General features: G+C 56.9%; 54 protein-coding genes and 2 pseudogenes (1 of these 56 running past the window's edge). 22 read left to right on the forward strand and 34 right to left on the reverse strand.

Annotated features, from left to right (window positions below):
* Positions 1–198 (forward strand): transposase (locus tag BM063_RS10285; RefSeq protein WP_177199092.1); only part of this gene is annotated, 198 nt, incomplete at its 5' end.
* A gap of 127 nt (positions 199–325) precedes the next feature.
* Here the strand turns inward: BM063_RS10285 and ilvA are convergent.
* Positions 326–1,597, reverse strand: a complete 1,272-nt coding sequence (ilvA, locus tag BM063_RS10290; RefSeq protein WP_425439153.1) for a threonine ammonia-lyase IlvA — start codon at positions 1,595–1,597, stop codon at positions 326–328.
* A gap of 209 nt (positions 1,598–1,806) precedes the next feature.
* Positions 1,807–2,427 carry a transcriptional repressor LexA gene (gene lexA, locus BM063_RS10295; protein WP_092038645.1) on the reverse strand — a complete coding sequence of 207 codons (621 nt, stop codon included), beginning with the start codon at positions 2,425–2,427 and terminating at the stop codon, positions 1,807–1,809.
* A gap of 225 nt (positions 2,428–2,652) precedes the next feature.
* Between lexA and BM063_RS10300 the strand changes: the two genes are divergently transcribed.
* From BM063_RS10300 to BM063_RS10330, 6 genes are all read left to right on the forward strand, one after another.
* Positions 2,653–2,928 (forward strand): LysM peptidoglycan-binding domain-containing protein, encoded by a 276-nt coding sequence (locus tag BM063_RS10300; RefSeq protein WP_092038647.1) that lies wholly within the window; start codon positions 2,653–2,655, stop codon positions 2,926–2,928.
* 318 nt (positions 2,929–3,246) lie between these two features.
* A complete protein-coding gene (locus tag BM063_RS10310) occupies positions 3,247–4,458 on the forward strand; it encodes a quaternary amine ABC transporter ATP-binding protein (protein WP_092038651.1) in 1,212 nt (403 codons plus the stop codon).
* Positions 4,445–6,151: an ABC transporter permease/substrate binding protein gene (locus tag BM063_RS18175; RefSeq protein ID WP_092038653.1), complete on the forward strand. Its 1,707-nt coding sequence runs from the start codon at positions 4,445–4,447 to the stop codon at positions 6,149–6,151. Before BM063_RS10310 ends, BM063_RS18175 begins: the two co-directional genes overlap by 14 nt.
* Positions 6,152–6,794: 643 nt before the next feature.
* On the forward strand, positions 6,795–7,934 hold the full coding sequence (locus tag BM063_RS10320) for an acyl-CoA dehydrogenase family protein (protein ID WP_092038761.1): 1,140 nt from the start codon (positions 6,795–6,797) through the stop codon (positions 7,932–7,934).
* 91 nt (positions 7,935–8,025) lie between these two features.
* Positions 8,026–8,391 carry an SCP2 sterol-binding domain-containing protein gene (locus BM063_RS10325; protein ID WP_092038655.1) on the forward strand — a complete coding sequence of 122 codons (366 nt, stop codon included), beginning with the start codon at positions 8,026–8,028 and terminating at the stop codon, positions 8,389–8,391.
* A gap of 77 nt (positions 8,392–8,468) precedes the next feature.
* Positions 8,469–8,765 (forward strand): hypothetical protein, encoded by a 297-nt coding sequence (locus tag BM063_RS10330; protein WP_143085313.1) that lies wholly within the window; start codon positions 8,469–8,471, stop codon positions 8,763–8,765.
* Between the two features lie 1,278 nt (positions 8,766–10,043).
* On the opposite strand, the gene BM063_RS10345 is transcribed toward BM063_RS10330, so the two are convergent.
* Positions 10,044–11,153: a tyrosine-type recombinase/integrase gene (locus BM063_RS10345; RefSeq protein WP_092038663.1), complete on the reverse strand. Its 1,110-nt coding sequence runs from the start codon at positions 11,151–11,153 to the stop codon at positions 10,044–10,046.
* 249 nt (positions 11,154–11,402) lie between these two features.
* On the opposite strand from BM063_RS10345, the gene BM063_RS10350 reads away from it, so the two are divergent.
* Positions 11,403–11,570 carry a hypothetical protein gene (locus tag BM063_RS10350; protein WP_245752221.1) on the forward strand — a complete coding sequence of 56 codons (168 nt, stop codon included), beginning with the start codon at positions 11,403–11,405 and terminating at the stop codon, positions 11,568–11,570.
* Between the two features lie 107 nt (positions 11,571–11,677).
* Here the strand turns inward: BM063_RS10350 and BM063_RS18325 are convergent, their stop codons facing one another.
* From BM063_RS18325 to BM063_RS10365, 5 genes and pseudogenes are all read right to left on the reverse strand, one after another.
* Positions 11,678–11,884, reverse strand: a complete 207-nt coding sequence (locus BM063_RS18325) for an Ig-like domain-containing protein (RefSeq protein WP_425439151.1) — start codon at positions 11,882–11,884, stop codon at positions 11,678–11,680.
* A complete protein-coding gene (locus tag BM063_RS10355; RefSeq protein ID WP_092038665.1) occupies positions 11,857–12,312 on the reverse strand; it encodes a hypothetical protein in 456 nt (151 codons plus the stop codon). Before BM063_RS10355 ends, BM063_RS18325 begins: the two co-directional genes overlap by 28 nt.
* A 217-nt stretch (positions 12,313–12,529) precedes the next feature.
* Positions 12,530–14,319 (reverse strand): annotated as a pseudogene (asnB, locus tag BM063_RS10360) (asparagine synthase (glutamine-hydrolyzing)).
* 376 nt (positions 14,320–14,695) lie between these two features.
* Entirely contained in the window at positions 14,696–15,196 is a 501-nt protein-coding gene (locus tag BM063_RS18210; protein ID WP_342713748.1) for a hypothetical protein, read from the reverse strand.
* Positions 15,197–16,138, reverse strand: a pseudogene (locus BM063_RS10365) (endo-1,4-beta-xylanase); the annotation flags it as partial.
* Between the two features lie 614 nt (positions 16,139–16,752).
* On the opposite strand from BM063_RS10365, the gene BM063_RS10370 reads away from it, so the two are divergent.
* Complete coding sequence (locus BM063_RS10370) at positions 16,753–17,733, forward strand: LacI family DNA-binding transcriptional regulator (RefSeq protein ID WP_281246698.1); 981 nt, start codon at positions 16,753–16,755, stop codon at positions 17,731–17,733.
* Between the two features lie 112 nt (positions 17,734–17,845).
* Here BM063_RS10370 and BM063_RS10375 read toward each other — a convergent pair whose 3' ends face one another.
* Positions 17,846–18,121: an SRPBCC family protein gene (locus BM063_RS10375; protein WP_143085316.1), complete on the reverse strand. Its 276-nt coding sequence runs from the start codon at positions 18,119–18,121 to the stop codon at positions 17,846–17,848.
* Between the two features lie 847 nt (positions 18,122–18,968).
* Between BM063_RS10375 and BM063_RS10380 the strand changes: the two genes are divergently transcribed.
* The 4 genes from BM063_RS10380 to BM063_RS10395 all read left to right on the forward strand — a co-directional run bounded on the left by BM063_RS10380 (position 18,969) and on the right by BM063_RS10395 (position 21,219).
* Entirely contained in the window at positions 18,969–19,658 is a 690-nt protein-coding gene (locus BM063_RS10380) for a cadherin-like domain-containing protein (protein WP_092038674.1), read from the forward strand.
* Between the two features lie 165 nt (positions 19,659–19,823).
* Entirely contained in the window at positions 19,824–20,099 is a 276-nt protein-coding gene (locus tag BM063_RS10385; protein WP_092038676.1) for a DUF2642 domain-containing protein, read from the forward strand.
* 1 nt (position 20,100) lies between these two features.
* The gene (locus BM063_RS10390) at positions 20,101–20,307 is read left to right on the forward strand and encodes a hypothetical protein (protein WP_092038679.1); all 207 of its coding nucleotides are present in this window, start codon (positions 20,101–20,103) and stop codon (positions 20,305–20,307) included.
* On the forward strand, positions 20,308–21,219 hold the full coding sequence (locus BM063_RS10395; protein ID WP_092038681.1) for an NAD-dependent epimerase/dehydratase family protein: 912 nt from the start codon (positions 20,308–20,310) through the stop codon (positions 21,217–21,219). It abuts the gene before it with no gap.
* Here BM063_RS10395 and BM063_RS10400 read toward each other — a convergent pair.
* Together BM063_RS10400 and BM063_RS10405 are read right to left on the reverse strand one after the other, a co-directional pair.
* Entirely contained in the window at positions 21,216–21,953 is a 738-nt protein-coding gene (locus BM063_RS10400) for an N-acetyltransferase (protein WP_092038683.1), read from the reverse strand. The genes BM063_RS10395 and BM063_RS10400 overlap by 4 nt on opposite strands.
* Positions 21,950–23,059, reverse strand: coding sequence for a DegT/DnrJ/EryC1/StrS family aminotransferase (locus BM063_RS10405; RefSeq protein ID WP_092038685.1), 1,110 nt, complete (start codon positions 23,057–23,059; stop codon positions 21,950–21,952). The genes BM063_RS10400 and BM063_RS10405 overlap by 4 nt, the downstream gene beginning before the upstream one ends.
* A 63-nt stretch (positions 23,060–23,122) precedes the next feature.
* Here BM063_RS10405 and BM063_RS10410 point away from each other — a divergent pair, with 63 nt between their 5' ends.
* Genes BM063_RS10410 through BM063_RS10420 form a run of 3 tightly spaced genes read left to right on the forward strand, consistent with a single transcriptional unit; the run spans position 23,123 to position 26,867 of the window.
* On the forward strand, positions 23,123–24,103 hold the full coding sequence (locus BM063_RS10410; protein WP_092038687.1) for a Gfo/Idh/MocA family protein: 981 nt from the start codon (positions 23,123–23,125) through the stop codon (positions 24,101–24,103).
* A complete protein-coding gene (locus BM063_RS10415; RefSeq protein ID WP_218154434.1) occupies positions 24,100–25,248 on the forward strand; it encodes an NAD-dependent epimerase/dehydratase family protein in 1,149 nt (382 codons plus the stop codon). Before BM063_RS10410 ends, BM063_RS10415 begins: the two co-directional genes overlap by 4 nt.
* 14 nt (positions 25,249–25,262) lie before the next feature.
* On the forward strand, positions 25,263–26,867 hold the full coding sequence (locus tag BM063_RS10420) for a CgeB family protein (RefSeq protein ID WP_092038689.1): 1,605 nt from the start codon (positions 25,263–25,265) through the stop codon (positions 26,865–26,867).
* 4 nt (positions 26,868–26,871) lie between these two features.
* Here BM063_RS10420 and BM063_RS10425 read toward each other — a convergent pair whose 3' ends face one another.
* Positions 26,872–27,624 carry an RDD family protein gene (locus BM063_RS10425; RefSeq protein WP_177199095.1) on the reverse strand — a complete coding sequence of 251 codons (753 nt, stop codon included), beginning with the start codon at positions 27,622–27,624 and terminating at the stop codon, positions 26,872–26,874.
* Positions 27,625–27,690: 66 nt separating this feature from the next.
* Between BM063_RS10425 and BM063_RS10430 the strand changes: the two genes are divergently transcribed.
* Positions 27,691–28,674, forward strand: coding sequence for a stage II sporulation protein M (locus BM063_RS10430; protein ID WP_177199096.1), 984 nt, complete (start codon positions 27,691–27,693; stop codon positions 28,672–28,674).
* A gap of 41 nt (positions 28,675–28,715) precedes the next feature.
* On the opposite strand, the gene BM063_RS10435 is transcribed toward BM063_RS10430, so the two are convergent.
* Genes BM063_RS10435 through BM063_RS10460 form a run of 6 tightly spaced genes read right to left on the reverse strand, consistent with a single transcriptional unit; the run spans position 28,716 to position 34,822 of the window.
* A complete protein-coding gene (locus BM063_RS10435) occupies positions 28,716–30,077 on the reverse strand; it encodes a DUF58 domain-containing protein (protein ID WP_092038695.1) in 1,362 nt (453 codons plus the stop codon).
* Complete coding sequence (locus BM063_RS10440; RefSeq protein ID WP_092038697.1) at positions 30,031–30,990, reverse strand: AAA family ATPase; 960 nt, start codon at positions 30,988–30,990, stop codon at positions 30,031–30,033. Before BM063_RS10440 ends, BM063_RS10435 begins: the two co-directional genes overlap by 47 nt.
* Positions 30,966–32,153 (reverse strand): DUF4350 domain-containing protein, encoded by a 1,188-nt coding sequence (locus tag BM063_RS10445; RefSeq protein ID WP_092038699.1) that lies wholly within the window; start codon positions 32,151–32,153, stop codon positions 30,966–30,968. Before BM063_RS10445 ends, BM063_RS10440 begins: the two co-directional genes overlap by 25 nt.
* A complete protein-coding gene (locus BM063_RS10450) occupies positions 32,137–32,784 on the reverse strand; it encodes a DUF4129 domain-containing protein (RefSeq protein WP_092038701.1) in 648 nt (215 codons plus the stop codon). Before BM063_RS10450 ends, BM063_RS10445 begins: the two co-directional genes overlap by 17 nt.
* Positions 32,785–32,801: 17 nt before the next feature.
* Positions 32,802–33,731 carry a glycerophosphoryl diester phosphodiesterase membrane domain-containing protein gene (locus BM063_RS10455; RefSeq protein ID WP_092038703.1) on the reverse strand — a complete coding sequence of 310 codons (930 nt, stop codon included), beginning with the start codon at positions 33,729–33,731 and terminating at the stop codon, positions 32,802–32,804.
* A 26-nt stretch (positions 33,732–33,757) separates the two neighbouring features.
* Positions 33,758–34,822, reverse strand: coding sequence for a M42 family metallopeptidase (locus BM063_RS10460; RefSeq protein WP_092038767.1), 1,065 nt, complete (start codon positions 34,820–34,822; stop codon positions 33,758–33,760).
* Between the two features lie 426 nt (positions 34,823–35,248).
* Here BM063_RS10460 and BM063_RS10465 point away from each other — a divergent pair, with 426 nt between their 5' ends.
* The 3 genes from BM063_RS10465 (at position 35,249) to BM063_RS10475 (ending at position 37,649) form a co-directional block, all read left to right on the forward strand.
* Entirely contained in the window at positions 35,249–35,566 is a 318-nt protein-coding gene (locus BM063_RS10465) for a transcriptional regulator (protein WP_218154435.1), read from the forward strand.
* Between the two features lie 188 nt (positions 35,567–35,754).
* Positions 35,755–35,964 (forward strand): hypothetical protein, encoded by a 210-nt coding sequence (locus BM063_RS17280; protein WP_143085317.1) that lies wholly within the window; start codon positions 35,755–35,757, stop codon positions 35,962–35,964.
* A gap of 245 nt (positions 35,965–36,209) precedes the next feature.
* Positions 36,210–37,649 carry a UDP-N-acetylmuramoyl-tripeptide--D-alanyl-D-alanine ligase gene (locus tag BM063_RS10475; RefSeq protein WP_092038708.1) on the forward strand — a complete coding sequence of 480 codons (1,440 nt, stop codon included), beginning with the start codon at positions 36,210–36,212 and terminating at the stop codon, positions 37,647–37,649.
* Between the two features lie 741 nt (positions 37,650–38,390).
* Here BM063_RS10475 and BM063_RS10480 read toward each other — a convergent pair.
* The 13 genes from BM063_RS10480 to BM063_RS10540 all read right to left on the reverse strand — a co-directional run bounded on the left by BM063_RS10480 (position 38,391) and on the right by BM063_RS10540 (position 52,649).
* Positions 38,391–39,329, reverse strand: coding sequence for a hypothetical protein (locus BM063_RS10480; protein ID WP_092038711.1), 939 nt, complete (start codon positions 39,327–39,329; stop codon positions 38,391–38,393).
* Positions 39,330–39,365: 36 nt separating this feature from the next.
* Positions 39,366–39,998 carry a LysE family translocator gene (locus BM063_RS10485; protein ID WP_092038713.1) on the reverse strand — a complete coding sequence of 211 codons (633 nt, stop codon included), beginning with the start codon at positions 39,996–39,998 and terminating at the stop codon, positions 39,366–39,368.
* A 116-nt stretch (positions 39,999–40,114) separates the two neighbouring features.
* Positions 40,115–40,960 carry a YitT family protein gene (locus BM063_RS10490; protein ID WP_092038716.1) on the reverse strand — a complete coding sequence of 282 codons (846 nt, stop codon included), beginning with the start codon at positions 40,958–40,960 and terminating at the stop codon, positions 40,115–40,117.
* 177 nt (positions 40,961–41,137) lie between these two features.
* Positions 41,138–42,070: an oligopeptide ABC transporter permease gene (gene opp4C, locus BM063_RS10495; protein ID WP_092038719.1), complete on the reverse strand. Its 933-nt coding sequence runs from the start codon at positions 42,068–42,070 to the stop codon at positions 41,138–41,140.
* 13 nt (positions 42,071–42,083) lie between these two features.
* Complete coding sequence (locus BM063_RS10500; RefSeq protein ID WP_092038722.1) at positions 42,084–43,046, reverse strand: ABC transporter permease; 963 nt, start codon at positions 43,044–43,046, stop codon at positions 42,084–42,086.
* Positions 43,047–43,117: 71 nt separating this feature from the next.
* The gene (locus BM063_RS10505; RefSeq protein ID WP_177199097.1) at positions 43,118–44,803 is read right to left on the reverse strand and encodes a peptide-binding protein; all 1,686 of its coding nucleotides are present in this window, start codon (positions 44,801–44,803) and stop codon (positions 43,118–43,120) included.
* A gap of 93 nt (positions 44,804–44,896) precedes the next feature.
* A complete protein-coding gene (locus BM063_RS10510; RefSeq protein WP_092038726.1) occupies positions 44,897–45,883 on the reverse strand; it encodes an ABC transporter ATP-binding protein in 987 nt (328 codons plus the stop codon).
* Positions 45,880–46,866 carry an ABC transporter ATP-binding protein gene (locus BM063_RS10515; RefSeq protein ID WP_092038729.1) on the reverse strand — a complete coding sequence of 329 codons (987 nt, stop codon included), beginning with the start codon at positions 46,864–46,866 and terminating at the stop codon, positions 45,880–45,882. The genes BM063_RS10510 and BM063_RS10515 overlap by 4 nt, the downstream gene beginning before the upstream one ends.
* Before the next feature lie 195 nt (positions 46,867–47,061).
* Positions 47,062–48,360: an ammonium transporter gene (locus BM063_RS10520; RefSeq protein WP_092038730.1), complete on the reverse strand. Its 1,299-nt coding sequence runs from the start codon at positions 48,358–48,360 to the stop codon at positions 47,062–47,064.
* A gap of 171 nt (positions 48,361–48,531) precedes the next feature.
* Complete coding sequence (locus BM063_RS10525; RefSeq protein WP_177199098.1) at positions 48,532–49,257, reverse strand: DnaD domain-containing protein; 726 nt, start codon at positions 49,255–49,257, stop codon at positions 48,532–48,534.
* Between the two features lie 96 nt (positions 49,258–49,353).
* On the reverse strand, positions 49,354–50,643 hold the full coding sequence (gene asnS, locus BM063_RS10530; RefSeq protein ID WP_177199099.1) for an asparagine--tRNA ligase: 1,290 nt from the start codon (positions 50,641–50,643) through the stop codon (positions 49,354–49,356).
* A gap of 217 nt (positions 50,644–50,860) precedes the next feature.
* Positions 50,861–52,201, reverse strand: coding sequence for a type I glutamate--ammonia ligase (gene glnA / locus BM063_RS10535; protein ID WP_092038734.1), 1,341 nt, complete (start codon positions 52,199–52,201; stop codon positions 50,861–50,863).
* Between the two features lie 40 nt (positions 52,202–52,241).
* On the reverse strand, positions 52,242–52,649 hold the full coding sequence (locus BM063_RS10540; RefSeq protein ID WP_092038774.1) for a MerR family transcriptional regulator: 408 nt from the start codon (positions 52,647–52,649) through the stop codon (positions 52,242–52,244).
* 241 nt (positions 52,650–52,890) lie between these two features.
* Between BM063_RS10540 and BM063_RS10545 the strand changes: the two genes are divergently transcribed.
* Both BM063_RS10545 and BM063_RS10550 read left to right on the forward strand, forming a co-directional pair.
* Positions 52,891–53,511: a DUF47 domain-containing protein gene (locus BM063_RS10545; protein WP_092038736.1), complete on the forward strand. Its 621-nt coding sequence runs from the start codon at positions 52,891–52,893 to the stop codon at positions 53,509–53,511.
* 71 nt (positions 53,512–53,582) lie between these two features.
* The gene (locus BM063_RS10550; protein ID WP_092038776.1) at positions 53,583–54,581 is read left to right on the forward strand and encodes an inorganic phosphate transporter; all 999 of its coding nucleotides are present in this window, start codon (positions 53,583–53,585) and stop codon (positions 54,579–54,581) included.
* Positions 54,582–54,904: 323 nt separating this feature from the next.
* On the opposite strand, the gene BM063_RS10555 is transcribed toward BM063_RS10550, so the two are convergent.
* The 3 genes in view from BM063_RS10555 to hflX are tightly spaced (at most 24 nt apart) and all read right to left on the reverse strand, a layout consistent with a single transcriptional unit that may run on beyond the window.
* Entirely contained in the window at positions 54,905–55,384 is a 480-nt protein-coding gene (locus BM063_RS10555; RefSeq protein WP_092038737.1) for a DUF456 domain-containing protein, read from the reverse strand.
* A 3-nt stretch (positions 55,385–55,387) separates the two neighbouring features.
* A complete protein-coding gene (locus BM063_RS10560) occupies positions 55,388–56,677 on the reverse strand; it encodes a methionine gamma-lyase family protein (protein ID WP_092038738.1) in 1,290 nt (429 codons plus the stop codon).
* A gap of 24 nt (positions 56,678–56,701) precedes the next feature.
* Positions 56,702–57,671: the 3' portion of a GTPase HflX gene (hflX, locus tag BM063_RS10565; RefSeq protein ID WP_092038740.1), read on the reverse strand. Its footprint extends 293 nt past the window's final position; the window shows 970 of its 1,263 coding nt (coding positions 294–1,263); its start codon lies beyond the right edge, outside the window; it ends in the stop codon at positions 56,702–56,704.

Genomic DNA, 57,671 nt, shown 5'->3' on the forward strand with positions numbered 1-57,671 from the left:
CGACGGAGTCAGACCATTGAGCGCAGCTTCGCTGACGCCAAAGAACTTCATGGGCTTCGTTATGCACGCTACAGGGGGCTTGCCAAAGTCAGAGAGCAATGCCTCCTTATTGCCGTGGCTCAAAACATCAAAAAAATGGCCTTGCTCCTCTCGAAGAGAGGAAAAGGCTTTGTGATCCGCCTAATTTACCAAATCTAATTTCCTTTATCTGTTTATTTCCCATAAACATGCAACCCCTGGCGCTTTTCTTGCGAAAAGAGCCAGGGGGTTTGTCATCAATCTCAGGGAGGGCGATGGCCCTCCCCTTTTTTCTTTTTTGGACGGATCATATCAGCAGGTGGAAAAGCTGGGGATCCTTGTTGATTTCAATATAGGGGAAACCCTTTTTGTTCATGCGTTCGATCAGCGAAGCGTAATCCTCCCGGTTTTTCAGCTCGATTCCAACCAGGGCCGGGCCGTTGTCCTTGTTGTTCTTTTTGGTGTACTCGAACCGGGTGATATCGTCATTCTCCCCGAGCACGTCGTCCAGAAATTCGCGCAGGGCGCCGGCCCGCTGCGGGAAATTGATGATGAAATAGTGTTTGAGCCCTTCGTGAATCAGCGAGCGCTCCTTGATTTCCTGCATCCGGTCGATGTCGTTGTTTCCGCCGCTGATGATGCAGACCACGTTCTTTCCCCGGATCTGTTCCCGGAAAAAGTCGAGGGCGGACACGGGGAGCGCCCCCGCCGGTTCGACAACGATGGCGTGTTGGTTGTACAAATTCAGGATGGTGGTGCACACTTTTCCTTCCGGCACGGCAATCACGTCATCCACGTTTTCCCGGCAGATCCTGAAGGTCAGATTGCCCACCTGCTTGACCGCCGCCCCGTCCACAAAGGGTTCGATCTCCTCCAATTTCACCACGCGCCCCTGTTTCAGCGACTCCCGCATGCTTTGGGCGCCGGCGGGTTCCACCCCGATCACCTTGGTCTCCGGGTACACGCTTTTGATATAGGAGCTGACGCCGGCGATCAGCCCGCCGCCGCCGACGGTGACAAACACATAATCCGGGGGCTGTTTCAGGTCATTGAGGATTTCGATCCCGATGGTGCCCTGCCCGACGATGGTGCGGTAATCGTCAAAGGGGTGGATGAAGGCCATTTGGTGCTTCTTGACATAGTCCATGGCCCGCTGGAAGGAATCGTCGAAGGTATCGCCGGTCAGGATCACTTCCACATATTCGCCGCCGTAATGTTTGACCTGATGGATCTTTTGCCGCGGTGTCGTGGTCGGCATGAATATCTTTCCGGGAATCCCGAGGTGGCGGCAGGAGTAGGCCACCCCCTGGGCGTGGTTTCCCGCGCTGGCACAGACCACCCCCTTCTTCCGCTCTTCCTCGGGAAGGCTGCAAATGGTGTTATAGGCGCCCCGAATTTTGAAGGAACGGACGGTTTGCAGGTCTTCCCGCTTCAAATGGACGTCGCAACCGTATTTCTCGGACAGGAGGCGGTTATATTCAAGGGGAGTGTGCACGCAGACTTTTTTCAGCCTCTGGCTGGCAATGAGAATATCCTCGATTTTGACGTGATCGACCTGATCGGCGCGCGTTTGGTCCAAAGTTTTTCCCATCCCACCTCATCCTTTTGCATTTTAATGTTTATTTGATTTTATAGCGCACCGGACACCCGGATGTCCAGCGTTTTCCGGAAGGGCCTAAACGTGACGGGCGGTTTCGTTTCAGCGCCGCCACGCGTCGAAAACAACAAACAACAATTAAAAAAACCTCGCGGATTTCGCGAGGATCATGCGGCGGATCGGCGGCGCCCTCAATGGATGCGGCGGATGAGCCCCACCACTTTGCCGAGGATGGTCACCTGGGGAAGCAGAATGGGCTCCATGAGGTCATTTTCCGGTTGAAGGCGGACATAATCCTTTTCCTTGTAAAAGCGCTTCACGGTGGCCTCTTCATCCGGGGTCATGGCCACGACGATGTCGCCGTTGTCCGCGGTGGGCTGTTGCCGGACGATGACGTAGTCCTTGTCGAAGATGCCGGCATTGATCATGCTGTCCCCCTGTACGGAAAGGATGAAATGCTTGCCGTTGCCCACCATTTTTTTGGGAAGGGGAATGTATTCCTCAATGTTTTCCACGGCGGTGATCGGTTCTCCGGCAGTCACCTTCCCGACCAGCGGAACCATCACCGTGTCGGTTTCCGGGCGGCGTTCCTTCGTCGGGCGATCCAAAATCTCAATGGCCCTCGGCTTGGTCGGATCGCGCCGGATGAATCCCTTTTTTTCCAGGCGGGACAAATGGCCGTGAACGGTCGAACTGGAGGCGAGCCCCACCGCTTCGCCGATTTCCCGGACGGAGGGAGGGTAACCCTTTTCCTCCACCTCTTTTTTTATGTAATCCAGAATCGCCTGTTGCCGGGGAGACAGTTTGGACATGCGCTCATCTCCTTTCTCGGACACAGGTCAGCACCGCCCTGCGGCAAATTAGGCCCCGAAAACCCATATCCGCTGAATTCCTCCCATTTTTCAGTATACATGAAAGGCAAACAAAACACAAACATGAGTTCGGAGAACGCCTTGACAGAACGCGTGTTCTGTAATATGCTTGGTTCAAAGGTAATTATTTGAAATGAACATCCGGCGCCGACGGAGGGGGAAGGGATGAAGCGGAGGGGAACGGCTCTTATCGGAATCCTTTGTTTTCTGTTGATGATTGCGGTCGCCTGGGGAGGCCGGGCGGCCGGCGACGGTCCGGAGCCGACGGTGGATGTTCGCGTCGAGCCCGGTGACACGCTGTGGAGTCTGGCCCGGAGGCATGCGGATGATTCCGTCGACATCCGGGAACTGATCAGCGATATACGACGGATCAATCAGCTGGAGGATGCCGTGATCCATCCCGGCCAGACACTGAAAATCCCTGTCCGCAAAGGGGAGTGACCGCCGTTTCCTTTGAGCGCGTTTGTTTGCCGGCCGGCCGTTACCATGCGGAAAACGTACGAAACCGGAGGATTTCTGAAGATCGCGGCTCCCATTTTTTCTTTTCATTTTTCATCTGGATAGGATCTTTCAGCCTCTGTGTCATCGCTTTTGACGGGCCGCCTTCCGATTTTATAAAATAAATGCAGGTCCTTTGGAAACCGCATTTTTTTATTTTTTCCGGGAGTGTCGGGATGCTTTCGGAGAGGGGCTCCTGAGGGTTCGCCTCTTGTGCCGCCCCATATTATCTGAATTTTCTAAAAGAAAGGGGGTCGTTTCTTGCCGAAAATCGAAGTGAGAAACCTCACCAAAATTTTTGGGCGCCATCCCTTGCGGGGATTGGCGCTGTTGAAGCAAGGCAAAAGCAAAGAAGAAATATTCAGGGAGACGGGGATGACCGTCGGGGTCAACCGGGCTTCCTTTTCGGTGGAGAGCGGAGAAGTTTTCGTGATCATGGGTCTGTCCGGAAGCGGCAAATCCACTCTGGTCCGGCTGTTGAACCGGCTTATTGAACCGACGGAAGGAACGGTGCTCGTCGACGGGGACGACGTGACGAAGATGAGCGCCGATGAGCTTAGGCAAATGCGCAGGACCAAGATGGGAATGGTCTTTCAGCGGTTTGCCCTGTTTCCCCACAAGAGCGTCCGCGAAAATGTGGAATACGGCCTGGAAGTGCAGGGGGTGCCCAAGCGGGAACGCAGGGAAAAAGCTCTCCAGTCCCTGGAGCTGGTGGGTCTGAGGGATTACGCCGACCAGTTGCCGGACCAACTTTCCGGCGGGATGCAACAGCGGGTGGGCCTGGCCCGGGCCCTGGCCACCGATCCGGACATTTTGCTGATGGATGAAGCCTTCAGCGCCCTCGATCCCTTGATCCGCAAGGAAATGCAGGATGAGATGATGGAGCTTCAGTCCACCATGAACAAGACGATCGTTTTTATCACCCACGATTTGGACGAGGCGTTGCGCATCGGCGACCGCATCGCCCTGATGAAAGACGGATCGATCGTCCAGATCGGGACGCCGGAGGAGATCCTGACCAATCCGGCCAACGAATACGTGGAAAAATTTGTGGAAGACGTCAACATCACCAAGGTGCTGACGGCCGGCTCCGTCATGAAGCGGCCGGAGGTGTTGGTCCTGGGCAAAGAAGGGCCCCGGGTGGCTCTGAAACGGATGAGGGAAAGGGGCCTTTCCGGGCTGATGGTGGTTGACCGGACCCGGAAACTGGTCGGAATCCTGACCGCGGAGGCGGCGCGAAGCCTGTTGGATGAGAAGAGCGATCGAAGCATGGAAGATGTGTTGGTGAGAGACGTCGTTATGGCGCACAAGGATACGCCCGTGAGCGAGCTCTTGCCCAAAATGGCCGAAAAGCAGTTTTCTCATCCGGCGGCGGTCATCGACGATCAGGGCAAACTGCGCGGAGTGGTGGTGCAAGGCGCCATCTTTGCCGCCCTGGCCGGAAACGGGGTGAAACAGGATGAACCTTCCTAAGCTTCCCCTGGACCGGTGGGTGGACAAAGCCGTCCGATGGCTCCAGGATCACTTTGCCGCCCTGTTTGACTGGATTTCGTCCGGGATTCAGCCGCTTGTCGCCTTTTTCCAGTCCCTTTTCACCGCGTTGCCCCCGGTGCCGACCGCCGTGCTCATCGCCGCCTTGGCGCTGTTGGCGAGCCGGCTGTCGGTGTCGCTGTTCACCCTGTTCGGTCTGCTTTTGATTTACAATCTGGGTTATTGGAACGAGGCGGCCGAAACCATCTCCCTGGTGCTGACCGCGACCACCCTTTCCGTCGTCGTCGGGGTTCCCCTGGGCATTGTGGCCGCCAAAAGCCGGAGGGCGCAAAACCTCCTCACTCCGATTTTGGACTTCATGCAGACAATGCCCGCCTTCGTCTATCTGATTCCGGCCGTGTTCTTCTTCGCCCTGGGGGCCGTGCCGGGAGTGATCGCTTCGGTCATCTTTGCAATGCCCCCGACCATTCGCCTCACCAGCCTCGGAATCCGTCAAGTGTCCGGCGACTTGATTGAGGCGGCGGAAGCCTTCGGCTCGACGCCCGCCCAGAAACTCTTCAAGGTGCAACTTCCCCTGGCCAAGTCGACGATCATGGCCGGAATCAACCAGACGATCATGCTTTCCCTGTCCATGGTCGTCATCGCTTCCATGATCGGGGCCGGCGGATTGGGCACCGTCGTGCTGCAGGCGATCACCCGCCTGGAGGTCGGAAAGGGCTTTGAAGGCGGATTGTCCATTGTGATCATCGCCATCATCCTGGATCGGATCACCCAAAGCTTGGCCCGGGACAGGAAACGGACACCCGTCCGGGAAAAAGGGAAAAAAGGGCGATGGAAAGCGGGATTGGCGATCCTGATCGTTCTTACGATGGTCGGCGCCGCCCTGGCGCAACATTCGGTGACAAACCAGCAAACCGTCACCCTGACCTATGTGAACTGGGAGTCGGAAGTGGCCAGCACCTATGTGTTGAAACACGTTCTGGAAGAGGAAGGCTTTCACGTGGAATTGAAGGAAGTGGATGCCGGCCCGATGTTCGCCGCGGTGGCCAGCGGGGATGCGGACGGCACGACGGCGGCTTGGCTGCCCGTGACCCACAAGGATTACATGGCGGAATACAAGGACCGGGTGGTTGATTTGGGCCCCAATCTGGAAGGAACCCGGGTCGGTCTGGTGGTGCCGGAGTATGTGGAGGCGGACTCCATCGAGGATCTGAAGAGCCGGGCGGAGGAGTTTGACAACCGGATCATCGGCATCGAAGCCGGGGCCGGCGTGGTCCAACTCGCGGAAAAAGCGATTGAAGATTACGGTCTGGACATGGAACTGGTGACCAGCTCCAGCGCGGCCATGACCGCGTCCCTCGAAAAGGCGTACCGGGCGAAGGAGCCGATCGTGGTCACCGGTTGGAAGCCTCACTGGAAATTTGCCAAGATGAAATTGAAGTTCCTGGAGGACACGAAGAAAACCTTCGGGGAAACGGAAAACATTCACACCCTGGTCCGGAAGGGATTGAAAGAGGACAATCCGAAGGCCTACCGGATCATGGACCGGTTCCGCTGGACTGCTCAGGACATGGAAGAAGTGATGCTGATGATCCAGGAAGGAAAGACGCCGGAGGAAGCCGCGGCCCACTGGGTGGAAAATCATCCGGACAAGGTGAAGGAGTGGACGAAGTAGAAGAAACCACCGCCAACAGGCGGTGGTTTTTTGCCGGATCCCTCAGGCGGGCGGCGGGATGTGCCACCCTTTTCCCGATCTCCCTGGTTTCTGCGTTTTTCCGGCCGGAGCGTTTTCCGCCTTTTTCTTGGAAACAGCCAGAGGCGCACCTCCTCCGGCAAATCGCTTGGAAGGGCTTCGACTTGATCGACGGTTTTCATCGAATAATGACATTGAACAAATACCAACCAACCGGTCATCGCTGGATGGGATGCGCGCTTCCAGACCGTTGTCCATGCTCATGCGGACCAGGAAGCGGGGGATACAAGGCGGGGCAATTCCGCTGTTTTCTTCCCGTTTCCTCTCTCGCCTCGCTAAAAAGCCGGATCATTCCCCGCCCATCGCCCCGGCGGGGGCGATGGGCGGATTCTCTCTTTTTCAAATGATCTCACTTCTTGCACTTGACGGAACGCCCGACATCGTTCTACAATATTAACGAGTACCCTCCGGTACTGACCGGAGCGGATTTTTCCCGCATCATTGGCTGCGAAGCGGGGAAAGAGGGTGCTGGTGCGGGAACCTTTTCTTTTGCCGGGTCCGGTACCAGTACGTATCAGTATCTATCCGGAGGTGGGCCTTGTTGAAGACGAAAGCCATGAGCGGCCTGAGCTTTCAGCTGTCTGAAGAACAGGAAGAGCTGCGAAAATGGGCCCGGGGATTTGCCGAGAAGGAAATCCGGCCCGTCGCGGCGGAGTACGACGAAAAGGAAGAGTTTCCGTATGAAGTGCTCAAGAAGGCGGCAAAGGTCGGCCTGACCAACTATATGGCCCCCGAGGAGTACGGCGGAGGCGGGCTGACGAGCGTCATGGCCGCTTGCCTGATCCTCGAGGAGCTTTACTGGGGCTGCGCCGGAATCGCCACCTCCCTCTCGGCCGCCGGTTTGGCGGGGCTTCCCATCTATTACATGGGAAATGAAGAGCAGAAGAAAAAATGGATTCCTTATCTGTGCGATCCGGAAAACCCGCGCCTGGGCGCGATGGCATTGACGGAACCGGGGGCGGGGTCCGATGTGAAGGCGATTCAGACGCGCGCGGTCCGCGACGGGGATGAATGGGTGATCAACGGGCGGAAGTGTTTTATCACCAACGGAGGCATTGCCGATCTGTACGTGGTGTTCGCCAAGACCGATCCCGATGCCGGCTACCACGGCGTATCCGCCTTTATCGTCCCCGGGGACACGCCGGGACTTTACGGGGGCAAAAAAGAGCGGAAAATGGGGATTCGCGCCTCCCACACCGGCGACGTGATCTTCGACAATGTGCGGGTGCCCCATGAAAACTTGCTCGGCGAAGAGAACATGGCCTTTTTCGGCGCGATGAAGATGCTGGAGTATTCCCGTCCGGCGGTGGCGGCGGGAGCGGTCGGCGTGGCCCGGGCGGCCTATGAATACGCGCTGGAGTACGCAAAGCAGCGGGTCCAATTCGGCCGTCCCATCTTCAAAAATCAGGCGATTTCCTTCATGCTGGCCGACATGAAGACCAAGATCGACGCCGCCCGCCTTTTGACCTGGCGCGCGGCGGAATTGGCCGACCGGGGAGAATCCTGCGCCGTGGAGGGCAGCATGGCCAAGGCCTTTGCGGCGGAGGTCGCGATGGAAGTGACGACCAATGCCGTTCAGATCCTCGGCGGCTACGGTTACATGCGGGACTATCCGGTGGAGAAGTGGATGCGGGACGCCAAGATTTTGTCCATCTACGAAGGCACGACGCAAATCCAGAAAAAGGTGATCGCCGCGGGATTGTGACGATTGCCGCATCTTTGAACTTGTAAAACCCTCGGTGTTGTAGTACTGTTATAGCGAACATCATATGAAAACAGACGAAAGGGGAAAGAAAATGGGTAAAGATTTGAAAGACTACACTCTGGATGAAATATTCCAAAAGGTGGAAGAAGTTTTGAACAAGGAGCCCGGACCGACCCAGGGGATTCAAGCGGTCTACCAGTACGAAATCAGCGGCGAAGGAGGAGGCACTTACCAGCTCCACCTGTCCGACGGAAAGGCGAAGGTGGAGAAGGGCGAGGCGGCAAATGCCGACTGCACGCTGCAGATGTCCCTGGACGACTTCCGGGATCTGCTCCTGGGCAATCTGAACGGAACCGCCGCCTTCATGGCCGGCAAGCTGAAAGTGAAAGGAAACCTCGGGCTGGCGATGAAAATGGAAAACGTGCTGCGTCAGTATGATGTGAAGCAGTATATTTGATCCTTGCAAGATAATCAAGAAATCAGCCACTTCGCATGCCGAAGTGGCTGACTGTTTTTATGGGTGCAAAAACCCGCATGAATGCATCCGCCATCGGCAGGATCTCCACCCCCCGTCCGATCAGGCGTCCCTTCGGAAAGGGTTGCATCGATTCGATCATCCTCGGGGAACCTTCCGATCTTCGCTTCGTCGGCGAACAGAAGGGGGCGGACTGGACACTGAAAAGCGAGGGGACCGACGAGCCGATCGAGGTGACCAAGAAAGGGGACCAAATCGAGCTCGTCCGGAGCGAAAACCGGGAAACATTGTCCGAACGTCCCGGGACCATCTCCTGTTGCTCCGGGAGGCGGCCGGATCGGCATCCGCCCGAATGACATCGGCTCCAGCTTGGGCGGGAATCGCCGTTCCCCGATGGAGAAGAACGTCGATCTAGCCACGGTCACTGTGATGTAACCGATCGTCGCGTATGTTGGATTGACAGCGGACGTCACCAATCCGATCCTTCGTTTGGGGAGAAGGCGAGTTGTCACCAGGGCGGATCATGCGTAAAATGCCGCAATTCCTTAAACGTCAGCTGGCTTGCCTCGGTGCCCCCTCCCGCTTGCGCTCTAACCCGCATCACCGCCTCGATAAAAGCGGCTTCTCCCATCTCGGCGTGGAAAATCATCCGGACAAGGTGAAGGAGTGGACGAAGTAGAAGAAACCACCGCCTGTTGGCGGTGGTTTTTTGTCGGATCCCTCAGGCGGGGCGGCGGGATGTGCCACCTTTTTCCCGATCTCCCTGGTTTCTGCGTTTTTCCGGCCGGATCGTTTTCCACCTTTTTCTTGGAAACAGCCAGATGCGCACTTCCTCCGGCAAATCACTTGGAAAGGCGCGGCGCAGAGGGAACGAAAGGAACAACGGGCTTTTTTTCGATCTCCCCTCAAATCGACGAGTCGTCCGTTCCAAGGCGAAACCGCGGTGGAGGAGCCTCATTCGTTGATCCGTAAATCGTTGCCACTTTTGAGGCGTGTCCACCACATACCCGATTTGATCAACGCCCATCACCTTCATCAAGGTCAACGTTTCCTGCAACAGATGCGTGCCGATGGAAAGATGCCGCTCATGCTCCCAAGGCAAGTCCAACAGCACCGGTTTTCCGATCTTGGGGAGGGCCCAATGGGCGCCACGGCCCGTCAGCCGATTTTCCTGCGGGGCGACAAGCACCCCTTTCGGCGGATCGACCCCTTTTGCATCATCCGGTCCACATACAGTTTCACGTCGTCGGCATGGCCGGGATCGGTCCATACGACGATGAAATCCTTCCATTTATCCGGTCGGACGGGGCGAACCGGGATGAAATTCCTTAAAACGGAGGATAAAAAAACCGAAACAAAAGGTGGGCGGCACGGCATCTTTATTCCTTTCACGTCCTCCGGAGGGCGGACGGTTATTTGTCAGATGGCGCATCCTGTTCTTTCGGATACCGAAACCTGCTTTTCCCAGCTCGCCCGTCAGCTCCTGGAGGGGGTGAATCCCAGGCGGGGGCACGGAACCTTCGGCGGTGATGTTCCGTGCCCCCGGGTGAAAGGGAGGCGTGACACCCCTCAAGACCAAGGTGGTGATTCGGGGAGTCTCCATCCCCTCGACGGGAATGGAAGGGGAGAGGAAGTCACATCAAACTGTCCAGCCGCTTGAGCGCCTCATCCTTCTCCGAATTGATGACGTGGGTGTAGATTTGGGTTGTCTGGATGCTGGAGTGGCCGAGAATCTCCTGGACCACGCGCAGATTTTCCCCGTTGGAGAGGAGCAGAGTGGCCAGGGTGTGGCGCAGTTTGTGGGGGGAGATGTTGGCCGCTTTGGGAGGAAGATTGGCCTCCCGGACATATTTTTGGATCGCTTCATACACTCCCTTCCGGCTGAGGCGGGTCCGATTGCGATTGAGGAAGAGGGCCTCCCGGTGTTCCGGGGGGATGCCATCCGAGGGCCGTTGCGCCAGGTAATCCCGAAGGGCCTGGTAGGCGGTGTTGTTCAATTTCAGCATCCGTTCCCGGCCCCCTTTGCCCAGAACGATCACCCGCGCCGTGTCCCCGTCCGGCTGAATGCTGTTCAGATTGAGACCGACCAACTCGGACACGCGCATCCCGGTCCCCAGAAGAAGGAGGAGAATGGCCCTGTCACGGGCTTCGATCCAGGGAAACGTGCGATGGTCTCCGCGGTTGCGTTCGTGATAGCTGTCGACCGCCTTGATGAGCCGGAGGGCTTCGTCCCGGGTGAGGAAGACGGGCATGCGGCGGCGGGAGCGGGAGCGGAGGGAGGCATCCTCGTATTCCTGCATGGGGTCGCGTTCCAGGTATCCGGATTTGACCAAAAAGCGGAAGAGAGAGCGGAGGGAAGCTCTCTTCCTTTCTTTTCCGCTGCGGGAATTTTCCCGGAAATGTTTCCGCTTGACCCACTGTTGCCGGATGGCGCCGGTTTTCGGATCCTTCGAGCGGATTTTCACCCAGACGGTCCGCTCATACCCGTTTTCGATGTGTCTGAAAAACCGCTGGATGGTGCGCGGAGTGACCGATTCGAAACCGATGTTGCGGGAAGCGAGAAAATCGAAGAAGAGAGCGAAGTCATAGGCGTAATTGGCGATGGTTTGACGGGAGCGGTCGGCGCTGATCATCTCCAGAAAAAAATCCTGAACCGCTTCCGGAAAACGGGCGATGATCCGGTTGATGTTTTCCGGAAGGCGGCGGGAGATGACGGGAAAGTCGGAGGGGGGCAACATGTGCATCGCTCCTTTTGCAAACCGGATTGTGCCGGCGGGATTTATTTCGGCTTCAGCGGCATACCCGGAGCCGCTGATCAGGAAATCGGGCCGCGTCGGATAAACGTCCCTTTCGATCGGGTGGAGGAGGCGACCCGGAAATATTTTGTAACCTTATTATAACGGGTTAAAAAGGGTTCCGAAAGGGGAGGGCCATGAGAAAAAGCGCGTGTTTCGACGGCCACCGTCTCCCGGGTGTTGAACGGGCATCCGTACGTGTCCGAACGTAGCCGTCCGGCGGTTGAAGAAGCCATTCGCCAGCTGAATTACACTCCCAATTCCTCGGCGGTTCATCTGAAGCGGGGAAAGAACCGGGGTCATCGCCGCCATTATCAAGCAGCGACGTCGCCCAGTGCGAAACCCAGGCAAGGGACGCGGTCCTGATCAACCTGCTCTCCCTCAAATATTTGATCCGCGAAGCCGTCGACGCAGGAGTTGAAAAATTATTTTCCCGTCTTCTTTTGCCGTCTACGATCCCCGTTCGACGACGATCACCCGCTGGCTTGGCAGGTGAAGCTGTCCGTGCCGCTAAAGCCGACGTCCGGAGTGTAGGTGAAGGAGCCGTCGGGATTCAATACGAGCGTTTCGTTGGCGGAACCGTCGACCAACTGGGCCGTCAGCGGATCGCCGCATGAGAAAAAGCGCCCTGAACAAAGAGGGCGCTTTTGTCTTAACGATGGCGGCGCCAAACTTTCCATCCTTCATCGGTCTTAGCCACGAAGATCTGACCTTGCGACAAACTGGCGCTCGGCAGAAACTCCGGGAAGAACAATTCCACGAGCATAGATTTCCCGGCGACCGCTTGGCCGCATTGTTGCTCGGCGATTTCGGAGTAGGGGGAGGCCTCGGGATTCGCGAGGGGGATGATTCTCTTTACCTCATAATTTTGGTAACGGGAATCTTCCCCATAGGCCTCCCGGATCAGTTGCGGGAGCGCATCGCGAATTTCTCTTCCGGCTTTGTCATCCGGTTTGATCAGATCATCCGACTTCGGACATCGCTCGGATGTTGCCGGAAACCTTTCCGTTGCCCCGGCGGGAAGAAAAGAAAAGCCGGCGGCTCCGGTGACTGCCAGGGCGAGTAAAAGGCAGAGCAGACCTTTATTAACAGTAAGGGAATGTTTCATATTTCATCACGCTCCTTTTGCCGATTTGAAAAATATTGTCCCTCGTTTTCTCCTGCAAGATGCCCGCGTATTTCACTACTGTCCCGCGATCATTGCGGTCTGAAAGGAAATGACGCCGAGATTGTTTCGGATCATCAGGAAAAGGGAGGTGAGAGAGGCAACCGATTGACAAAAAAAGGCTGAGCGCCTTATGAACACCCAGCCTTTTTTCATGGGACTACAGTTTCAACGAGATCTTGTAGTCCCGCAACCACTGATTGACGTGAAGGACAAATTCCATCATTTTTCCGACTTCAAAGGGAGCTTTTTCGAAGAGATGTCCGGAAATGTAGTTGAGTTTTTGTTTGTCCAAAAAGGGAACCAGAGGCGCTTGCGGATCTTCGATCATTTCATTCAACATGCTGCGGATGTTTTGGTAGTACCCCGGATCCGTGTTCGAGGGATAAGCGCTTTTCTTGCGGGTGAGCACTTCTTCCGGCAAATAACCTTGAAAGGCGCGGCGCAGCAGGCTTTTTTCGACTTGATCGACGGTTTTCATCGAATAGGGAACGTTGAACAAATATTGGACCAACCGGTAATCGCTGAATGGAACACGCGCTTCCAGACCGTTGTCCATGCTCATGCGGTCTTTCCGCTCCAGCAAATAGGACAGGAAGCGGGTGATGAAAAGGTAGGACATTTCGCGCTGTTTTTCTTCGATTCCCGTTCTTGATATCTGCGTTCCCTGTGTTCTTCCGGCCGGAGCGTTTTCAGCGTCTCTTCATTCAATATGTCTCGGAAGTAGCGAATTTGCGCGCTCCATGGGAACGTTCCGGAGAACAAAAATTCATCCTGGTGAAACCAGGGATATCCGCTGAAAACTTCATCGGCGGATTCACCGGACAGGGTGACCGTCGCATCTTTTTTCATTTCACGGAACAACAGATGCAGCGAAGCTTCCATTTCGCCCAGTGCCGGCAAATCACGGGCTTTCAGGGGGCGGAACAGGTGTTCAGTCAGCTCGTCCCGGCTGATGACCACCGTGCGGTGATCGGTATGGGCGTATTCTGAAACGATTTTCACAAACGGCTCATCCCGGCTGGCGTGCAACAGGCTGGTTTTGAAGTGCTGCTCGCTTCCGGCAAAGTCAAGGGAGTAGGTGCGGAGTCTTTTGCCTTCTTCCGCCAGATACCGGGAAGCCATGGAAGCGAGCCCGCTGGAATCCAGTCCGCCGGACAACATGGACACGACGGGTTTATCGGCGATCAATTGGCGTTTGACGGTGTCTTTCAGGATTTCCCGGATTTTTTCAACCGTCGAATCCACATCGTCTTCATGCGGTTTGCTTTCCAGTTTCCAATATTGGCGATGATGCGCTTTTTCTTTTGTGAAAATGATGTAATGACCCGGCCGGACTTCCTGAATCCCGCGGAACACACCGAAACCGGGTGTGCGGATGGGACCCATCGCGAAGATTTCGCTGAATCCTTCGGCGTCCACTTCCGGTTGGACTTCCGGATGCGCCAGGAGGGCCTTCAATTCGGAAGCGAACAGCAGGCCGGTATGATGCACCTTATAAAAGAGGGGCTTGACGCCGAGGCGGTCGCGGGCCAGCATCAATGCGCTTTGCCGTTCATCCCAGATGGCAAAGGCAAACGCCCCGTTTATGCGCCGGATGAAATCTTCTCCCCATTCCAAATAACTGCGCAGCAACACTTCCGCATCCGATTTCGTCCCGAACCGGTGGCCGAGGTTTTCAAGTTCCGATTTCAGTTCCTGATAGTCATCAATAAACCCGTCGCAGGAAAGCACGATGGAGTGATCCCCCGAGCGCCAAACCATCGGTTGTTTTCCGTCGGCGGGATCGAGGACATGGAGACGGCGGTGACCCATCGCCGCGCGCTTGGATAACCAATGCCCTTCATCATCGGGGCCGCGATGCCGAATCGCATCGGTCATGGAGCGCAATACATCCCGCTTCCCGGACAGGTCCCTTTGCCAGTCGATCCAACCCGCAACGCCGCTCATGCCAAATCATCTCCTTTAATGAAGTGACGAAATTCCCAACATATTTTATTTTAAAACAACGAAGGAAAAAATGAAAATCTTTTTGTAGAGCGGGCACAAAAAATAGGATTTGAGGGAATCGGTTTGTGCAGAAAACCGGATGAAACGGGCAAAAACGGCCTTGCCGAAAAAAGGTTTCCCGCGACAAGGCGCTGCTGCGCGTAAGCAAAATCAAAAGAAAACGGAAACGTTTCAAAGATTGCTGTGAAAGGCGGGGGGAGAAGCGTTTTTTGCCGCTGTTTTCGGGCTAAAAAACGTTACAAAATGTTTCTTTTGTTACGTTGATGCCGAGCAAATCCTTTTTGGATGACAAAAAAGCCCCGAAACGGGGCTTTTTTCAATTCCACAGATACACATTGTCGACATAAACGGATGTCCGGCCCGACGAACCCTCGGTCCCGATGAATTGCACGCCGTATTCTCTGATGTCCGAAGTGTTTACGCCGGAAAGGTTCAGCGTCAGTTCCCTTACTTCTCCGGGGCGGATCGTCTGCCAGCCGCTGTCCTTCCAGGTGTAGTTGCTTCCGTATTTGACATACAACTTCACGCCCAAGCCGTTTCCGTAATTCCCCCAGGTCGCTCCTTTGACGGTGGCTCTCAGCAGCGAGTGTCCGGAGAAATTGAAATTGCCGCTCTTGTACAAATAGTGTTGGCTTCCGTTGGAAAGCTGGATATCCCCTTGAAGCGATCGGGAGCCCTTGGCGCTCCAGGCGTCGGTGGACCAGGGGCCTCCCACCAGGTTGCGGCCGCTCCATCCTTCGGTGCCGGTCTCGAAGTCGGCGTAGGCTCCATCGCCGCCTCCTCCGCCTCCGCCGCCGTCACCGTTGCCGAAGTACACTTCCCTGAGCCAGGTAAGGGCGGGGCGCTCCTGGCCCGAGCGGGTGATCAGATGGGTTCCATCCTGCCAGGTTTCACCTTCGATGTAACCCCAGATGGTGACTCCTTGCACTGCCGGGTGCTCCCAGAGAACCGGAAACTTTTCTTGGTACCGGGCCAATTGCGTCTGATCGTCTCCGGTCATGTCAAGTTCGGAGACATAAATGGGAAGCCCGGTTGAGGCCAGCATGTTCAGGACGTTTCTCATGGTGCTGACGCTTACGTTGTCCATGTTGAAATAATGGCATTGGATGCCGATTCCGTCGATCAAGCCCCGGCTTTTGAGCAGCTGGATGATTTCCAGGTACTGGGCGGCGGCGTTGGGATCGCTGATGATCCCGTACTCGTTGATGAGCAATTTGGAATTGGGAAAGGCCTGCCTCGCCTGCTCAAAGGACCATATCACCCAATCCCAGCCCGTCGCTCCGTCTCCCCCGATGGCATTCTTGTAGGAAGGCGGCGCATGCAGGGGCTCATTGACCACATCGACAAATTCGGCTCCCCGGTACCGCTGCCCGGCCGCCTGGATCCACTCGATCACCTCTGCCCGCTGTTCCGATGCGGAAAGCCCTCTCACCCAGCCGGGCTCCTGACTGCCCCATACCAGCGTGTGGAATTTGAAGGGAAATCCGTTGTTCTTGGCGTAATTGTAGGCCATATCCGCCTGGCTCCAATTCATGTTGTCCCTCGAAGACTCGACGGATTCCCATTTCGTCGAATTTTCCGGGGTGACCTGATCCCAGTATGTGGCGAAGTTGGAAGGGATGTAACCCGCGATGACATTCCCGAGAAATTTGCCCTTCGCAATCCCCGCGTGGGCGGGATTCGGGTTGGCTGCCAGCGCAGAAAGCGAGAGAACCAACACAAACGCGACCGAAACAATCAGCGGTTTCGACCTCAACATACGGAAACCTCCCGATAAACTTCAGGATATTCGATCGAAATCCAAACCCGCGCTGACGAACTCCTTCCCTGACCTCCCCATCAACTTTTGCAAGAAAGAAAACAAAGATTCCCCCTGATCCCCTCTCTCCCCTCCTTCCTGAAGCCTTTAGGCCGGTTTTTATGCGCAATCCTCCGGCGATTCATCCGCTTTTTCAGACGGGCATCATTGCTTTGTTAGTTAGTGCATTGTCTAAACTAATTATAACAATCCCCTTCGCCGAAATCAACATAAATATCGAATTTTTCATTTAATAAAAAATTATTAATACTGACGCTCGATCCCTGCCCCTCCTCCGCTTCCGGCCTGTCCCCGCCGGAAAAAATCCTTGACCTGTAATGCATTACACAACGTACCTTTATGCTGAAAAGGATCCTTACGGAGGGTTGCGTGTGGAAAAACTGATAATCCTCGTTCTATTTTTGTTTTCGGTGGGGGCCATGTGGAAGGCGGGTTCCGCGCTTTCGCGCCGTATGCTGGAGGATGCGGAGAAAAGGGATGATTTTAAATAAATGCATTATTTATAATTGAAAACAAATCCGATCGGGTGGTGACTGAAATGGCCAACATTAAGGATATCGCCAAAAAAGGCCGGTGTTTCGACGGCCACCGTCTCCCGGGTGTTGAACGGGCATCCGTACGTGTCCGAACGGAGCCGTCTGGCGGTTGAAGAAGCCATTCGCCAGCTGAATTACACCCCCAATTCCTCGGCGGTTCATCTGAAGCGGGGAAAAACCGGGGTCATCGCCGCCATTATCAAGCGCATCGATCACCCCTTCATGAGCGGCTTGATGCAGGGAATCGGCGAGGTCGCCCTGAGAAAGGGATACCAGATCATGGTGTGTCAAACCCGGCTTCAGGCGCGGGAAGAACTGAGATTTCTCCATCTGTTGCAGACCAAACAGGTGGACGGCATCCTTCTGGAAGACATGCAAAACGATTGGAAGGAGGTGGCGCCCTATGCCGCCTGCGGATCGCTCGTTCTGGTGAATTCCTATGAGGAAAAAGCCAACGTTCCCATGGTTTACGTCAACAACTACAACGGCGCCCGGCAGGCCCTCCTCCACCTGGTGGAAAAAGGGCACCGAGCGATCGCCGTCTGCCTGGCGAAACGGAACAACACCCTTTGCACGGTGCAGGGTCCCCGCTGGCGGGCCTATCAGGATGTCCTTGCCGAAGCGGGAATCGAAATAAACAGCCGCTATGTTTTTGAAAATGTAGGCACGAGCAATGTCCTCTCCGGAAAAGAACTCTTCCGGGCCATACGGGAGATGTCGAACAAACCCACCGCCCTGTTCACGGGCAGCGACCAAGTGGCCGCGGGCTTTATCCTCGAGGCGCAGAGGCACGGGGTCCGGATACCCGAAGACATCGCCGTCGTCGGCTTTGACAACCAACCGATCGCCGAACTGATGGATATCACAACCGTATATCAACCCACCCGGGAAATGGGAGAACACGCCTCGGAAATCCTGTTCCGCTTGATCGAGGGTTCGCCCGTCGACCCAAGCGTCGTCGAAATGCCTCACCAATTGGTGGTGCGGTCCACCACCTGACATTGGCGGCAAAGCCATCACCCGATTCGCTCCACATTCCGGGTGCGAGTCGGGTGATGATTCTCTTTGCGTGATGGTGATCGTCGTCTTGTTAGTCAACATATTCAGAATTTCAGCGACCAAGTGAAGCCGAATGAGCGGACCGTGTGCCCTCCTCAATAAAGGAATTGGTGTAGACGAGCCCCTCCGGTCTTGCTCCACAACATTTTCCGGGGAAACCTCTCATCTCCACCCGTTGCTTCAGATGCTCCGGATCCGTAAACGCCTTGTACACCTGCTCCTGCGGCGCATCGAAGGTGCGCGCGATATACAACTCGTTCGGATTGGACATTGGAGCGCGATGTTCCGCGGCGGGACTTTTTGAAGTGCCGGGCAGATAATCCTCCAACTGATCGGACCTCTCCTCCCCGACGGGGCGAAAGGTTTCCGGCCAATCGTTTGGCTCTTTGAGCCGCTCGCAGCTTGCGGATCCGCCGGTCGCCGATCGGATGCATCCCGACGAACCCGGCATCACTGAGTGTCATCCGGAGGTATAAAGGGTTTTCCGCAGCGGAAAATCCTCTCCCAAGAGACAAAAAGCTTAAGGGACCCTTGTCGTACAAATGCATTGGAATTACGGTCAGACCTTGCATGGATTCAGCCGGCCTTGGCCTCCTTCACCCTTGACCTTTATCTTGTCCTCCCCTTTGCGACCGACGCTTCCATGACGTCCCGGTCATCTGCATTCGATTGACAATATAATCGGACTGCTCTTTCCGCCCTTATTAGCACGTGCCCCGCAACAAATAAGTTTCGAGATTTTTGCCGCTTCAGCGGCCGCCTTCTGTTCGCGACTGCCCGCCCTGGACTTCATCAGAAGCGTGACAAACTCGTTTTCGACAAATGGGGTTTTCTTCTGACTGATTTTTTTGGGCGTTTTGTTTGAGAGGGGTGTTTTGATTGTTTGATTTTCAAACGAGTTTATAAACCAAACATAAACAACTAAAAAACAACCATTGCCGCAATCGGGATTCCCATTCCCGTTCCTTTCTTTCACTTAAATTCCGGCCGCCCGGGTGCAATCCACCGGAAAACCCCGTTCTTCCTTCTCCGCCCCTCGCACGGAAAGGGAAAATCGTTTCGTAGACTGATTGTCCGGCTCCAAACGGCCTATCGCACAATTTTCCCTTGCCTGCACATCAGCCCTTTCTCTCTACTCTATAAAAACATATTGATAAGTTGGGAGGTGAAATGGGTTGATCGTCAACATCCTCAATAGCGTGTTCAATTTCGTTCAAGGGGTTGTTTCCACGATCTTCGGCTCCGGCGTTCTTCCGCCGCAACCGCCGCTTCCTCCGCCGCCTCAGCTTCGACCCATCGCGCGGGACGATTTCTACACCACCGATGAAGGAACCCCTCTCTCTGTCCCTGCTCCCGGCGTGCTGGCCAACGATTTTGACTTCAGGGGACTTCCCCTCACGGCCATTTTGATCAGCAATCCGTCCAACGGCACGCTGACATTCAACTCGGACGGCTCCTTTGTCTACACGCCGAATGCCGGCTTCACAGGGACGGACACCTTCACGTATCAAGCCAGCAACGGGGTTTCCAGATCCCTGGTGGCCACGGTCACCATTACTGTAAACGCCACGAACCAGCCTCCCGTCGCCAACGACGATTCCTACACGACTGATGTGGATACACCCCTCACGGTTCCTGCTCCCGGAGTCTTGGCCAACGACACCGATCCGAACGGCGATCCGCTGACGGCCCAGTTGGTCGACGGTCCCGCCAACGGAACGCTCGTATTGAATCCCGACGGCTCCTTCACCTACACTCCGGACACCGGCTTTAGCGGCACGGACAGCTTCACCTACCAAGCCAGCGACGGAAGCGCCCTGTCCAATGTCGCCACTGTCACTATTGATGTTGGGTTGACTCCGTGACAAATAGATCCTCATAAACAATGACTCCCCCTATCTGTCGGTCATAGGGGGATTTTTGATGAAAACGGGCAAAAAACAAGCGTCTATTTTCTGAGAGGTTTGTAATATTTGCCCTTACTCTTTTATTCTCCGACAAATAATCTATGATCACGGAGGTGAAGAAGAGTGGTGTTAAATAACACGCTGAATGAAGTATTTGATTTTGTCGAAGAGGTCTTGGGTATCGTTCTCAACCGGGGCGTTCCGGACGACCAATCCATCAGACGTTTGTTCCAATCCTACATGGGAATGAACGTCACCGTTGAAACGACCGGAGGCGACGTAACCGGACAAGTAACCTTTGTCGGTGCCGATTTCCTCGAATTGCAGGCGGGCGGGGAGATCATTTTGATTCCGTTCAGCAGCATTATCTTTGTCTCTCCCCAAGGAGGTGTGATGTGAGATGGATCTGGAAAACCGGCTTCGCCAATTCATCGGCCGTACGGTCCAAGTGGTGGTTCCCCAGGGCAGCGGCCCGTTTGAGGGACAACTCGTCAGCGTGACCAACGGTGCCTTCACGATTCAGACGGCTCCTCCGCCGGGATACGGCTCTTCCAGCCTTCTGACCTTCCTCATCCGAAACATCAGCTATGTGAGGATCCTGGCATAAATGATTCTGATCACCGGCGCGGCGGGATATATCGGAACCAAGCTGGTGGATTTTCTCTCCAAAAGGGGCATGCCGATCCGGGCCATCGACAATTTCCGGGTGCAGACCGTGTCTGAAATCAACGGCGTGCCCATCGAAAAAATGGATCTGACGGTGGAAGAAGATGTGAAAAAGATGGTCCGGGATGTCCGCACCATCATCCATTTGGGAGCCATCAGCGACGTCGCCCAGTGCGAAACCCAGGCAAGGGACGCGGTCCTGATCAACCTGCTCTCCCTCAAATACTTGATCCGCGAAGCCGTCAACGCAGGAGTTGAAAAAATCATTTTCCCGTCTTCTTTTGCCGTCTACGATCCCCGTTCGACGACGATCACCGAGCAATCGCCGGCAAATCCCAGAAACTTCTACGGACAGCTCAAGAAGTGGGCGGAAGAGCTGCTTCTCGCCGAACAAGAAAGAGGCAATCTGGAAACCGTGATCTTCCGGCAGGCCAACGTTTACGGCAGGAGCCGGGTGCCGAAGCAAACCGTGGTGGAAAGCTTCTGCAAGGCGCTGCTTGCCAACCAAAAAATCCAGGTCCGCGGGACCGGACGACAGACGCGCAACTTCATCCACGTGGATGACGTGGTGTGGGCCTATCATCAGGCCCTTTCCCCTTCCGTCCGCGGCATCTACAATCTCGGCGGGGAAGAAACCTTGAGCATTTGGGACCTTGCCCAACTGGTCAACCAAGTAGGACGGGAATGCCTCGGACGGTCGGTTCCCGTCGTCCGCCGGCAAAAAGGCGCCTTTAAAGAAGAAAGAACGCATTTTGCCGCTGTGGATACCGGAAAAATAAAAACGCTCTTCAGGGGGAGAAAATTGAAAAGCCTCAAAGAGGGGATACGGGAATACTTCCTGGATCCCGCCTAGGGCGATCGAGGGGGAAGATTGGAAAGCCACTGGTCTTCGGGAACCGTCCGGTAGGGTTTGGCCGGCACCCCTTTGACAATGGTTTTGACGGGAACATCCCTTGTCACCACACTTCCCGCAGCGACAAATCCCTCTTCATGAACCGTCACTCCCGGAAGCAAGACCGCTCCGGCTCCAATTCTTCCTCCTCTTTTTACATGCACCCCCTTAAAGGCGATCGGACGCGGGGCGCGGGCCGCAAAGGGATCGTTCGATGTGACCACGCAGGGAGCCACAAACGCGTCGTCCTCCAAACGGGAATAGGCCGTGATATATGCATTGGTCTCCAGCTTGACCCGGTCTCCGATGTGGATGTGATTTTCCAGCGCCACCCCTCTGCCGACGACGCACTTCCTTCCGATCACCACATGTTCCCGCACGGTGGCGAGATCCGCAATGAAGCAATCTTCCCCGACGACGCATCCGCGGTACAAGATGCTGCCGCTCCCGATTTGCACATTGTTTCCGATCCTTGCGGGGGGAGTATTTTCCCCCTTTCCTCTCATCGGCGCCTTTCCCACAATCGTGTGGTCGCCGATTCGCACCCGGTCCCCGATCCACGTCCGGTCGTGGATGATCACGTGGGAACCGATCTCCACATCGTCCCCCACGATCACCCCTGAACCGATATAGGAAAACAACCCGATGCGGACATTTCTTCCAAGCCGGGCCTGCGGATGAACGAAGGGATTCAAAGGGCCTTCCCCTCCTTGAAAAAGCGGATCACTTTCTCGATGATGAGCTCCTGCTCCTCATCGGAAAGTTCCGGATAAACCGGCAATGCCAGCGTTGTCCCCGCGACCGCCTCCGCCCGGGGCAGCGAAGGGACGGGAAAGCGGTCTTTCCAGGCCTTCTGGCGGTGCAGCGGAAGGGGGTAGTAGATTTCGCATTCGATGCCATGGCGCGCAAGCCATTTTTTCAAAGAAGCGCTGCGGGGGGTGCGAACAACGAACAGGTGGTAGACCGGGGTGACTGGGGGCTCTTCCGAAGGAAGCTGAAGGGGCAGCCCTTGAAAAGCTTCCTGATAACGCCGGGCCAATGTTCGCCGTCGCTGAATCCACTTCGGCAGATGTTTCAGCTTGATGCGCAGAATCGCCGCCTGAATCTCATCCAGCCGGCTGTTGAACCCGAAGAGGGAGTGGTGATACTTCCGGTAAGCCCCGTGGGTGCGCAACAGGCGGATCCGCTCATCCAGCCGCGGGTCGGATGTCGTGATCATGCCGCCGTCCCCCATCCCGCCCAGGTTTTTGGTGGGATAAAAGGAAAAGCAACCGGCATCGCCCCAGGACCCCACGGGTTTGCCTCCGATGTCGGCGCCAATCGCTTGGCAGGCGTCCTCCACGAGGTGCAATCCATAACGCCGGGCGATGGAGGCCAGCGATCTCATATCCGCCGGATGGCCAAACAGGTGCACCGGAAGGATCGCTTTTGTGCGGGGCGTGATCGCCCGCTCCACCTGCTCGGGATCCAGGTTGAAGTGGCGGGTTTCAATATCCGCCAGGACCGGCCGGGCGCCTGTCTGGACGATCGCTTCGACGGTGGCGAAAAAGGTGTAAGGGCTGGTGATCACCTCGTCCCCTTCCCCCACCCCCAATGCCCGCAGGGTCAAAAAGAGGGCATCCGTTCCGCTGTTCACCCCGATTCCGTATCGGGTTCCGCAAAAGGCGGCCATCTCCTTTTCAAAGGCTTCACAGTTTTTTCCCAAAACGAATCGTCCCTGATCCATCACCTCTCCGATCGCTCTTTCCATCTCACCCTTCAGGGACTGATGCTGACGCCGGATATCGATTAACGGAATCATCCGCCCCCCTCCTCCATCTCTTTCATCCTATGACGAACGGTTGAGGATTATTTCCGAAGGGAGATGGAGCGCTTGGACGCAAAAAAAATTCCAATCGGGTTGGTGGGAGCGGGTTTTATGGGAGAAAATCACCTCCGAAATCTGATCACCTTATCCGGAGTGGAAATCGTCGGGATTTTTGATTCCGACGCTTCAAAGGCGGATGCCCTGGCGAAAAAATATCGGGTGCCGCGGGCGCAAAGCCTGCATGATTTGCTGAAGCAGGCCGAAGCCGTCGTCATCTGCGTGCCGACCACCGCCCATTATGACGTGGCGTCGGAAGCCGTCCGAAACGGATGCCATGTGTTTCTGGAAAAACCCTTCACCCATACCGTTGACGAGGCCCGATCCCTGTGCCGGCTCGCCGACAAGCACAAAGTTCGCATCCAAGTGGGGCATGTGGAGCGGTTCAATCCGGTGATCCAAACCCTTCTGAAATCGGTTCGATACGAAAACCTGCTCATGGGAGAATTTTACCGGTATGTTCCCTTGAGAAAACACATCGATGCAGACGTGTTGCTCACCCTGATGGTGCACGACCTGGATCTGATCCTCCGCTTGGCCGATCGGATGAAAACTTCTCCCGTCCGCTTCGCCGCATCCGGTCGGACCGTCCACCCCAAGGAGATGAACCGGGGTCTCATCGACAATGCGATGGTTCAAATCCTCTTCGACTCTTCCTTTCTCGTGAATGTCCATGCGGTCCGCACGGGGGCCTTGCACAGGCGGGAGATCATTCTGACGGAGACCGATCGGACTTGGGTTGCCGACCTGTTGAATCATCGGCTGCATCTTTTCACCCGACTCGGCCGGCACACCAAACAAGTCGATCACCGGACCGTGAAAATACCGGCAACGTCTCCCCTGCTGGAGGAGATCAAGCACTTTGTCTCCTCCGTGAAAACCGGCCGGCCGCCCCTTGTGACCCATCGTGACGGGCTGAACGTCATGGAGCTTGTCGAAAAGATCCGATCCAACATGAAAACGGGGAGTGATGCGATGTGATTTTGGTCACCGGAGCCGACGGCTATATCGGCTGGCCGCTGATGTTGAGGCTCAGCCGGGCCTTTCCCGAGGAGCGAATCATCGGAGTGGACCATTTCGGCCGGCGCCGCTGGGTTGAGGAAATCGGAAGCGTCAGCGCCATTCCGATCGCGCCGATGGAAAGGCGGATGAAGACGGCAAAAGAGTTCGGCATGTGCAACCTTTCCTTCATCGAAGCGGACCTGACAAACTATCAAAAGGTATGCCAGATATTGAAAACCTTCCGACCCCGCGTCATTCTGCACGTGGCCGCCCAACCGGCCGCCCCCTTCTCCCACCTTCACGCTCCCCTGGCCGATCTGACGCAGGAGAACAATAACCGGATGTGCCGAAACCTGCTCTGGGGGATCAAAGAATGCGGGTTGGAACATTCCACCCACCTGATTGAAACCACCACGACGGGAGTCTACGGATCGCCCAATTTCACCATTCCCGAAGGATTCATCCATGTGGAGACCGATTCCGGCTCCGATACGATTCCCTATCCCGGGATGGCCACATCGTGGTACCACATGAGCAAAGCCAATGACGTCAACAGCCTGTACCTCGCATCCAGACTGTGGGGGCTGACCATTACCGACTTGAGGACAGCCATCGTGTTCGGAACCGGAACCAGAGAAACGCGCCTGCACCCCGATCTGGCAACCCGGTTCGACTTCGATTTTTACTTCGGGGTGGTTCCCAACCGCTTCTGCGCGCAGATGCTGGCCGGCCACCCGATCACCATCTATGGAAAAGGGGAACAGAAAAAGCCGATGATCGCCCTGGAGGATGCCGTCCAATCCCTGGCGAAAGCGGCCGCCTATTCCCCTCCGAAGCAGAAATTTCAGGTGTTTAACCAGATGACCATCCTGGCCAGCCCCAAACAGCTGGCGGAACAGGTCCAACGCGCCGGACGGAAGCAGGGATTGCAGGCGGAGGTTGTCCATATTCCCAATCCCCGAAAAGAGAATGAGACCCATCAGATGAAAATGGAAAACGGGGGATTCCGCAAGCACTTTCTTCCGGAAGAACCCGTTTCGCTACAGGAAGGCATCGACCGGATGGTGAGGGACCTGCTTCCCTACCGCCCGGTGTTCAAACAATATGAGGACCGCTTCCTGTAAAGGTGGGTGGGCTTATGAAATGGTACTACCTTGAAAACTACGTCAACTATGTTGAAACCGTTCCTTCCGGATTCAAAGAGAACAACATCCCCCTCTTTGTGCCCAAACCGGACCTGACGCCCCAGGAGCTGGTCCATCAGCTGAACCAATACCGTCCGGATGTCATTCTGACCAACGGGTGGACCCCCTTTCATCGGGAACCCTACTTCCAGGTCGTCAGACGTTATTGCGAAGAAACCGACAGCCTTCACGTGTTTTGGTCCACGGAAGATCCTCTTCACACCGATTATTGGTCATTGTATGTATTGGAAACCGGGCGGCCCGATGTCGTTTTCACCCATTCCTACGACTGCACGAAAATATACCAGGAAAGGGGACTCCCTTCCTATTACCTCCCCTTTGCCTGCAATCCCCGGATTCACCGCACCCTGCCCCCGGTGCCGCAGTATCAGTCGGATGTGGCTCTGGTCGCCAATTTCTCCAACGCGACCATGGAAAGCTGGCGTCTGCAGAGCCTCCGCATTTTGCTGGAACCCTTGCTGCGGGAAAACATCTCGTTGAAGATCTGGGGGAAGGGTTGGGAGCAGGGGAAAAACCTTCTCCCGTTTTCGGTGCCGAATCATGTCATCGGCGGCCCCATTCCCTACAGGCGCGTTCCCTACGTGTACGCTTCCGCCAAGATTATTCTCGGGATTCAGAACCACCAGGAAGTTTTAACCCGCCGAACATGGGAGTGCATCGGGACGGGCGGTTTGTTGATCACCAACCACATCCCCGCCGTGCTTCGCCATTTCAAGCCCAATCATCACCTGCTGACCAGTCGCCATCCGGAAGAGACCCGCGCCCTGGTCCGCAACCTGCTGAAAAACCGGCCGCTGCGCGACCGCATTGCGGCCAACGGTCAAAAGCATGTTCATCAAAACCACCGCTACGGCCACCGCGTGCGGGAAATGGTGGAAAAGGTCTCCGAGTTGCTGCAATTCAAGCGGGAACAGCGGAGAAGCTACCGGTTTCCTTCCCCCTCTCCCGTTCAGGAGATTCGAAGCCGGCAGGCATTTACCTGCACCTCCCCCGGCGGGCAGCCGATGGATCGGCCGACATTGGTGATCAAAAGAAATAAAGGACTGCTGAGGGATTATCGAAGCTGTTTGCTGTTCCCCCTCGAATCCTGTCTGAACGAAGGATTCGATGTCCAACTGGCCCGGGTGAAATTGTTTCTCTCCGTCAATCCCGACCGGAACACCGCGATCAAATGCCAATATTTCAGTTCCAAGGAACAGCCCACCAGCCTCCCCCGCGATCTCGTCCTGGAAGGAGAAAGCAGCGCGATACCCGTCACCGCGATAAACAAGGAAAAACCTTATCAAGCGCCGGTGACGATCCCGGTCACTCCCCTGGTTAGGCGTTTGATCCGGGAAGGGAAAAAAACCTTGATGATTTACCTGTCCATCCCGCCTGAGAAGGAGGGAACCGTCCAATTTCTGGGACCGCAGATCCCGAGAACCCATCCTCTGGCCAAACTTGTATATTACGAACGCTTCACGCCCCGTTTGGAAATCAGGTATCGGAGGCGTCCCGGGACGGACCTAAATCCCCCCTGGGAGCCGTTTGCCCGTTAGCGCGTCATTGGATGGAGGAATACCGGGTCTGCTTCAGATAGGCATAGATCTTTTCGAGGAGGAGTTCGGCATCGTCAGGTTCTGTTTCCCCGTCCGCTTGGATCCGCCGCAAAAGATTTTGGGCCAGCGCTTTTCTTCGGTCGGGATCCATCTGGCTTCGCCGTTTCAAAAACTCCTCGATGAGCAAATACTGATCGTCTCCCAGCCGTCCAAACGGTCGCAGCCTGTTTTTTTCATCCTCCGACAGGGGAAGTTCCGCAAGGGAACTTTTCCCTTTTTTTCGCTTGCTTTTTCTCTCGCGGATCACCAGCGTCCCCGCCGCCAGATCGCCGATTCGCTTTTCCTTGCGGTGTAGCCACATGAAAATCAAACCGATCAGCAGAAAGAGATCCGCGAGAATCAGGACATTGCGCAAAAAAATCGCCCAAAAGCCGGGACTCTGGCCGGTATCCGTCACCAGGCGCAGTCCCATTATTCGCTTTCCGACCGTCTGGCCCGTGAAATATTCCGTGAGCACGAAGTAGGCCAGGGGAAGTGCGGCGGAGACCACCAAAAAGACGGCAAAGAAGACGGATGCGGGAAGATGCCCGGATATCACCAGCACAGTAAAGGGAAGGGAGAGGGTGAGCAGCAAAAAGTTCACCAGCGATATCAGGGCCAAATCGATCAATTTGGCGGCGGCCCGGCTTCCGAGGCCGGCCGTCTCAAACCGGATCTCCACGTATTCGGGAGTGATCACGGCGACGCGATTCTCCATCGTTTCCTCTCCCCTTTCGTACTTGGCACGGATTCGTGTTACAATCAGTCTGTGGAGGTGAAAGAAATGCCGCTCCCGCAATCCCGGCAAAGGCTCGGGGCGTTTGTCCAGAAAAACCAATCCCGGTGGGCGCGCCTGGAAGAACTCATCCGTCATTTTCACAGGAGATCTCTTTCCAAACGGGAACTGGACGAGCTCGGCTTTCTTTATCGCCAGGTGGCCGGCCATCTCGCGTATGCCCAAACCTACTTTCCCGGCCATGACATCACCCGCCGTTTGAACGAACTGACGCTGAAAGCCCACAATCTCATCTACGGCACCGTGAAGAAGCGGCGGTTTCCCAAACTGTTCGCTTTTTTCTTCCGCGACTTTCCCCTGCTGTTTTACGAGCGGATTCCGTTTTTTCTCGTCGCCCTGTCGCTGTTTTCGCTCGGGGCCCTTCTCGCCTTTTTTCTGACCCTGGGCGATCCCCGGCTCGCGTCCCTGTTTTTTCCCCCGGGGATGGCGGAAAGCATCGATCCCCAGGCGGGCCCGGCGGGGGAATGGAATCATTCCGTCGTTTCCGGTCAGATCATGGTGAACAACATTCAAGTGGCCTTTCTCTGTTTCGCCTTCGGCGCGCTGCTCGGCGTCGGAACCGTCTGGATCCTCCTGTATAACGGAGCGCTCATCGGCGCCCTCGCCGCCCTCTTCCACCGGGCCGGGGAATCCTACACCTTCTGGGCCTACATCTGGCCGCACGGGGTGACCGAATTGACGGCGGTATTCATCGCCGGGGGAGCAGGTCTTTCCCTCGCCTACTCCTTTTTCGTTCCCGGGGAGCTGACCCGGGGCGAATCCTTCAAGCGCGAGGGGAAAGTGACCATCCAGCTGATGATGGGCGTCATTCCCCTGTTTGTGTTTGCCGCCCTCATCGAGGGATTTTTGACGCCGGCGCCCTGGCCCCACTGGACCAAGTACCTGCTGGCGCTTTTCACCCTGATGCTTCTCTTTCTTTATTTCGGGAACGCGTGGCTCCGAAAGGGAAAAAGCCCCGGCCGCTCCTTCTGAGTCGATATCCCGCCCCGATCGGGGCGGGATATTTTTTCCCTTCACAGGGCGGACCGGTTTTTCACTTCCAGATAGGAATGGATCACCGCCGGCGCCAATCGGTCGGAGGGAGAATCCAACACCAAAATCCCCTGCCTGCGAAGCCGGCTGAGCCGCTCTTCCCTCTCCCGCTCCAGTTCCTTTGCCACCGCCTTTCGGAAAACCTCTTCCTCCCGGACGGGCCAGCTCTCCGCCTGCCCTTTCAGGAAAGGATCCTGGATGGTAACGGTGAGGATGAGATGCCTCCGCTTCAAAACGGCCAGATATTGCATCAATTCATCCGAAAAGATGAGGTTGTCCGCATCGGTGAACAAAACCACCAGAGACCGCCGTTTTTGGCGAAACGCAAGGGTTTCCAGGGCTGTTCGGTAATCGGATTCCGACAAGTCGGGTTCCAAGTCGAATGAAGCGCGGATCAGCCGCTCAAGATGATCCGCCCCCTTCCCCGGCGGAACCCACCGCTTGATGCGGTTGGAAAAAGCGAGAAGGCTGACTTGATCCCCCCGTTCCAGGGAAATCGCCGAAAGCGCCAAAGCCGCTTCCAGTGAACGGTCAAGGCGGGTTTGCCCCTTTTCGCGGATTCCCATCACGCGGCCTGAATCCAGCAGAATGGCGATCAGCTGCCCCTGTTCGGGCTGATACACATTGGTCACCAGACGTCCCCGGCGGGCCGAAGACGTCCAGTTGATCATCCTCGGTTCGTCGTCGGGTACATACTCCCGGGTGTGGGAGAAATCGGAGCCCCGCTCCCAGGAGCGGCGGGGATGGGAGCCGCTCAGCACAAGCGCCTTCCGGTACACTCCTCCGCGGATCCGCCGCACCTCGGTCAAGGGTGGATACACCACTGCCTCTTCTTGCGCATTGAAACCCCTTTGCCGGATGACCAGCCGGAGCGGACCCATGGCCCGAAGGTGAATGCGGTCAAACCGATGCCTTCCCCGCCGGTGAGGGCGGGCGGAATAGACCGCCTCCGCGGTTTCCCCCGGCGGGACGGAAACCTTCATCGTCCGCCGGTCGATCCGGAATCCCTCCGGGTAATCGTCCCGGATCTCCAGCTGAAGCGCAAAGGGAAGCGGGTTGAACACCTCCACCCGGACGGGATGATCCATCCCCAGTTCCCAGACGGAACCGCTCTTTCTTCTGACCGTCAGACGGGACACGCCCCGGAGAAAGGCCGCGTCGATCAGCGCGAGCAACAGAATGCATCCGTTATAAAGGCTGAAAAACAGCATCCCGCGATTCATCCAGGCTCCCAGCAGAATGATGCCGATCCCCGCGGTCAAAAGGGCGATCATCAGCGGCCCCGGCAACCAGGCGTTATCGCGGAACCTGGATCGAACGGACGATTTCCTCGATGACGTCATCGGTTTTCATCCCTTCCAATTCCGCCTCCGGCGTGAGAAGAATCCGGTGGCGGAGCACCGGTTTTACCACCGTTTTCACATCGTCGGGCGTCACAAAATGGCGTCCGTCCATGGCGGCCAGGGCCCGGCTCAAGGTGAGCAGGCTCAGGCCGGCCCGGGGACTGCCTCCCAGGGCGATGCGGGGGTCTTGGCGGGTGTTGCGGATGATGGAGGCGATGTATCGGAGCACCGATTCCTCCACGATGATCCGATCCACTTCCTCCCGCAGCGCCAACAGTTCCTCGGCTCCCACCACTTTCTCCAGCCTGGCTTCCCGGCCGGCCGAAAGCCGGTGCTCGCGCAAAAGCGCCACTTCCTCCTCTTCTCCGGGATAGTCGACGATCAATTTGACGGAGAAGCGGTCCAGCTGCGCCTCCGGCAGGGGATAAGTCCCTTCATATTCGAGGGGGTTTTGGGTGGCGACGACGAAAAAGGGAGACGGCAGCGGTATCGATTCTCCGTCGATGGATACCTGCCCTTCCTCCATGGCCTCGAGAAGGGCCGCCTGCGTCTTGGGCGGGGTCCGGTTGATCTCGTCCGCCAAAAGCAAATGGGTGAACACCGGTCCCCTTTTGAAGGAAAAACGTCCCGACTGCGGGTCGTACACCTTGGTGCCGGTGACATCCGCCGGCATCAGATCCGGTGTGAATTGAATGCGGGCAAAGGCCGCATCCACCGTTTTGGCCAGCGAGCGAACCATGAGCGTTTTCCCCAGGCCGGGCACCCCTTCCAGAAGGACGTGCCCTCCGGTCAACAGATTGGCCCACAACAGCCGCAGATTGAGGCTGGAACCGAGCACCGCGAATTTGAGTTGCCCCAATACCCTTTCAGTGGTCTCGGCAATCCGGTTTACCCCTGTTGTCTGAATTTCCATTTCCCAATCTCCCTTCTGCATCCTTCCATTTCCTGAGCGAGACGGATCAGTTCTTTTTCCGTGATCTTTGTCTTTTTTCGCTCCATTTCCTCCGTCAGAAGCCGGAATCTTCGCCCGGTTTCCCTGCCCGCAAGCGATGAGATGCGCTCTTCCAGCCGGTCCCGGGATGCCCCGGAGGGAAAACCGACCATCCTGGAAACCTCCCGAAGGAAGGAACGCTCCAATATCTCAAGGGACTCCCGGCGCAGGCGGGAAGCTTGGTACAGGGAAGCCAGGGCCTGCACGAACTCATCCTGACTCCTTTGCCGCTCCACCGTTTCCCAGCGGGGAGCGGCAAAACGTTTCCCCCGCACATACAGCCACAGGAGGAGAGCGGCACCCGCCTCCGCCGCCGCAAAAATTCCCTGATCCGCAAACCAGTCCTTCAGTTTTTGGGCGGGGCCCTCCCCGAAGGCTTCTTCTCCGGCGAGGCGGAGACCGCTTTCGTCAAACCAGAGGGTCTTTTCCGCAAAGGAAGCGAAATACAGAGGAAGGGCCAGGTTGTCCTCCCGGTTGATGAATCGATTGGTGATCATTTCCGGATCGGGGATGTAAAAAATCTGACCCTGTCCCAACTCCCTCCGGGCCACCAGCATTTCCCCCCGCTGGTCCGTCAACACGGCTTCGATCCCTTCACCGGGGCGGACCCGGCTGTTTTGAGGCAGCACCAGCCTGTTGATGTTTCGCAGCCACACTTCGGTGCTGCCGGCCACGGGAACGATTTGGGGACCGTCGCCTTCCACGGGGATCGATGAAAAACCCAGCTCTTCGAAGAGGAGAAATCCGGAACTAGACCATATCACCGCGGTGTTTCCCCTCTCCGCCCATTTCCGGAGGCTGGACATCTCTTTTTTGCCGACACCCCGCAGTTCGGGCTCGATGATGAAAAGCACGTGCCCCTGCGCGGGCGGGAGGTGATTCCATTCCTTTTCCCATTTTTGGACGCGCATTCCCCGCTCCGCAAGCAAATCGCGGATCGCCTTTACGCCGGATTTGCCCGGGTTGTCGGAGGAGAAGGGGCGCGTCCCCTCCTCCGGGATCAGGACAGGGAGAAGCACCGCCAAAACCCCCAACAGGAGAACCAGGAGGAACACGCCGACCCCTTTTTTATCCCGTCGTCGCATGGGTTGGGTCTCCTTTCAAGAGCTTGTCCGCTTCTTCGCGAAACCGACGATATTCCCCGTGCCCGACCGGAACCTGACCGTACCACGCCTCTTCAAAGCGGAAAACCAGCGATTCGAAAAGGGGGCTCCGCCCGGGCATCCGCAAGCGGAATTCGGCGATTTGCTCCCTGTGGGTCCGGTGGGATACTTCGCTGAGAACTCCCTGCTCCCTGAGCGACGCCAAGACCGCTTGAAACAGAAAGCGGATGGCGAGACGGAAATCTCCGCGGCGAGCGGCCTCTTCGCCGAGCGCCTCCAATTCCCATTTTCCTTTGAGGGATTTTTCCTCGATGTTTCCGATCTTCCTGTTTTCCAATCGCCTGTCCGGGCTGAGGCGCCGCCTTATCCACAAAAGGCAGAGGGCAAAGAAGAGGAAGAGGATGACGGGCAAAAGCCACAAAGGGACTTCCCAACCGGACAACCGCCAAGGGATCTCCCATTCGGGCAAGGCCGGGGAGAAAATCTCGCCCAACCCTTCCAGAGATTCGTCGATGAACCGGATTCCTCGTTCCAACCAATTGGAACCGGTATATTCCCGCCGGCTGAGTATTTCCGCCAACTGCTCGCGTGCCTGCTGATATTCCGCGTCCATGCCTTCCCCTCCATTCCTCAGGCCGGGCTCTCCATTTGGGCCATCTGCATTTCGAGGTCGAGTCCTTCCCTTCTCGCCCGGCGGTCAGCATAAATGAGGACCAGCGCAATCATCTTCAAAGGGGCGGTCAGGCATAAAAAGAACGTGATCGTCAGGGAGATGGCCATGGCGATTCCCATCGAATAGAAAGAGGGATCCGACAAAAGCGCCTGATTGATGGTAGACGGAATGCCCGTGATGAAACTGTCCAGAAGAATCAAAATGAACAGCAGGCCGAAGATCCTCCAGAAGGAGGATTTCGTCAGCGTCCAGCTCCGTTTCAGACATGAAAAATAAGCGAGGCCCTCCTCCGTCATCACCGGGAAAATCAGGCTGAAACGGATAAAGAGATAGAGCGTGAAGAAAATAAAAAACAGGAACGAGAAAACTATCAGTATTAGCGACACCCAATCGGCCGCCCCAGTCTTGTCTATCAAAAGAAGAAAGATAAAGAGAGAACCGAAATAGATCAGCGGATACGCCGTCCCCAAAGCGAACAACAAAAGGCAGGTCAGAATGCTCTTTTTTCCGTATTTTCCGGCCAGTTTCAGACCTTCGATCCAAGTGAAGGACTCATCCCTGAAAAACGCGCCCGCGGAAATCCCCGTGACTGCTGCAAACCAGAGGGGCATTAAAATTATCCCGAACAACATGATTACGATCAAAAGGAGTATCAGCAGGGCGATAATTGCGATGGCGTCCCATTCGGTAACTACCTCCATGCTTCGGATCAGGATCACCCAAGTCGAAACTTCGTTCAGAAAATAGAAAGGACCGCATAACAGGAGAGTGATCGCAAAAATCGAAACGAATCGATTTTTGTAGAGGCGAAACGTCATGTCCAGGATCTCGCCAAATTCCAACGGCCTGACATGTTGGGACCGATTTTCCGCAAACGTTTCTTCCATCAGATTTTTCCTCCAATCACAAACTGTCAACGTTCGCGAATCCGTTCGGCAGCGGCATCGTCCAGCCCCTTCACCAGCGCGATCAGAAAAGCCTTGGCCGCTTCGATATCATCCTTGTCCACAATGGCCGCGTGGGAGTGAATGTATCGGGCGCACACACCGATGGCCGCGGAGGGAACTCCTGTTCCCGATCGGTGGACCGCTCCCGCGTCGGTTCCGCCTTGGCTGACGAAAAACTGATAGGGAATGTTCTCCTTTTCGGCGGTGTCCAGCAGATAATCCCTCATGCCGGGAAGCGTGACCATGGTCCGGTCGTAAATGCGGATCAACACTCCGCCGCCCAAACGCCCAAACCCTTCCTTGACCCCGGGGATGTCTCCGGCGGGACTGGCATCCACTGCGAAGAAAATATCGGGTTGTATGAGATTGGCCGCCGCTTCCGCTCCCCTCAGCCCCAATTCCTCCTGAACCGTGGCGCCGGCGATCAGCGTGTTGGGGGGCCTGTCCTTCTTCATCTCCTTGAGCAGCTCGACAGCCATGCCGCAACCGAACCGGTTGTCCCAAGCCTTGGCCATCAGCCGCCGTCCCCCTTCCATCTCGACAAAGGGGCAAACCGGCACGGCCGGGTCACCGGGGCGTATGCCCATCCGGTCGACTTCCTCCCGGTTTCGCGCACCGACATCGATAAACATCTCCTCGATCTCCAGCGGCTTGTTGCGCGCCTCCGGCTTGAGCAAGTGCGGCGGCACTGAACCGATGACGCCGGGAATGCGCTTTCCCGCCCGGGTGACCACTTCGACCCGCTGGGCGGGCATCACCTGATTCCACCAGCCGCCCAAGGGCTGAAAACGCAGAAAGCCTTCTTCGGTAATCCTCGTCACCATGAAAGAAACCTCATCCATATGGCCGGCAACCATCACCCGCGGGCCGGATTTTCCGCGGAGGATTCCGAATACTCCACCCAAACGGTCCTGAACCAACTCATCCGAATGCTTCTCAAGATGAGTCCGCAGAATCCGGCGCACTTCACCCTCAAAGCCGGGAGCGCCCGGCGCCTGTGTCAACTGTTGAAACAGGGACCAATCGACCATCAATTTCACCTCAACTCCTATTGATTCCTTCATGTTCTGCCGCATCACGAGCTTGTCCAAGCCGCACAGGGGAATGGGAGGACATTCCATGCGTCGTTCACTCAAAGTATAGCGAAACAGACAAAAGTTCACAAACCGTCTGCGGGAAAACATAGAAAGAGATCCCAAAGATGCCCTTAAGCGGCACACAACCATGGTACCGCGAACAGGCCCGTTCTGTACAGCGAAACCCCATAACTTGTCACGACGGCCGGCCAAAAGCCCTTCAGTGAGGCCTTCGGAGTTGCATTGTGCCTGCAGTTTGTGGTGTGTTTTGTGGGACTTGAATTTGTTTGTTGATTTGGGATTTGTGCTGCAAACCAGTTGTTGATAATATTTATATTAAAAGATACAATGAAAGAAATCCACCTTCCGGGGTGATTTCCGGTGCCCTTCAAAGAATTGGCCCGAATTGACAAACTGGTGCACGAACCCGCGCGCCTCGCGATTCTCAACGCTTTGGCCGCCTGTCATGTGGCCGAGTTTCTATTCCTCCAGGAATTGACCGGCTTGACCAAGGGAAACCTCTCCTGTCACCTTTCCAAATTGGAAAAGGCCAACCTTGTCTCCATCGACAAACATTTTGTTCGCAAAAAAATTCCTCAAACCACCGTGCGAATCACGCCGGAGGGCCGGGCTGCCGTCGAGAATTATTGGAAAAATCTGGACAGAATCCGGTCGGAAATCGAAAACCTGAAAAATTGACCGGCGCCTTGTCCCTCGTCCGTTCTCCCATCCGGAGGCGCGGCATCAGGTCCTTAAGGCGATCGCATCCGGGAGCCCCCTTCGCCGGCTTTGAAAAGGGAGCCCTTCGGAAGCCTCCAACCGGAAAGCCCGGGAAAACGCGTCGGATCCGCCCTCCATCCCGGCGGATGCGGAAAAAGCCCGAGGCTTTGTTTGGGAATTGGCGGCCGTTTGAGCGGCTGGGAGAGGAGTTTTTAAAACGGCGAAGCCAGATGGATCCCGACCGAAGAAAAGCGCTGGCCCAAAATCTCCTGCGGCGGATCCAAGCGGACGGGGAAAGCGAACCTGACGATGCCGAACTCCTTCTCGAGAAGATCTATGCCTATCTGAGACAGACCCGGTATTCCTCCATCCAATGACGCGCTAACGGACAAACGGCTGACAAGGGAAAATAAAACGCCCTCTGCGGAAAACCGACCGGCCCCGAGGCGCACCCTTGATTCGGGTAGCGCGGTCGGGCGATGGAATGAAGTGGGTTTTTTATAATGGAAGGGTGATGTGATTTTTTGTTTGTACTGCAAACTTGTTTTTAATATTGATCATTTTCCGAACCACCCTTTGCATATTTGCCCAAACCACGGATCAACGGCAGGAATAACATAAAATGTCCCAGTCGTCAGGGATCCATCGCCCTTGTCATTTTGGATGGGAGGGGATTGCTACGAAATCCGTTACCCTTGGAAACCTGGCCAGGATTATCGGCGGCAACCTGGTCCGCGGAGACGCGAACCTCTGGCTGAAAACGGCAAACTTCGGAAAACCCAAATATCTTCGCTCCGATCAGATCTATTTTTACACCAAGAAAAAATCCTGGAACCAGCAACTGGACGCCATCCGGCGTGTTCGTCCGAAAGCCGTCGTCCTTCCGCCCTCGCTCTCACATCATCCGATTCCTCCCTCCGTCGGATTGATCACCGTCAAAGACACCTTTGCCGCCTTCTGGCGCCTGGCCCTCTGGAATTGGAGACATTGTTCGCCGCGGGTCATCGGAATCACCGGCAGCGCCGGCAAATCCACAACCACCGAGATGACGGCATCCATCCTGAAACGGAAATGGTCGATGATCAAAACGCAGGGCAATCTGAACACCTATTCCTTCCTGCCCTCCTATCTGGTTCGCCTCTCTCCCGGTCACCGCATTCTTTTGTTGGAGATGGGGATGAAATCCCTCAACAACATCGCCCGGCAATGCAGCGTGGTCCGTCCCGAAATCGGCGCCATCACCAATGTGGGTGAAGCGCACGTCGGAAGCCTGGGCAGTCTCGACCGCGTGGTCCGCGCCAAACAGGAGCTGATCGACGGCATGCGGCCGGGGGGCGTCCTCTTCCTCAATGCCGACGATCCCCGATCCCGCAAATTGAACACCCGCCATTTCAGAGGCATCGTACGCACCTTCGGCATTCGCAATCCGGCCGATGTGCGCGCCCATTCAGTCCGATACACATCCCGGGGGATGGAATTCCGGGTTCGGCTGGATCGGACGGATTATCCCTTCCGCATTCCCGTTTTCGGCGTGCACAATGTGTACAACGCCCTGGCGGCGATCGGCATCGCCCGTGCGCTCCGCGTTCCGGTCCGGGACATTCAGGAAGGCCTCGCCCACTTTCAACCGCCGAAAATGCGCCTGCAATTCGTACCGGGACGGGGCGGGCGCACGTTGATCAATGATGCGTGGAATGCCAATCCCACCGCCATGATGGAAGGATTGAAAGTACTGAAACACGTATCCCGCGGCCGGCCCGCCGTCGCCGTGCTGGGAGACATGCTCGAACTGGGCAATCTGAGCCGGTGGGCCCATCAGCAGGTGGGCAAATTCGTCGCCAAGATCTCCCCCGACTGGCTCGTCACCGTGGGAAAAGAGGCCCGGGAGATCGGGACGACTGCCGCGGCAATGGGGATGAACCCTTCGCGGGTGCGCCACTTCAGGACACGGGAAGGAGCCGCCCGATTTCTGCAGCAACTTCCGCGAAACGCCGTCATCTATTTCAAAGCTTCGCGAAAACTGCACTTCGAAAAGCTGGTCAAACTGTTGCGCGCCCCATAGTCCTATATGGGGCAATTTCTTTGAAAGATAAAAACACCGCCGCCAACTGATCGGCGGCAGTGTTTTTAAGAAAAAGATTCACAGGGGTTGCAAAGTCGTTCAAGGCGGGCGGAATGTGATGCCGCTCAAGGAGCACCACAGACAGCCAACAAGCCATTCGGATGGAACGAAGCGTTGAATTGGACACGGGCAACCGCCGGCTTCCGCGGCAGAAGGAATGAAAAAGCTTATCCGTGCTTCCCCCTTCGGTCCCACGCGAAATCCCAAAAAGGGTGCAAAAACCCCGTCCGCTGCGCCGAGTCATTTGCGCGCACGGATTTTCGGGGCACACACAAAAAATTTCTTTCCGTCCCGGGGACGCTTGGAAGCACAATTGGTCCGGCTCACCCCGCCCATCCGCAGCCGTACGGAAAGCCACATGATTTCACCGGGGATCAAGGCGACAGAGCCGAACCGCCCTTGCCGGATTTGACCACGATGGCGTCACCCGCTTTTTCACCCGAAGGGGAACGTCGCTGAAGGCCCATCGAAGCCCCCGTTTGTGGTCCGCGGCATCACCTTGCGGAAATGACGAAAATCCCCGGCACACAGCGAAGCTCCCGGCCATGCAAGTGCGTTTCCCGCGCGGAATGGTGCACCCGCCGATTCGCATCGTCGGAACGGGTGAAGAGGGAGCGGCGACCCGCGCCGCCCGCCGCGCCTGGACGCTCCTGTGCACGGGGAACGCCCATTCCGGTCTGATTACGTCACCTGCTCCCCGAAATCGATCCGGTCGAAGGCCTTCAGCGTAATCAAGTTTTGGACCGTCAAATAGCCTTTCCACTCTTCCTTGGCAACTTGCCAATCCTCGTGATACTGCCCCCACTCCCAATTGGGATCCCAGGAACCGTCCTCCGCTTGTTTTTCGATCAGGTAATCCAGGTTTCTGGCCACATCACCGGCCAGCTCTTCGTAAAAGGGAGAACGGGGAGTTTTAACCAATATGAGGGGCTGCATCGAGTATTGATCCCAATGATCGGGCCGGGTTTCCACCAAATCCGCCAGTTGGGAGCGAATCGCCCCGATGATCCGGTCCCGGACGGGCTTGGGCGCCTGCTCCGCCAGGCGGACATAACAGAGACATTCGTGCATGGTCAATTTTGTCTGGTCGAGATGCTCCAAGCACCGTCGGGTCGCATCTTCGAGAAAATCCCCCGGAACCCACCGGGAATACCGGTGAAAACAGCCGACGATTTCCGCAAAGGGATTTCCCCAGGCTTCCTCCACCGACGTTCGTTTCCGCTCCTCGTCGTAGTGCCACCAGGGGGCGTGGGGCACGCGGTTCACCGATTCCGGGACGGCTTTCCATCTGCCGGCTCGCTCGTCATAGGTTTCGAGAAGGTAACGGATCCCCCTTTCCACAAGGGGATGGTCCGCCGGCGTGTCGACGGCGATCAAATATTGAAATCCGACGGTGGTGGCCATCGGTGAAGAGGACTCGAGGCGGAAATCCGGCTCAAGGGCGCGTCCAAATCCCCCGTCTTCGTTCTGATACCTCTCCAACTCCTCCCAGACCCGTTCCCGGGAACCTTCACCGAACGTGTATTCAAACAAAGCCCGGTCAATTCCGCGGGCCCTCTCCCGAACGAACCTTTTTCCCTTCTCAAAATCCGGCCGGCTGAGTCGAAGCGGCGAACGCATCCATCTCCCTCCTTCTTCACCACCAATCCTTTCTCATCAATTTCTTTCCATAAACACCAGCCTCGCCCCCAACAAAACATATATCCCCGCCTTGGTCCGGTTGACCCATTTCGACGAGGTCGCGCTTTTCAGGATATTGCGGCCGAGACGGTGGGTGATCACGGAAACGGAAGTGAATACGACCAGAGCCTGGGCCGTGAACACCGCTCCCAAAACCGCCATTTGCCAAGAAACCGATCCGGCGTCCGGCGACACGAACTGGGGAAAAAAGGCCAGAAAAAACAGGGAAACCTTTGGGTTGAGCAGATTCATGAAGATCCCCCGCCGATACAATGCGGCAAAATGCCGGCGGGCCAGGGGGGATTCTTCGGAGCCGCCCGGCTCCTCCGCTTCGCGCAAAGCCTGAAAGGCCAGGATAAACAGGTAAAGCGCCCCCGCCCACTTCAACACCTGAAAGGCGAAGGAAGAATGGTACAAAAGGGCGGAAACTCCCAAAACGGCCGCCGTCGTGTGCACCACCAAGCCCGTGCACAGCCCCAGAGCGACGGCGATTCCGTCCCGGCGGCTGTGTGTGACACTCTGGGCGATGACAAACAAGATGTCCGGGCCCGGCATCAAAGTCAGCATCACGGAGATGCCCGTGAACGTAAGCAAATCTGCAAGATCCATTTCCCTTCCTCCATCGGGCTGAAAGCCCTCTTTTTCGGATGATTGGGAAAAATGCCGCGGCGGGAATGAGACGGGGCGGCCCCTCCATCCCACTTCCCGACTGCGACAGGCGGGCTTCAGTGAATGTCCTTCTTTTTAAACCGGCCGCCGTTGACGTCGTGGATATTGCTCACGGCCAAGAAAGCCTGGGGATCCATCTCCTGCACAATCATCTTCAGTTTCGCTTCCTCCAGACGGGTCACCACGCAGAAAATCACCTTTTTCTCGTCGCCGGTATAGGCCCCTTCCCCGGACAAATAGGTGACCCCCCGGCCCAGCCGGTAGAGAAGCGCTTCCCCGATTTCCTTGGCGCGATCGCTGATGATCCACACCGATTTGGTCTCATCCAGCCCTTCGATGACGATATCAATCATTTTGTAGGCGATGAAATAGGCCATCAGGGAGTACATGGCCCGTTCCCATCCGAAAACGAACCCCGCGCTTCCCAGGATGAAGATATTGAAAAACATCACGATTTGGCCGACGGAAAAGGGAAGCCGCTTGTTGAACAGGATGGCCAAAATTTCCGTCCCGTCCAAGGATCCCCCGTAACGGATGACCATCCCCACTCCCATCCCCAGAATGATTCCTCCGAAGACGGTGGCCAACAGCGGATCATCCGTAACCGCATCCACGGAATGGAGAAACGCCGTTCCGACCGACAGCAGACCCACGGCGAAAAACGTGGACAAGGCGAAGGTCTTTCCGATTTGCTTATACCCGATGTAAAAGAACGGCAGGTTGAGAAGGAAGATCAGAATCCCCAACTTTATGCCCAATAGATGGGACAACATGATCGATATCCCGACGATTCCCCCGTCAATGATCTTATTGGGCACCAGGAATAGTTCCAGCCCAACCGCCGCCAATCCGGCACCGATGGCGAGCAACAATCCTTTTTGTGCAATTTTGATTGACCCCATCACATCCCCCTCTCTGCGGATGGAAATGATTCGCCTTCTGCGGTAAATACAAAAAAAATGATAACAAACCTTTTCCGCTCGTCAACCGCCCTTTGGGCGGGCCCTTTTTCGCCGAACGGGGAAAAAGCCGGGAAAATCCCGGCTTTCGGGCCAAGACGGTATCCTTTGGGACCATGCTTATCGCCGGGTCGATCGGGTGTCGAAGGCGTCCCTGAGTCCATCGCCGATGAAATTGATCGCCAGCACGGTGATGACGATCATCATCCCGGGAGGAATCCACAGCCACGGCTGCTGGGTCAAAACGCGGATGTTCCGGGCTCCGTTCAGCATGTTTCCCCACGTGGGCGTCGGCTCCGGCACCCCGAAACCGAGAAAGCTGAGGGCTGACTCCACGGAGATCATCACCGCCATCAGCAGGGTGGCGTTGACGATGATCGGACCGAGGGCGTTGGGGATCATGTGGCGGAAGATGATTCGAAGATCGCTGCACCCGATCGCCCGGGCGCTGAGCACAAATTCCCTCTCCCTGAGCGAGAGGAACTGACCGCGGACGATCCGCGCCGTGGTCGCCCAGGAGGTGAGGGCCAGAGCAACGATCAGCACCCATAGGCTGGTTTTCTCGAGAATGGATGCCAGAAAGAGAAACATCAGCAGGGTGGGAAGAGTGAGCAGCACGTCCGTGGCGCGCATGATGATCATATCCACCCATTTGCCGTAATACCCGGCGACGGCCCCCAGCGTGCCCCCGATCAATACCGTAAAAATCATGGTTAAAAGTCCGATCAAGAGAGAGATGCGCCCTCCGTACAACAGGCGGGAAAAGACATCCCTTCCGGTGTCGTCGGTGCCCAGCCAGTGTTTTCCGTCCGGACGGGCATCGGTGTTGTACAGATCGGAGGCGTACGGATCGTGCTTGGCGATCAACGGGGCGCAGACCGACAGCAGCGTGACCGCGAGCAGGATGAAGATCCCGGCCACCGCCATCCGGTTGCGAACAAACCGCCGGAGAGCCAGCTGAAAGGGAGATTTTCCCTTCTTCCCCTTGGCATCCGGCTTCAGTTCGGGCTCTTGCTCCGGCTGGTTCAGGATCACTTCGGCCGAGGAAGACATCCCCCATCACCTCCTAGTCGTATCGGATCCGCGGATCCACCACGCCGTAAAGGATATCCGCCACCAGGTTGCCGACGAGCACGCAAATGGCGATCAGCATTGTCGTTGCCATCAGGATCGGGTAATCCCGGTTGATCACCGACTCAAACAGCAGCTGCCCCAAACCGGGCCAACTGAAAATCGTCTCCGTGATCACCGCTCCGGAAAAGAGCAGGCCGAGATCCAGGCCAAACAGCGTCACCAACGGCAGCAGGGCGTTTCGGAGAACATGCCGGCGCAGGACCAGCGGAGCGGGAACCCCCTTGGCATAGGCGGTCCGCACGTAATCCTGCTGCTTCTCCTCCAGCACGCTGGCCCGGGTGTAGCGCATGTAAGAGGCAATGTTGATGATGGCCAGGGTAAAGGCAGGCAACACCACATGGTGCAACTTGTCCAGCCACAGGGCGATGCCCTCAAGCCCCGCCCCCGCGGTCACCGTCCCCGAAGAGGGAAACCATCGCAATTTAAAGGCGAAAAGATAGATCAGAAGAATTCCCGCGAAAAAACTGGGCATCGACAGGCCGACAAAAGCCGTTCCCGTCAGGGTGTAATCCACCGTGCCGTAAGGATGCTGCGCCGAATAGATTCCCAGCGGGACCGCCAGGGCATAGGTGAGAATCAGTGCACACACGGCCAGAAAAAACGTGTTCCCGATCCGTTCGGAAATCATCTCGCTCACCGGCGTTTTGTGGCGGAAGGAGATGCCCAGCTCCCCTTTGACAAAGTTGCCGGCCCAGATGAAATACTGCTCGACGGGACTTTTGTCCAAACCGAACTGTTTGCGCATCTGATCATAGTAACGGGCATCCACTTTGGGATCCAGTTGTCCTGTGAAGGCGTCTCCCGGAGCAAACTGGATCATCGTGAAAAGGATGATCGAAATGAGGATCAGCACGGGAATCATCACGAGCAAACGCCGGATAATGAATGTGGTCAAAGGCGGCTCCCCCCTCCTTCGGATCCTTAAAAAGGGCGTGCGGCCGGGCGCCGCACGCCCCTTTCACTGTGTCACTGCTGATCCTTCGGAATCCACCAGTCCATCACCTTATAGTGCTCGATGGCCCCGCGCCAGTCGAAAGTGACTCCCTTCACCCGCTTGTTCCACGCCTCGATCTTGTTTTGCGAGTAGAGGAAGACGTAGGGCACATCCTCGCTCACCACCTCCGTCCATTTGGCGTAGATTTCCTTCCGCTTGTTCTGATCCTGGATCGCCTCGGGGCTTTCCACGGCCTCTTTGATCAACTTGTCGCTCTCCTTGTTGACCCAGTGCGGGTAGTTCCAGGGATCGGTGCTGAGCCAGATGCCGGAGGGATCCGGATCGGGGGTGAGGCTCCAGCCCATCAGCCACATCTCCACCTTATCCTTTTCGACGGCATCGGCGTGGGCGGCAAATTCACGGGGTTTGGCCACTTCCACCTTCAGGCCGATCTTCTTCAGGTCCTCCGCGATGATCGGCGCAGTCTTTTCACGGATCGGGTTGCCCGTCGGATAATCCAGCTTCAGGCTGAAGGGCTTGCCTTTCGGATCCTCGACGAATCCGTCCCCGTCCTTGTCCTTGTAACCGGCTTCCTCCAGGAGCTGCTTGGCCTTATCCGGGTCATAGGGGTAGGCATCCTCCAATTCCTCGTTATAGGCCCAGCTCGCCTTCGGCATGTGCTGGTTCAGCACCGCGCCGTGACCCTTCAACAGGCCGTCCACCATGGCCTTGCGGTTGATGCCGTAGGCGATCGCCTGGCGCAGCTTTTTGTTTTTCAACTTGGGGTTGTTCAACTTGAAGCCCAAGTACTGATAGCTGAAATCCTGCGTTTCCTTGATCTCGATGTGCTCCATCGCCTTGATGGTATCAAAATCGTTCGGGGAAATGTCCGACAGGAAGTCGATCTCCCCATTCTCCAGCGCCGCGATGGCCACATCCTGGGAGATCACCTTCCAGATGATCTGATCCAGATACGGCTTGCCCTTTTCGTAGAAGTGCGGGTTCTTCTCCAGGACCACATACTCGTTGGGCTTGATCTCCTTAAATTTGAAGGGGCCGCTGCCGACCGGGTTCTTCTTGGTGGCCTCGTGGTTCGGCATATCCTTCACCGAAACCCCTTCGTAAACGTGTTTCGGAATCGGAGTACTCCACAGATTGTCCAAGGTGTTGGCACGGGCCACCGTAAACTCCACCTTCACCGTGTGATCGTCCACCTTGGTCACGCCGGAGAGCTTTTTCGCTTTCCCTTCATGCATCTCCTTGGCGCCCTTGATCATCTCCACCATGTAGTAGCGGGGACCGCTGTAATCCGGATGAGCGATCGTCTCCCAGGTGAAGATCAGATCGTCCGCCGTGATCGGTTCGCCGTCGTGCCACTTGGCGTCCTTCCGCAGTTGGATCGTCAGCTCCTTGCCGTCCTCGGAAAGCTCCCATTTTTCCGCCAGAAGCGGCACATTGAGCTGCAGCTTGTCGTCGTAAGCCCACAAACTGTCGAAGGTATATTGGAGGACATAAGCATCATACTGATCCTCGTAGAATGCCGGATTGAAGACCCCCTTCGGCGTGCTGAACATCGACAGCGTCACCGTGCCGCCGGAAACCGGCTGGCCTTCCGCCTCCCCGCTCTTGCCTTCGTCCGCCTGTTGACCGCAGGCAGCCAGGAAGAAGGACAGGGAAAGAACGAAAATCATGCTGAGAAGAAATGACTTCCTCTTCATCTCCATCGACCCCCTTGATCGATCTTTCTGACCCTCCGAACCGACTTCGCCGATCCATTCTTTCCTCTTCAGGCATCCCCCCTTTACAGGATCTCAACCCGCTTGAGCTCCCTCATCGAACAAGTGGCAGGCCACATAATGCTCGCCCCCGAGATGAATCATCTCGGGCCGCTCCGCCCGGCACCGGTCGAAGGCCTTCGGGCAGCGCGGGTGGAAAGCGCATCCCGCGGGAGGATTGGCCGGGCTGGGGACGTTCCCGCTGAGCACGATCCGCTCCCGTTTGTGCCGGGGATTGGGCACCGGCACGGCGGACAGCAGCGCCTGGGTGTAGGGGTGCGCCGGATGGTCGTAAAGTTCCCGCTTGGGAGCGACCTCCACCATCCGTCCCAGATACATCACCCCCACCCGGTCGGAAATGTGCTTGACGACGCTCAAATCGTGGGCGATGAAAATATAAGTCAGACCGAACTGATCCTGCAGATCCTCCATCAAATTCAGGATTTGCGACTGAATCGACACATCCAGCGCCGATACCGGCTCATCGGCCACGATCAGCTTCGGCCGGAGAGAAAGGGCCCGGGCGATCCCGATCCGCTGCCGCTGCCCCCCCGAAAACTCGTGGGGATAGCGCTGGACGTAGGCGGGATCCAGCCCCACCGTCTCCATCATCTCCCGCACCTTTTCCTTTCGCTCCCTTTTTGTGTACAAACCGTGCACCTTCATCGGCTCTTCAATCAGCTCCCCGACGGTCATCGTCGGGTTGAGGGAAGCGAAGGGATCCTGAAACACCATCTGCAGATCCCGGCGCACCCGGCGCAGGGCCCGTCGGGAAAGATGGGCGATGTCCCGCCCTTCGAACAGGACCTGGCCGTCCGTCGGTTCCAACAGCCGCAAAATCGTGCGGCCGGTGGTGGACTTTCCGCAGCCGGACTCCCCGACGAGGCCGAAGGTTTCCCCCTTCTTCACCGAAAAGCTCACCTGGTCGACGGCCTTGACATAACCGACCACCCTGCGCAGCACCCCGCCCCGGATCGGAAAATACTTGGAGAGATTTTTCACTTCCAGCACGGTTTCGCTCATCCCTCGTCCCCCTCTCCGGTTTCGTGCAGGAAACAGCGGACGCGGTGCCCCGGGGCGATCTCCATCAGTTCCGGTTCGGCCAGACGGCACTTTTCCCAGGCTTTCTCGCAGCGGGGGGCAAATTTGCATCCCTTGGGCCATTCATCGGGCGACGGAACATTTCCGCGAATGGAGTACAAGCGCTTCTGTTCCTCCTCCAGGCTGGGAACGGATCTCAGAAGCCCCTCCGTGTACGGATGCGCGGGCTGTTCGAACAGGCGGAAAACGTCCGCCTCCTCCACCACCCGTCCGGCGTACATCACCACAACCCGATCGGCCATTTCGGCCACGACCCCCAAATCGTGGGTGATCAGCAGGATCGCGGTGTCGAACTTCTCCTTCACCTCGCGCATCAGCTCCAAAATTTGCGCCTGGATGGTCACATCCAGAGCCGTCGTCGGTTCGTCGGCGATCAACAACTTGGGATTGCACGCCACGGCCATGGCGATCATCGCCCGCTGGCGCATGCCGCCGGACAATTGGTGCGGATACTCGTCGACAATCTCCTCGGCCCGCGGAAAGCCGACCAGCTTCAGGAGCTCCACCGTCCGGAGGCGGGCCGCCTTCTTGTCCAACCCCTGGTGCAGGATCAGACTTTCGGCGATCTGATTCCCGATGGTCATCACCGGGTTGAGCGAGGTCATCGGCTCCTGGAAAATCATCGAAATCTCGTTCCCGCGGATGCGGACCATCTCCTCCTCCGGTAGCAGACGGATATCCCTGCCGTCAAAGAGGATCTCCCCCTCGACGATCCTCCCCCGTTCAGGAAGCAACCTCAAAACGGAGAAGGACGTGATGCTCTTCCCGCAACCGGACTCTCCCACCAACGCCAGCGTCTCTTTCCGCCTCACCTCCAGATCGATCCCGTCCACCGCCGGGACCACGCCGTCATCCTGAAAAAAGTACGTTTTAAGATTCCGAATTCGCAGCAGCGGCTCCGACAAATTCCACCCTCCCACCCGTCAAGGATCGAAAATGGCGTATGAAGAGCGAAAATCAGACAGTTCCTGCATTATTTTATTCTCTTTTCATTTCCAAAAGCCCTTCTTTTGTGTTCAATCCTTCTTGGCAATCCTTTTGACCTCCTCCCGAAACGCGCAAAAGGGGGGCCGAAATGCACCGGCACCCCCTTCTTTTGCTTATGATGCTTCCTCCGCCGACGCTCTCCGGACCACAGTCACCACGTCGCCGGACGGCGTCAGCTGTTCCGGATATCCATATGCGCCGTGCTCACTCAGATCCAATCCCATCCTTTCCTCTTCCTCCGAAACGCGCAATCCGAACAGCCGGTCAATCACCCACAGGGCGACAAAGGAGGCGATCGCCACATACAGGGCGGTCACCGTCACCCCCAGCAACTGAATCAAAAGCTGCCTGAGCCCGCCCCCATAGAGAAGACCCGGACCTCCCACGCCCACGATCTCGACCAGGCGCGGCGATGCGAAAATCCCCGTGGACAAGGTTCCCCAGATTCCGGCCACCCCGTGAACGGAAAAGGCGTAGATGGGATCATCCACCCCCCTCCGCTCCAAATAGAAAACGGAAAACACCGCCAGCGCCCCGGCAACCCCTCCGATAATCACCGCAGCCCAGGGCTCGACAAAGGCGCAGGATGCCGTGATGGCCACCAGGGCGGCCAACACGCCGTTCAGCATCATCGCGATATCCGCCTTGCCCGTGAAGATCCGGACGGCGAGCAGGGCCGCAATGGCGCCGCTGGCGGCAGCCAGGTTGGTCGTCAGTGCGACGTAGCCGAAGAAGCCGTCCTGCGCCGACAGGGTGCTGCCCGGATTGAACCCGAACCATCCGATCCAGATGATCAACACGCCCAACACGGTATACACCTGGTTGTGTCCCGGCAGGGGGTTGGCCGTGCCGTCCCGGTTGAATTTGCCGATCCGGGGACCGAGCATGAGCGTTGCCACCAGCGCCGCGATTCCGCCTTGCAGGTGAACCACCGTGGAACCGGCAAAATCCTGCTTGCCGAGCGTCGACAGCCAGCCGCCTCCCCAAATCCAATGGGCGGCAACCGGATAAATCACCGCGACAAACAGCGTCCCGAAAAGGAAATAGGCGCCCAGTTTGGCCCGTTCGGCAAACCCGCCCCAGGCGATGGCCAGGGAAACCGCGGCAAAGGCCAACTGGAACAAAAACAGGATTTCCGTCGGGATTCCCCCCTCTTCGGCGGGGAAACGGAGAAACCACCCGCCGGTTCCGAACAGCGGAGTGCCCTCTCCGAAGGCGATGGCATACCCCACAGCCCAAAACGCGATGCCGGCCAGGGCGAAACTGAGCACCTGCTTGCCGGCGATGTGGCCGGCATTTTTCATGCGGGTGGATCCCGCCTCCAACAGCGCAAAGCCCGCCTGCATGAAAATCACAAGAATCGCGCTCAGGGTGACCCAGACCATGTCGACCGAACGTGCGACCGCATCCATCTCCCGCACCTCCATGTCAGGAAATATTACAAATCTTTCTGATGTATTGTATGTTATCACACTCACCCGGCGTGCGCAAGGGGGTCTTGTTAATTTTCATTACATATACAGTTCATTTATATGACAAGAATGGGAAATAAAAAAGACGGGGCCTTCGGCCGCCGTCCGGATTTACTCCTGATTCACCCAATTGTAAAAGGTAAAGGAAGAAGACCCGGGCTTCCGTTCCTCCCCCTGATAGAGAATCCCCCTTTGCCGGAACCGCCGGGAGTACTCCGCCGCTTCCTCGGCGTTCCGGATGCGGTTTCGCTGCCATTCCAGCAGGATGCGGTCGATATATCGAAAACTGGCTTTCCCCGAAAACACCGCCTCCCTCAGGGCGGCCAGAATCAGTTCCTCGGAATAGCCGTCCTGATCCACCCATTGGGTCAGCATCTCGCATTCCATCGGCGACAAGGGGCGTCCGAACTCTTCCTCAAAGCGGCGAAACAGATGTTGATATACCGCTTCCTTTTCCCCCTCCGAAGCGGAGCCCACCCGGCGGTCCAGAAAGGAAGCGGCCAACTGGTGCAAAAGGGGGGAAAGATCATACCTTTCGGAGCGCAGCCCTGCCCTGTCGATTTCCTCTTCAATCTTGAGGAATCCGCCGCGGACGAGGGATTGCAGCCAGGAAACAATCTGATCCGCGGGAACGCTCATTCGTTCCTCCAGTTCGCTCACCGTCGGAAAAGACTTCCCTTCCTTTTCCTGAAACACCATGAGGTGCAGAAGAAGCATCACTTGTCCCTCATTGAGACCCAAGCGCTTGTACTCGGAGAACAAAACCGCAGGCAGTGCGATGGATCCCTCCTGCAACAGGTGCACCAAAGCAGCGTGCGGAGACCCTTTTCGTTCCATGTCCATCCACCTCATCCCTACTATACCAGCGCCAAGGAAGAAAAAACAGTCTTGAAAAACAAAAAGCATCGGTCCCATGCCGATGCTTTTTGTTTTTTACGGATAGAGGCGGTTCAGCATGCGGGGGAAAGGAATGGTCTCCCGAACGTGATCCAACCCGCAGATCCAGGCGACCGTCCGTTCCAAACCCAATCCGAAACCGGAATGGGGCACCGTGCCGTACCGGCGGAGATCCAAATACCACTCATACGCTTCCCGGGGAAGCCGGTGTTCGACAAACCTCTGCCGAAGGAGCTCCGGATCGTCGATCCGCTGACTTCCGCCGATGATCTCGCCGTATCCCTCCGGCGCGATCAGATCCGCGCACAAAACCACCTCCGGCCGCGCCGGGTCCGGCTTCATGTAGAAAGCCTTCACTTTCGCCGGATAATGCGTGACGAACACCGGTTTGTCGAAGCTTTCGGCGATCTTCGTCTCGTGGGGCGCCCCGAAATCCTCCCCCCATTCAAAGGGCATTCCTTCCCGGTTCAAAAGTTCCACCGCCTCATCGTAGGTGATCCGGGGAAACGGCGATTTCACTCTTTCCAGGGGAGCGGTGTCCCGGCCGATGGTATTGAGCTCGTCCCGGCACGCCCTGAGCACATGCTGCACCACGTGGCTGACCAGCTCTTCCTGGATGCGCAGACTCTCCTCGTGCTCGGTGAAGGCCATTTCGGGCTCGATCATCCAAAATTCGATCAGATGGCGGCGCGTTTTCGATTTTTCCGCCCGGAACGTGGGTCCGAAGGAATAAACGCGCCCCAGCGCCATCGCCGCCGCTTCCATATACAGCTGCCCGCTTTGGGTGAGGAAGGCCTCCTCATCGAAATACCGGGTGGAAAACAGCGTGGTCGTCCCCTCACAGGCGGAAGGGGTCAATATCGGGGGATCCACGAGGGTGAATCCCTGTCCGTCCAGCCAGTCCTGAATCGCCCGGATGATTTCGGCGCGAATCTTGAGAATGGCGCGCTGACGGGGGGTGCGGATCCAAAGGTGGCGATGATCCATCAGGAAGTCCACACCGTGCTTTTTCAGGGCGATGGGGTACTCCTCGGCAATCTGAATGATCTCAATGTCCTCGACATCCAGCTCATACCCGCCGGGAGCGCGCTCATCCCGGCGAACCGTCCCCCGGACATACAGGGAGCTTTCTTGGGTCAACTGCCTGGCTCGCTCCCACACCTCCGGGGACACCTGGTTCTTCACAAGAACGCCCTGGATGAAACCGGTGCCGTCGCGGAGCTGAAGAAACTGGATCTTTCCGCTGGAACGTTTGTTGTACAGCCATGCGCCCAACTTCACCGATTCACCGACATGTTCAGCGATATTGCCAATACGGACCAACACTTTGATTCCCCCATCCAATTGCTGACTCGTTCATTATAAACCCACCGGAAAAGGAGAGTCAATGCGCGCTGGCCCCTGCTTCCGAAACATAAAAAGCGGCCGGCGAAAAGCCGGCCGCCAGCTGTCGGCAGATTCCAGGAGGGGGCTGAAGGGGGCGGGAAGGAAAACGCGGCCCGTTCCATCGGCGCAGCCTTCGGAAGGCTGCGTTTCCTTAACATCAGTACAGCGACATATACTGCTCCCGTTCCCAGGGATGCACTTGCATGCGGAACATGTCCCACTCGATCTCCTTCGCTTGGACGAAGTGGGTCAGGGCGTGTTCCCCGAGGGCTTCGCAGATCACCGGATTCCGCTGCAATTCCTCCAGTGCTTCCTTCAGAGTGGAAGGCAGGCTCTCGATTCCCGCGGCGCGCCGTTCCGCATCGTCCATGACGTAAATGTTGCGATCCACTTGCTCCGGAAGAGGCAGCTCGTTTTTGATGCCGTCCAGCCCGGCCTTCAGCATCACCGCCAGCGCCAGATAAGGATTGGCCGCGGGATCGGGGTTGCGCACTTCGATCCGGGTGCTCAATCCCCGGGAAGCCGGAATGCGGACCAGGGGACTTCGGTTTTTCGGCGACCACGCCACGTAGCACGGGGCTTCATAACCGGGCACCAGCCGCTTGTAGGAATTGACCAGGGGATTGGTGATCGCCGCGAAGGAGCGGGCGTGCTTCAGGATGCCGGCCAGAAAGTGGCGGGCGATTTGGGAAAGGCCCAGTTCGTCCCTTTCGTCGTAAAAGGCGTTCTCATCCCCCCGGAACAGCGACATGTGGCAGTGCATCCCCGACCCGTTCACGCCGTAGAGGGGCTTTGGCATGAACGTGGCGTGCAATCCGTACCGGCGGGCGATATTCTTCACCACCAGTTTGAAGATCTGGATGTTGTCCGCCGTCTGCACCGCATTGGCATACTTAAAATCGATTTCGTGCTGTCCCGGGGCCACTTCGTGGTGGGAAGCCTCCACTTCGAAACCCAGTTGGTCCAGGGTGACCACGATATCCCGCCGGCAGTTTTCGCCCAGGTCCAGGGGAGCCAGGTCAAAATAGCCGCCTTTGTCGTTCAGATCCAAGGTGGGCTCCCCTTTTTCATCGGACTTGAACAGGAAAAATTCCGGTTCCGTCCCCACGTTGAAGGCGGTAAAGCCCATCTCCTCCGCTTCCTTGAGCACCCTTTTCAAAATGCTTCGCGGATCGCCGGGAAAGGGTCTGCCGTCCGGCAAATAGACGTCACAGATCAAACCGGCCACTTTCCCCTCCGTCCCGGACGTCCAGGGATAAATCACCCAGGAATCGAGATCGGGATACAGGTACATATCCGATTCCTCGATGCGGACAAACCCTTCGATCGACGATCCGTCGAACATCAACTTGTTGTCCAGCGCCTTTTCCAGTTGGCTGCGGGGGATTTCCACGTTCTTGATGGTGCCGAGCAAATCGGTAAACTGCAGCCGGATATACCGGACATTCTCCTCTTCCACCATTTTCATGATATCTTCCCGGGTATATCTTCCAGCCATATATCAGTCTCCCTTCTCTCAAAATAAATGCGTCGCGGCATCAATGGAAGAAGCGGGACAACTCCCCTTGAATCAGATGCTGCTGCCCCGGCCGGACCGGCAATTCATTCAGCTGCCGCTTCAACAGACGGTGCAGCTCTTCCTCCGACAAATCCCGCCGGGACTCCGACTCGGCCAACGGCTGAACCGGTTCGGAGAGCGGCGCCTTCGGGCGGCTCAGCACTTCCTTGACGCCGGCGATGTTCACCCCTTTTTCCATCAATGCCTTGATCTCCAACAGCCGATCCACGTCATTGAAGGAAAACAAGCGTTGATTTCCCTTGGTGCGCGCCGGTTTGATCAATCCCTGCTCCTCGTAGTATCGTATCTGGCGAGGAGTCAACTCGGTCAGCTTGGTCACAATCCCCATCGGAAACAAAGGCATGTTTCGCCGAACCGAGTCGCGCACAACCATTCCCTCCCTTCCCTTGTTTGAATACATTCTATTCCATGACAAGTTTATTTGTCAACACATGTTAAAAAAAATAACATCTAATGGCCGCGATCGGAACCTTCCGGGGGAGTTATGCCATTTCGACAATACCTGTTGCAGATCGCCTCGATTTGTGTTAAGTCAATATGAGGGAACGATTGAAATTCCCTGTGTGCATGTAAACGACGATCCTGATTATCGGAAGGGGAGCTCTCCTTTGCTGCACTTAAAAAAGAAAGGAACGGAATTGCTTGATCTGTTGATCCAAAGCGCCGAAAACACATATCAGGCCTCCCTCATTTTCCGGAAGGCCATGAACGGAGACCTGAATCCAACCGCTTACATTCAGGAACTCAACGATTTGGAAAAGAAGGGCGATCAAATCACCCGCCAAATTTACACGGACCTGGATCAGGTCTTCGTGACCCCGCTCGACCGGGAAGACATTATCACTTTGGCCTCCAAAATCGATGACGTCATCGACGGCATCGAGGCCACCATTTCCCGATTCGATTACCTGGACATCCCCTATACGGATCAGACGATGAAACAATTTGCCGAAGTGCTGGTCTCCTCCTGCGAACACATCCTCTCCGCCATGAAACTTCTCTCCCAAAAGAAATACCTGCAAATCCGCGAGCACACCATTGAAATCAACCATCTGGAAAACGAAGGGAACCGCTTGATGCGGGAAGGAATTCGCACCATTTTCACCAATCCCCGCGATCCCTACCATGACTTCAAACTGAAGGAAGTTTACGAGCGGCTGGAGAGAGTGACCGATTGCTGCGAAGACGTGGCCGACATTTTGGACAGCGTGTTGCTGCGTTATGCCTGATCAAATGATGATACACAAACTCTGAATGTAGGGGGTTAGCGCAGCGTGTCTCCTTGCGCGCGCGACAATTGATGGAAACCATCGTCATCATCGCTGTCGTCGTGTTTTTGGCTCTGGCCTTTGACTTCATCAACGGATTTCACGATACCGCCAATGCCATCGCCACTTCCGTTTCAACGAGGGCACTCAGTCCGCGCAACGCCATCCTGCTTGCCGCCACCCTCAACTTCGTCGGCGCCCTGACCTTTACGGGCGTCGCCAAATCGATCGGCGGCAACGTCGCTGACCCCTCGAAGTTGGATCACGGACTGTTGATCGTAACGGCGGCCCTTATCGCCGCGATTGCCTGGAACCTCATTACCTGGTGGTACGGCATCCCCTCCTCCTCTTCCCACGCTCTGATCGGTTCCTTGGCGGGGGCCGTCGTGAGCGCGGCGGGGATTGAAGGCATCAACGTATCGGGCTTTTCGGGAATCATAATGGGATTGATCTTTTCACCGATCATCGCCTTCGTCGTCGGGTTCATCGTGATGAAGATCGTTTATCTGATCTTTGCCAACCACAGCCCCCGCAAAATCAACAAAGGGTTCCGGGCCATGCAGGTTCTGACGGCGGCCTTCCAAAGTTTCTCGCACGGCACCAACGACGCCCAAAAAGCGATGGGCGTAATCACCTTTGCGCTGGTTGCCGGAGGTTTTCAATCGGATCTGGAGGTTCCGCTGTGGGTCAAGGTTGCCGCGGCCACGGCGATGGGGCTCGGCACCTCCTTCGGCGGTTGGAAGATCATCAAGACGATGGGCTCAAAAATCTTCAAGATCGAACCCGCCAACGGAGTTTCCGCCGACCTCACCTCCGCCTCCGTCATCCTCAGTGCCACCGTGACCGGTTTTCCGGTCAGCACGACCCATGTGGTCACCTCGGGAATTTTGGGGGTCGGAGCCTCCAAGCGGTTTCGGGAAGTCAAATGGGAAGTGGCCGGAAAAATTGTCTTGACGTGGTTCATCACGATTCCCATCTCCGCCCTGCTCGCCTGGATCACCTTCAAAGCGATCGAGATTCTCTTTCTGTAAAGGATAAACCCTGCCCGGTGGGCAGGGTTTTTGGATGGATGCGAAGCAAAATGCAGGCCGGCGTTCAAAGCCGCCGCGAGGCGGGGCTTAAGTCCTCATTCCCCCAGCCGCATTCCTCCCCCAATCTCTCCCGATCCCGGACCGATACCGCAGAGCGGCACAGGGCTTTGTCACCGCTTCTCTCCCCGATTTAAAGACTGCCTGTGGCGAGAGCACGGCGAAATTCGGGACAAGCGCATGGACCCGACCCCGGCCTGCAATAAGGGATGACATCCGACTCCACAAACCTTAAAACCCCTGCCCACGGGCAGGGGTTTTTGCTTTCACACCGCCAGAATCACAAACCAGATCAAAATGCCGAACATCAGAAGTCCCTTGAAGAACAGGCCGCCGAGAAACCCGACGAGGGTTCCCCACCCCACCCGGAGGGCTTCCTGCCAGGACTTTCTCTGAATCAGCTCCACGATGACCACGGCCACCAGCGGTCCGACAAGAATGCCCACGGGGCCGAGGATGAAGGGAAAGATGATCGCCCCGGCCACGGCGGCCAGCACGGAAAGCCGGGACCCCCCGTAAGTTCTCGCCGCCACGCCGCTGGCCACATAGTCGACGAGGAACGCCACCGCCATGACGATGACCGCCGCCACCCAGAAGGGCCAGTTCAAGGCATCCGAATCGATCAGAAAATGGTACACCAGAAAACCGACAAACAAAAGAGGGGCATCCGGCAAAACCGGGATCAGAAGCCCCGCAAAGCCCGCCACAAACAGGATCACGACCAAAATCCACCAAAGAACTTCCATTCCTCACGTCTCCTTTGCCGTGTTTAGGGCCGGCACCTTTCCCGTGGACAACAGTCGATCCAAGGCATGCAAAACGGCGATCTTCACGTGGGAATAGGTAAGCCCCCCCTGCATGTATGCGATATAGGGCGGCCTTAAGGGACCGTCCGCCGAAAGCTCGATGCTGGCGCCCTGGACAAAGGTACCTGCAGCCATGATCACCGGATCGTCGTAACCGGGCATCGGCGCGGGTTCCGGCGCCAGATGGGCGTCGACGGGAGAGGCGGACTGGATTCCCCGGCAAAAGGCGATAAGCAGATCGGGATCGCCGAAGCGCACCTGCTGGATGATGTCGGCGCGCGGCTCATCCCAGGCCGGCGAAGCGGAAAACCCCGCCTCCTCCAGCATCGCCGCGGCGAAAACCGCCCCCTTCAGGGCCTGACCGACAACGTGGGGGGCCAAAAAAAATCCCTGAAAATAATCCCGGAGATGGCCGTAGGTGGCCCCTCCCTCCATGCCAACGCCGGGCGCCACGAGCCTTGAAGCGGCCCGCTCCACCCATTTTCTTTTTCCGGCGATGTATCCCCCAGTCTTCGCCAAGCCGCCGCCGGGATTTTTTATCAGGGAGCCCGCCATCAGATCCGCCCCGACGGCCGTCGGTTCCACGTCCTCCACAAATTCGCCGTAGCAATTGTCCACGAATATGACCGCGTCCGGAACGTGCCTTCGCAACCAACGGATCATCTCTTCGATGGCCGCAACGGAAAAGGAAGGCCGGTCGGCATACCCGCGGGATCGCTGGATGCCGATGCACTTCGTGTTGGGGCCGATCGCCGCGCGAACCGCCTCGAAGTCCACCCGCCCCTCCGCAGTCAAGGGAATCTCCCTGTAGGTGATCCCGTAATCGCAAAGGGAACCGGACCCGTCCGCCTCCGTCCCGATCACCCGATGCAGGGTGTCGTAGGGGGAACCGGTGATGTACAGCAGCTCGTCCCCGGGACGCAACGCCCCGTACAAACAGGCGGCGATGGCGTGGGTTCCGGAGACGATGTGCGGGCGGACCAGGGCGGTCTCCGCGCCGAACACCCTGGCCACCACCCGCTCCAGGACGGCTCGTCCGAGATCGTCATACCCGTATCCCGTGGAGGGAGCCAAATGGTGTTCCCCCACTCCCTCTTCCCGGAAGGCCCTCAACACCTTCCATTGATTTCGCTCCGCCTGCCGATCGATTTCCGCAAGCCGGAAAGCGATGCGCTCTTCCACCCGTTCGACCCATTTCTTCAGCGTTTGCCCGTGCCTCAGATCCTCGTACACCTCTAACCCCTTTTTCACATGGACTTAATCGCTGCTGACCCGGATATGCTCCTTCACTTCCTTGGAAAGCCGGCGAAAGCGGCGGAGCGGAAGCCGGAAATCGATCCTGACGGTCACCCCGGACACCTCCGACCGAACCACTTCCGCATTCCGGTACAAGGCGGCGATCCACTCCCCGCGGGTCACCGGGAACTCGGCCGACCCGCACACCTGTTCACGGTGAAGCGCTTGATCGATCGCCTGCTTCAACCGCTCGAGATCCTCGTCGGAGAAAGCCGAAATCCGAAGGGTTCCCTCCTCCTCCGGCATTTCCGCCGCCACCCGGTCCATCTTGTTGAAAACCGTCAGCGTCGGAATGTCCGCGGCGCCCAGTTCCTGCAACACCTGCTCCACGGCCCGCATCTGCTCGGACGCTTCCGGGTGGCTGGCATCCACCACGTGAAGCAGCAGATCCGCCTCCTTCACCTGCTCCAGGGTGGAGCGGAACGCCGCAACCAAATGGTGCGGCAGGCGGCGGATAAATCCGACGGTGTCGGTCAAAAGCACCTGCTCGCCGGACGGAAGGCGCAAAAAGCGCGACGTGGGATCCAGCGTGGCGAACAGCCTGTCTTCCGAAAGCACATCGGAACCGGTGAGCCGGTTGAGAAGCGTCGATTTGCCCGCGTTGGTGTAACCGACCAGGGCCACCTGGACGATCTCCATTTTCCGCCGGCGGTCCCGGTGCAATTTCCGGTGCCTCCGCACCCGTTCCAGCTCCCGCTTCAGATCGCGGATGCGGCGGTGGATATGGCGCCGGTCCGTCTCCAGTTTGGTCTCCCCGGGTCCCCGGGTTCCGATGCCTCCCCCCAGACGAGACAGATCGCGTCCCCGTCCCGCCAGGCGGGGAAGAAGATATTCAAGCTGCGCCAACTCCACCTGATACCGCCCTTCCCGCGTTTTGGCCCGCTGGGCGAAAATGTCCAAAATCAACTGGGTGCGGTCGATCACCTTGCAA

This window comes from Planifilum fulgidum (genome assembly GCF_900113175.1).
Taxonomy (GTDB): Bacteria; Bacillota; Bacilli; order Thermoactinomycetales; family DSM-44946; genus Planifilum; species Planifilum fulgidum.

What these genes read in the sequence shown, in the direction of transcription:
- BM063_RS10475 (WP_092038708.1), top strand. Translation starts at nt 36,210, where the DNA reads ATGTCCCAGTCGTCAGGGATCCATCGCCCTTGTCATTTTGGATGGGAG.
- BM063_RS10300 (WP_092038647.1), top strand. Translation starts at nt 2,653, where the DNA reads ATGAAGCGGAGGGGAACGGCTCTTATCGGAATCCTTTGTTTTCTGTTG.
- BM063_RS10455 (WP_092038703.1), bottom strand. Translation starts at nt 33,731, where the DNA reads ATGGAAGAAACGTTTGCGGAAAATCGGTCCCAACATGTCAGGCCGTTG.
- BM063_RS10345 (WP_092038663.1), bottom strand. Translation starts at nt 11,153, where the DNA reads ATGCACATGTTGCCCCCCTCCGACTTTCCCGTCATCTCCCGCCGCCTT.
- BM063_RS10355 (WP_092038665.1), bottom strand. Translation starts at nt 12,312, where the DNA reads ATGAAACATTCCCTTACTGTTAATAAAGGTCTGCTCTGCCTTTTACTC.
- BM063_RS10430 (WP_177199096.1), top strand. Translation starts at nt 27,691, where the DNA reads ATGCCGCTCCCGCAATCCCGGCAAAGGCTCGGGGCGTTTGTCCAGAAA.
- glnA (WP_092038734.1), bottom strand. Translation starts at nt 52,201, where the DNA reads ATGGCTGGAAGATATACCCGGGAAGATATCATGAAAATGGTGGAAGAG.
- BM063_RS10485 (WP_092038713.1), bottom strand. Translation starts at nt 39,998, where the DNA reads ATGGATCTTGCAGATTTGCTTACGTTCACGGGCATCTCCGTGATGCTG.
- BM063_RS10450 (WP_092038701.1), bottom strand. Translation starts at nt 32,784, where the DNA reads ATGGACGCGGAATATCAGCAGGCACGCGAGCAGTTGGCGGAAATACTC.
- BM063_RS10420 (WP_092038689.1), top strand. Translation starts at nt 25,263, where the DNA reads ATGAAATGGTACTACCTTGAAAACTACGTCAACTATGTTGAAACCGTT.
- BM063_RS10440 (WP_092038697.1), bottom strand. Translation starts at nt 30,990, where the DNA reads ATGGAAATTCAGACAACAGGGGTAAACCGGATTGCCGAGACCACTGAA.
- lexA (WP_092038645.1), bottom strand. Translation starts at nt 2,427, where the DNA reads ATGTCCAAACTGTCTCCCCGGCAACAGGCGATTCTGGATTACATAAAA.
- BM063_RS18325 (WP_425439151.1), bottom strand. Translation starts at nt 11,884, where the DNA reads ATGGAAAGTTTGGCGCCGCCATCGTTAAGACAAAAGCGCCCTCTTTGT.
- BM063_RS10460 (WP_092038767.1), bottom strand. Translation starts at nt 34,822, where the DNA reads ATGGTCGATTGGTCCCTGTTTCAACAGTTGACACAGGCGCCGGGCGCT.
- BM063_RS10505 (WP_177199097.1), bottom strand. Translation starts at nt 44,803, where the DNA reads ATGAAGAGGAAGTCATTTCTTCTCAGCATGATTTTCGTTCTTTCCCTG.
- BM063_RS10390 (WP_092038679.1), top strand. Translation starts at nt 20,101, where the DNA reads ATGGATCTGGAAAACCGGCTTCGCCAATTCATCGGCCGTACGGTCCAA.
- opp4C (WP_092038719.1), bottom strand. Translation starts at nt 42,070, where the DNA reads ATGTCTTCCTCGGCCGAAGTGATCCTGAACCAGCCGGAGCAAGAGCCC.
- BM063_RS10480 (WP_092038711.1), bottom strand. Translation starts at nt 39,329, where the DNA reads ATGCGTTCGCCGCTTCGACTCAGCCGGCCGGATTTTGAGAAGGGAAAA.
- BM063_RS10525 (WP_177199098.1), bottom strand. Translation starts at nt 49,257, where the DNA reads ATGGAACGAAAAGGGTCTCCGCACGCTGCTTTGGTGCACCTGTTGCAG.
- BM063_RS10445 (WP_092038699.1), bottom strand. Translation starts at nt 32,153, where the DNA reads ATGCGACGACGGGATAAAAAAGGGGTCGGCGTGTTCCTCCTGGTTCTC.
- BM063_RS10410 (WP_092038687.1), top strand. Translation starts at nt 23,123, where the DNA reads ATGGAGCGCTTGGACGCAAAAAAAATTCCAATCGGGTTGGTGGGAGCG.
- BM063_RS10550 (WP_092038776.1), top strand. Translation starts at nt 53,583, where the DNA reads ATGGAAACCATCGTCATCATCGCTGTCGTCGTGTTTTTGGCTCTGGCC.
- BM063_RS10555 (WP_092038737.1), bottom strand. Translation starts at nt 55,384, where the DNA reads ATGGAAGTTCTTTGGTGGATTTTGGTCGTGATCCTGTTTGTGGCGGGC.
- BM063_RS10425 (WP_177199095.1), bottom strand. Translation starts at nt 27,624, where the DNA reads ATGGAGAATCGCGTCGCCGTGATCACTCCCGAATACGTGGAGATCCGG.
- BM063_RS10510 (WP_092038726.1), bottom strand. Translation starts at nt 45,883, where the DNA reads ATGAGCGAAACCGTGCTGGAAGTGAAAAATCTCTCCAAGTATTTTCCG.
- BM063_RS10490 (WP_092038716.1), bottom strand. Translation starts at nt 40,960, where the DNA reads ATGGGGTCAATCAAAATTGCACAAAAAGGATTGTTGCTCGCCATCGGT.
- BM063_RS18175 (WP_092038653.1), top strand. Translation starts at nt 4,445, where the DNA reads ATGAACCTTCCTAAGCTTCCCCTGGACCGGTGGGTGGACAAAGCCGTC.
- BM063_RS10325 (WP_092038655.1), top strand. Translation starts at nt 8,026, where the DNA reads ATGGGTAAAGATTTGAAAGACTACACTCTGGATGAAATATTCCAAAAG.
- BM063_RS10395 (WP_092038681.1), top strand. Translation starts at nt 20,308, where the DNA reads ATGATTCTGATCACCGGCGCGGCGGGATATATCGGAACCAAGCTGGTG.
- BM063_RS10330 (WP_143085313.1), top strand. Translation starts at nt 8,469, where the DNA reads ATGAATGCATCCGCCATCGGCAGGATCTCCACCCCCCGTCCGATCAGG.
- BM063_RS10405 (WP_092038685.1), bottom strand. Translation starts at nt 23,059, where the DNA reads ATGATTCCGTTAATCGATATCCGGCGTCAGCATCAGTCCCTGAAGGGT.
- BM063_RS10435 (WP_092038695.1), bottom strand. Translation starts at nt 30,077, where the DNA reads ATGACGTCATCGAGGAAATCGTCCGTTCGATCCAGGTTCCGCGATAAC.
- BM063_RS10520 (WP_092038730.1), bottom strand. Translation starts at nt 48,360, where the DNA reads ATGGATGCGGTCGCACGTTCGGTCGACATGGTCTGGGTCACCCTGAGC.